The organism is Streptomyces sp. NPDC001941 (genome assembly GCF_040296945.1).
Lineage (GTDB): Bacteria > Actinomycetota > Actinomycetes > Streptomycetales > Streptomycetaceae > Streptomyces.
In genome coordinates, this window is sequence record NZ_JBEOYE010000065.1 from 1 (window position 1) to 54,282 (window position 54,282).

The 54,282-nt window shown below is 69.5% G+C and carries 41 protein-coding genes and 1 pseudogene; 23 read left to right on the plus strand and 19 right to left on the minus strand.

Going from position 1 to position 54,282, the window contains the following annotated elements:
* Nucleotides 1–36: 36 nt before the first annotated feature.
* Both ABT160_RS32855 and ABT160_RS32860 read right to left on the minus strand, forming a co-directional pair.
* Complete coding sequence (locus ABT160_RS32855) at nucleotides 37–477, minus strand: hypothetical protein (protein ID WP_351651592.1); 441 nt, start codon at nucleotides 475–477, stop codon at nucleotides 37–39.
* Complete coding sequence (locus ABT160_RS32860; RefSeq protein ID WP_351651593.1) at nucleotides 465–6,770, minus strand: RHS repeat domain-containing protein; 6,306 nt, start codon at nucleotides 6,768–6,770, stop codon at nucleotides 465–467. The genes ABT160_RS32855 and ABT160_RS32860 overlap by 13 nt, the downstream gene beginning before the upstream one ends.
* 546 nt (nucleotides 6,771–7,316) lie before the next feature.
* On the opposite strand from ABT160_RS32860, the gene ABT160_RS32865 reads away from it, so the two are divergent.
* Complete coding sequence (locus ABT160_RS32865) at nucleotides 7,317–10,919, plus strand: ricin-type beta-trefoil lectin domain protein (protein ID WP_351651594.1); 3,603 nt, start codon at nucleotides 7,317–7,319, stop codon at nucleotides 10,917–10,919.
* Between the two features lie 611 nt (nucleotides 10,920–11,530).
* Here the strand turns inward: ABT160_RS32865 and ABT160_RS32870 are convergent.
* From ABT160_RS32870 to ABT160_RS32915, 10 genes are all read right to left on the minus strand, one after another.
* Nucleotides 11,531–12,589, minus strand: a complete 1,059-nt coding sequence (locus ABT160_RS32870) for a polyprenyl synthetase family protein (protein WP_351651595.1) — start codon at nucleotides 12,587–12,589, stop codon at nucleotides 11,531–11,533.
* A 76-nt stretch (nucleotides 12,590–12,665) separates the two neighbouring features.
* Nucleotides 12,666–13,856, minus strand: a complete 1,191-nt coding sequence (locus ABT160_RS32875) for a hydroxymethylglutaryl-CoA synthase (protein ID WP_351651596.1) — start codon at nucleotides 13,854–13,856, stop codon at nucleotides 12,666–12,668.
* Nucleotides 13,846–14,919 carry a hydroxymethylglutaryl-coenzyme A reductase family protein gene (locus ABT160_RS32880; RefSeq protein WP_351651628.1) on the minus strand — a complete coding sequence of 358 codons (1,074 nt, stop codon included), beginning with the start codon at nucleotides 14,917–14,919 and terminating at the stop codon, nucleotides 13,846–13,848. Before ABT160_RS32880 ends, ABT160_RS32875 begins: the two co-directional genes overlap by 11 nt.
* 29 nt (nucleotides 14,920–14,948) lie before the next feature.
* The gene (gene fni / locus ABT160_RS32885; RefSeq protein ID WP_351651597.1) at nucleotides 14,949–16,025 is read right to left on the minus strand and encodes a type 2 isopentenyl-diphosphate Delta-isomerase; all 1,077 of its coding nucleotides are present in this window, start codon (nucleotides 16,023–16,025) and stop codon (nucleotides 14,949–14,951) included.
* Nucleotides 16,022–17,209, minus strand: coding sequence for a phosphomevalonate kinase (locus tag ABT160_RS32890; RefSeq protein WP_351651598.1), 1,188 nt, complete (start codon nucleotides 17,207–17,209; stop codon nucleotides 16,022–16,024). The genes fni and ABT160_RS32890 overlap by 4 nt, the downstream gene beginning before the upstream one ends.
* Entirely contained in the window at nucleotides 17,206–18,204 is a 999-nt protein-coding gene (gene mvaD, locus ABT160_RS32895; RefSeq protein WP_351651599.1) for a diphosphomevalonate decarboxylase, read from the minus strand. Before mvaD ends, ABT160_RS32890 begins: the two co-directional genes overlap by 4 nt.
* Entirely contained in the window at nucleotides 18,201–19,376 is a 1,176-nt protein-coding gene (gene mvk, locus ABT160_RS32900; RefSeq protein WP_351651600.1) for a mevalonate kinase, read from the minus strand. Before mvk ends, mvaD begins: the two co-directional genes overlap by 4 nt.
* 167 nt (nucleotides 19,377–19,543) lie before the next feature.
* Nucleotides 19,544–19,789: an acyl carrier protein gene (locus ABT160_RS32905; protein ID WP_351651601.1), complete on the minus strand. Its 246-nt coding sequence runs from the start codon at nucleotides 19,787–19,789 to the stop codon at nucleotides 19,544–19,546.
* 57 nt (nucleotides 19,790–19,846) lie between these two features.
* Entirely contained in the window at nucleotides 19,847–20,824 is a 978-nt protein-coding gene (locus ABT160_RS32910) for a beta-ketoacyl-ACP synthase 3 (RefSeq protein WP_351651602.1), read from the minus strand.
* A gap of 533 nt (nucleotides 20,825–21,357) precedes the next feature.
* Complete coding sequence (locus ABT160_RS32915) at nucleotides 21,358–22,863, minus strand: NsdA family TPR-like regulatory protein (protein WP_502984344.1); 1,506 nt, start codon at nucleotides 22,861–22,863, stop codon at nucleotides 21,358–21,360.
* Between the two features lie 1,123 nt (nucleotides 22,864–23,986).
* On the opposite strand from ABT160_RS32915, the gene ABT160_RS32920 reads away from it, so the two are divergent.
* The 9 genes from ABT160_RS32920 to ABT160_RS32960 all read left to right on the plus strand — a co-directional run bounded on the left by ABT160_RS32920 (nucleotide 23,987) and on the right by ABT160_RS32960 (nucleotide 34,075).
* Nucleotides 23,987–25,684, plus strand: a complete 1,698-nt coding sequence (locus ABT160_RS32920) for a hypothetical protein (protein ID WP_351651604.1) — start codon at nucleotides 23,987–23,989, stop codon at nucleotides 25,682–25,684.
* 335 nt (nucleotides 25,685–26,019) lie between these two features.
* Nucleotides 26,020–27,432: a cytochrome P450 gene (locus ABT160_RS32925; RefSeq protein WP_351651605.1), complete on the plus strand. Its 1,413-nt coding sequence runs from the start codon at nucleotides 26,020–26,022 to the stop codon at nucleotides 27,430–27,432.
* Nucleotides 27,429–27,725 (plus strand): hypothetical protein, encoded by a 297-nt coding sequence (locus tag ABT160_RS32930; RefSeq protein WP_351651632.1) that lies wholly within the window; start codon nucleotides 27,429–27,431, stop codon nucleotides 27,723–27,725. Before ABT160_RS32925 ends, ABT160_RS32930 begins: the two co-directional genes overlap by 4 nt.
* Nucleotides 27,722–28,102 carry a terpene synthase family protein gene (locus tag ABT160_RS32935; protein WP_351651629.1) on the plus strand — a complete coding sequence of 127 codons (381 nt, stop codon included), beginning with the start codon at nucleotides 27,722–27,724 and terminating at the stop codon, nucleotides 28,100–28,102. The genes ABT160_RS32930 and ABT160_RS32935 overlap by 4 nt, the downstream gene beginning before the upstream one ends.
* The gene (locus tag ABT160_RS32940) at nucleotides 28,071–29,630 is read left to right on the plus strand and encodes a hypothetical protein (RefSeq protein ID WP_351651606.1); all 1,560 of its coding nucleotides are present in this window, start codon (nucleotides 28,071–28,073) and stop codon (nucleotides 29,628–29,630) included. The genes ABT160_RS32935 and ABT160_RS32940 overlap by 32 nt, the downstream gene beginning before the upstream one ends.
* A gap of 115 nt (nucleotides 29,631–29,745) precedes the next feature.
* On the plus strand, nucleotides 29,746–31,149 hold the full coding sequence (locus ABT160_RS32945; protein WP_351651607.1) for a cytochrome P450: 1,404 nt from the start codon (nucleotides 29,746–29,748) through the stop codon (nucleotides 31,147–31,149).
* Nucleotides 31,146–32,096 carry a terpene synthase family protein gene (locus tag ABT160_RS32950; protein WP_351651608.1) on the plus strand — a complete coding sequence of 317 codons (951 nt, stop codon included), beginning with the start codon at nucleotides 31,146–31,148 and terminating at the stop codon, nucleotides 32,094–32,096. The genes ABT160_RS32945 and ABT160_RS32950 overlap by 4 nt, the downstream gene beginning before the upstream one ends.
* The gene (locus ABT160_RS32955; RefSeq protein WP_351651609.1) at nucleotides 32,093–33,481 is read left to right on the plus strand and encodes an FAD-dependent oxidoreductase; all 1,389 of its coding nucleotides are present in this window, start codon (nucleotides 32,093–32,095) and stop codon (nucleotides 33,479–33,481) included. The genes ABT160_RS32950 and ABT160_RS32955 overlap by 4 nt, the downstream gene beginning before the upstream one ends.
* 201 nt (nucleotides 33,482–33,682) lie before the next feature.
* On the plus strand, nucleotides 33,683–34,075 hold the full coding sequence (locus ABT160_RS32960; protein WP_351651610.1) for a ParB N-terminal domain-containing protein: 393 nt from the start codon (nucleotides 33,683–33,685) through the stop codon (nucleotides 34,073–34,075).
* Between the two features lie 147 nt (nucleotides 34,076–34,222).
* Here ABT160_RS32960 and ABT160_RS32965 read toward each other — a convergent pair whose 3' ends face one another.
* The 5 genes from ABT160_RS32965 to ABT160_RS32985 all read right to left on the minus strand — a co-directional run bounded on the left by ABT160_RS32965 (nucleotide 34,223) and on the right by ABT160_RS32985 (nucleotide 37,047).
* Entirely contained in the window at nucleotides 34,223–34,960 is a 738-nt protein-coding gene (locus tag ABT160_RS32965; protein ID WP_351651611.1) for a Scr1 family TA system antitoxin-like transcriptional regulator, read from the minus strand.
* Complete coding sequence (locus ABT160_RS32970) at nucleotides 34,957–35,187, minus strand: hypothetical protein (RefSeq protein WP_351651612.1); 231 nt, start codon at nucleotides 35,185–35,187, stop codon at nucleotides 34,957–34,959. The genes ABT160_RS32965 and ABT160_RS32970 overlap by 4 nt, the downstream gene beginning before the upstream one ends.
* A gap of 319 nt (nucleotides 35,188–35,506) precedes the next feature.
* On the minus strand, nucleotides 35,507–35,644 hold the full coding sequence (locus tag ABT160_RS32975; RefSeq protein WP_351651613.1) for a hypothetical protein: 138 nt from the start codon (nucleotides 35,642–35,644) through the stop codon (nucleotides 35,507–35,509).
* A complete protein-coding gene (locus ABT160_RS32980) occupies nucleotides 35,641–36,021 on the minus strand; it encodes a hypothetical protein (protein ID WP_351651614.1) in 381 nt (126 codons plus the stop codon). The genes ABT160_RS32975 and ABT160_RS32980 overlap by 4 nt, the downstream gene beginning before the upstream one ends.
* Before the next feature lie 180 nt (nucleotides 36,022–36,201).
* On the minus strand, nucleotides 36,202–37,047 hold the full coding sequence (locus ABT160_RS32985; protein WP_351651615.1) for a recombinase family protein: 846 nt from the start codon (nucleotides 37,045–37,047) through the stop codon (nucleotides 36,202–36,204).
* Between the two features lie 300 nt (nucleotides 37,048–37,347).
* Between ABT160_RS32985 and ABT160_RS32990 the strand changes: the two genes are divergently transcribed.
* From ABT160_RS32990 to ABT160_RS33025, 8 genes are all read left to right on the plus strand, one after another.
* Complete coding sequence (locus ABT160_RS32990; protein ID WP_351651616.1) at nucleotides 37,348–38,229, plus strand: helix-turn-helix domain-containing protein; 882 nt, start codon at nucleotides 37,348–37,350, stop codon at nucleotides 38,227–38,229.
* A gap of 11 nt (nucleotides 38,230–38,240) precedes the next feature.
* Nucleotides 38,241–38,429: a DUF397 domain-containing protein gene (locus tag ABT160_RS32995; protein ID WP_351651630.1), complete on the plus strand. Its 189-nt coding sequence runs from the start codon at nucleotides 38,241–38,243 to the stop codon at nucleotides 38,427–38,429.
* A gap of 1,092 nt (nucleotides 38,430–39,521) precedes the next feature.
* Nucleotides 39,522–41,186 (plus strand): FtsK/SpoIIIE domain-containing protein, encoded by a 1,665-nt coding sequence (locus tag ABT160_RS33000; RefSeq protein ID WP_351651617.1) that lies wholly within the window; start codon nucleotides 39,522–39,524, stop codon nucleotides 41,184–41,186.
* 164 nt (nucleotides 41,187–41,350) lie between these two features.
* Nucleotides 41,351–42,331 (plus strand): bifunctional lytic transglycosylase/C40 family peptidase, encoded by a 981-nt coding sequence (locus ABT160_RS33005; RefSeq protein ID WP_351651618.1) that lies wholly within the window; start codon nucleotides 41,351–41,353, stop codon nucleotides 42,329–42,331.
* Nucleotides 42,332–42,333: 2 nt separating this feature from the next.
* The gene (locus ABT160_RS33010) at nucleotides 42,334–42,609 is read left to right on the plus strand and encodes a hypothetical protein (RefSeq protein WP_351651619.1); all 276 of its coding nucleotides are present in this window, start codon (nucleotides 42,334–42,336) and stop codon (nucleotides 42,607–42,609) included.
* 6 nt (nucleotides 42,610–42,615) lie between these two features.
* Entirely contained in the window at nucleotides 42,616–43,995 is a 1,380-nt protein-coding gene (locus tag ABT160_RS33015) for a hypothetical protein (RefSeq protein ID WP_351651620.1), read from the plus strand.
* A 21-nt stretch (nucleotides 43,996–44,016) separates the two neighbouring features.
* Entirely contained in the window at nucleotides 44,017–45,108 is a 1,092-nt protein-coding gene (locus tag ABT160_RS33020; protein ID WP_351651621.1) for a hypothetical protein, read from the plus strand.
* Nucleotides 45,105–47,285 carry a putative type IV secretion/conjugal transfer ATPase gene (locus ABT160_RS33025; RefSeq protein ID WP_351651622.1) on the plus strand — a complete coding sequence of 727 codons (2,181 nt, stop codon included), beginning with the start codon at nucleotides 45,105–45,107 and terminating at the stop codon, nucleotides 47,283–47,285. The genes ABT160_RS33020 and ABT160_RS33025 overlap by 4 nt, the downstream gene beginning before the upstream one ends.
* A gap of 285 nt (nucleotides 47,286–47,570) precedes the next feature.
* On the opposite strand, the gene ABT160_RS33030 is transcribed toward ABT160_RS33025, so the two are convergent.
* Nucleotides 47,571–48,569, minus strand: a complete 999-nt coding sequence (locus tag ABT160_RS33030) for an ArsR/SmtB family transcription factor (protein WP_351651623.1) — start codon at nucleotides 48,567–48,569, stop codon at nucleotides 47,571–47,573.
* A 66-nt stretch (nucleotides 48,570–48,635) separates the two neighbouring features.
* Here ABT160_RS33030 and ABT160_RS33035 point away from each other — a divergent pair, with 66 nt between their 5' ends.
* A complete protein-coding gene (locus tag ABT160_RS33035; protein ID WP_351651624.1) occupies nucleotides 48,636–49,544 on the plus strand; it encodes an aldo/keto reductase in 909 nt (302 codons plus the stop codon).
* Between the two features lie 87 nt (nucleotides 49,545–49,631).
* Entirely contained in the window at nucleotides 49,632–50,432 is an 801-nt protein-coding gene (locus ABT160_RS33040; protein ID WP_351651625.1) for a maleylpyruvate isomerase family mycothiol-dependent enzyme, read from the plus strand.
* A 48-nt stretch (nucleotides 50,433–50,480) separates the two neighbouring features.
* On the opposite strand, the gene ABT160_RS33045 is transcribed toward ABT160_RS33040, so the two are convergent.
* Nucleotides 50,481–51,221: a GNAT family N-acetyltransferase gene (locus tag ABT160_RS33045; protein WP_351651626.1), complete on the minus strand. Its 741-nt coding sequence runs from the start codon at nucleotides 51,219–51,221 to the stop codon at nucleotides 50,481–50,483.
* A gap of 537 nt (nucleotides 51,222–51,758) precedes the next feature.
* Between ABT160_RS33045 and ABT160_RS33050 the strand changes: the two genes are divergently transcribed.
* From ABT160_RS33050 to ABT160_RS33060, 3 genes and pseudogenes are all read left to right on the plus strand, one after another.
* Complete coding sequence (locus ABT160_RS33050) at nucleotides 51,759–52,271, plus strand: DinB family protein (RefSeq protein WP_351651631.1); 513 nt, start codon at nucleotides 51,759–51,761, stop codon at nucleotides 52,269–52,271.
* Nucleotides 52,272–52,339: 68 nt separating this feature from the next.
* Nucleotides 52,340–53,599 (plus strand): hypothetical protein, encoded by a 1,260-nt coding sequence (locus ABT160_RS33055; protein WP_351651627.1) that lies wholly within the window; start codon nucleotides 52,340–52,342, stop codon nucleotides 53,597–53,599.
* A gap of 465 nt (nucleotides 53,600–54,064) precedes the next feature.
* A pseudogene (locus tag ABT160_RS33060) lies at nucleotides 54,065–54,282 on the plus strand (hypothetical protein); the annotation flags it as partial.

Genomic DNA, 54,282 nt, shown 5'->3' on the forward strand with positions numbered 1-54,282 from the left:
GCCGTGCCGACCGGCACGGCAGCCCCGGGCGAGATCTCAGCCTTCGCGCTTCAGGTCGAATCTCTGTGAGAGATCGTCGGGATTCCAGGACACGTACAGCCCGTCCTTACCTCCCTCTCCGGCCGCCATCAGTTGCGAGGTCATCGCGAGGGACGGCTTGTCGAAGTAGAGGTCGACCGACTGGTCAGCGCCGTTTCCCGCTGGGGGCAGTTCCCAGGTTCCGCAGGTGGTGACGCGGTCCTTGAGGTCCTGTTGGACCGGGAACTTCTCGGCGCAGAACTTGCCGTCCGCGGTGAAGTCCAGGGAGGCGCCTCCGGCGCCGACCCACTTGCCCTGCAGCTGGGCCGGCGTGATGGTTCCCGAGGACAGGACACCGCTGCCGATGACCCACCACGTTCCGACCGTCACCGCACACACCAGCGCGGCGCCGATGATGAGCAGTCGCGGGCGTCGTTTCGTCGCCGTCACTTGTTCCACTTCTCCGTCCAGCTGATCGTCTGGCTCTGGATCCGGCCCGGTTTGAAGAGCGACGGCTGGTTGTCGGCGAGCCAGTTCAGGGCCGGGCCGACGCTGGAGTCCCAGATCTTTCGCGCGGCGGCGAACGGCGGGTGGATCGCGGAGTTGACGGTGGTGTCGTTCTTCAGGGTGAACTGCACGGACACCTCACCGGTCTTCTTGTCCCGGCCCGTCACCTTCCACTCGTAGGAATACGAGCCCAGGAAGGCCGCCGCCTCGCTGCCGAACTGACCGTTGGAGCCTGATTCGATGATACTGCGGCCGCTCAGGAAATCGGGCAGCAGCACGTTCATCAGGTCGTCGGGCAGTCGCCAGATGCCGTCCTTGGCGAGTTCGTTGAACGTACCGGAACCCTTGGTCTTGCCCTGGCCGATGGCCTTCTTCACCTCTGCGCGGACGACGTCCATGGAGTGGTCCTTGCGGATCTCCTCCGTCATCTTGTCGCCGGGCCCGAACTTGTAGTTGCCAGGTCCGACGCCGGCGAGCCACTTCACGAAGAGGCCGAAGCCGCTGGTGTCGTCCTTCTTGGACGCCTGCTGCTGCTCCTTGACCAGCTTCGTCCACATGGCCTGCAGCACCGCCGCGGTCTGCGGACGCTTCTGCATCTGCTTGTACCAGGTGTTCAGCTTCGGAACGATGTACCGCTGGAAGTAGGCCGGGGTCCACTTCCAGGTGAGCTTGCCATCGGGGTCGCTGAAGGTGGTCGGGTTGTTGTTGCCGTAGCTGTACGGGTTTATCTGCTGCGGGTCGGTCAGGTCCATCACCGGGTCGACCGAGATGAACTTGCCGTTCTCGGAATCGTACTCGCGCGCCCCGATGTGGACGAATCCCGTGGAACCGTCGTTGGTTCCGCCGACGAATCCCTTCTCGCCGGGCCAGGCGCCGTCCTGCGGCTGTTCGCCGCGGGGCGTACCGAAGGCGGTCTGGCCACGGCGGGTGTACTCCAGCGAGTACGCGTCGACCGCGACCTCGTCCGTCCCGTGGTGGTCGGAGAGCAGGTACGAGAGGCCGCCCTCGGAGGTGGCGACGATCGTTGCCTTCTGCGACTTGTAGTAGCGCACTCCGCTGACCTTGGAGTCCGCGGTGGTGAGTGTCAGCTCCTGGCTGTCCATGTAGAGGGTGGTCTTGCCCGGCTCCTTGCGGAGCAGCCGTACGCCCTCTGCGTCGTAGACGAAGGAGGAGGTCTTTCCGTCGATCGTCGAGGTCTCCAGGTGGCCCTCGGCGTCCCAGGTCAGCTTCTGGTCTCCGCGGGCGGTCACCCGGCGGGTGGTGTTGCCGGTCTCGTCGTAGGCGAAGGAGTCGTCCCGAGCGCCCGGTCCGGTGGCGGTCACCTTGTCCATGGCGTGCGGGCGGGCGGCTCCGGAGTCGGGGTAGGTGTAGCGGCGCTCGATGTCCTTGGCCTTTTCACCCGCCGGATCGTGCTGCTTCTCCGAGGTGCGGTTGCCGACGGCGTCATAGGTGTAGGAGTGCCAGTACGCGTCCACACCGCCGACCTTCGGCGTGACGTTGCCGGACGGCTGGGCGGTGCAACCGTCCTTGGCGGTCCAGGCATCGGTGAGGCGCCGCGCGTAGTCGTACGCGTAGCACTGGGTGTCCTCGGTGGCCCGGTCGTCGCGGTGGTTGCTGATCCGCGTGACGTTGCCCGCGGGGTCGTAGGTGTACGTCTTGTCGTCGATGGTCTGCGGGCCGTCTGCCTCCCGGTCGTTGATCACGCCGGCCAGTCGGCGTGTGTGCTCCTCGTAGGAAAAGGTCTGGACGCTGCGTCCGCCGACGTCGCCGAGGATCGTCTGGAGCACCTCGCCGTGCGGCGAGTACTCGGTGCCGAGGGAGTAGACGTCGCTCCCGTTGGACAGTGCGGTGGGCAGTCCGTTCTCGGTGTACTCCTGCTGGACGGTCTCGGCGGGGAGGCCGCCGGCTTCCGGATAGCTGGTCGTGTCCACCAGTCCGGTGTTGGGCGTGTAGGTCGACTCGAAGGTGTAGGTGCCCGCGAGCTTGCCCTCGGTGTCGGGGAGAGTGAATCCGGCGCCGGTGGCCCGGCCGGCCTCGTCGTAGCCGGTGACCGACCGCGTGTAGGCGCTTCCGTTGTCGTAGCGGGTGGACGAGGTCAGCTTGCCCTTGCCGTGGGGCAGGGTGTCGTACGCCCACGAGGCGAGCAGTGTTCCGTCCGCCGCGTCCTCGCGGATGCCGGTCGGACGGCCGAGTGCGTCGTAGGAACGGAAGAGGACCTGCCCGCGGGCGTCTTCGGTGCGCTCCAGATGGCCGTCCGGCGTGTAGCTGGAGACGACGGTGCCCTTGTCGGGGTCGGTGGTGCGCACGGCTCGACCACGCAGGTCGTACTCGGTCTTCCAGGTGTTGCCGTCGGCGTCCTGCAGCTGGGTGAGGCGGTCGGCGACGTCGTAGGTGTACGTGAGGGCGTCGTAGGTGGTGGCGGGAGCGTCGATGTCCGGCGTGGAGTTCTTGTACTCCCTCAGTTCGACGGGCTTGCCGTGCGCGTTGTTGATCGCCAGTGTCGCGGTGCCGCCCTGGGGCGGCACGTTCGCGGTCCAGCCGCCTCCGTAGGTGGTGGTGGCCCGCCACTTCTCGGTGTTCTTGGACTTGGTGATCGAGGCGGTAGGACGGCCCTGGCCGTCGTACTCCGTGACCGTCTGGGACGGCACCTGGTTGTCGGCGACGACGAGGACCACCGGTTCGCTGCGGGATGCGTCGTTGAAGTAGTCGGTGTTGACCTTGTAGGGGCGGCCCTGGCTGTCGTGGATCGTGTCCTTGACGATGCGGCCCTTGTCGCCGAACGCGTCGGTCTGTGTCTGACGGTGGCGCAGCAGACCGTCGTAGAGGTCGACGGAGGTGCGGTACCCGCCGTTCTCCCGGAGCACGCCGGTCGTTACGGCGGTCGGGGCGTCACGCCGGACCTGGTAGGCGAAGGTCAGGTCGGCGGGGCCTGAGGTGCTCTTGCCGGGCTTCCAGACCGCGGTCATCCGGCCGAGGGCGTCGTACTGCTGGGTCGTGGAGTGCCCGTTGGCGTCGACCGTCTTGACCGGCAGGCCGCGCAGACCGTCCATGTGGACCAGCGACTTCTCGCCCTTCTGGTCGGTGGTGGTCAGCAGGGTCGGCTGGACCGTGCCGGCCGGGGTGTACGCGGTGGACTTGGTGTGGCCGGTGGCGTCCGTGGTCTGCAGGACTCGGCCCACTGCGTCGAAGGTGTTCTTGGCCGTCGTGGTGTAGACGGCCTTGCCGCCGTCGAAGCGTTCGAGTTCGGCGAGTTCGGTGGCGTTGGCCTTGCCGAAGTCGGGTGCGGCTCCGTGGGCCTTCGCGTCGTAGGAGGTCCGCACCTCGCTGAGGGTGTTCTTGGGGCTCGCCGACGTGGCGCAGGTCGCGCTCGTCTTCGTCACGGTCGCCGGGTAGGAGAGCATCCAGTGGGTGGTGTCGGGCGTCGTGTAGGTGGTCCGGGTGCAGAGCTCGTCCCCGGTCACCGCGGTGTCGCCCTCGTCGGAGACCGTGGTGGGCTGGCCGTAGTCGTTGTAGTCGTGGGTCGAGCGGGTGGTGCGCCAGGTGCCGCCGTCGAGTGCGGTGTGCGTCTCGTCGGTGCCCGGAGCCGTCTGGTAGGCCTTCTCCGCGGTCGTACCGGGGCGGGTCTGGCTGGCGGTCTGGCGCGACCACGGCTTGTGGAAGGCGGTCTCTGTGACCCGGCCGCCGTCCTTGTCGTACTTGGCCTGTTCGAGTTCGAGCCCGGCGTACTGCTGGGCGTCGGTGGCGGTGTCGCCGCGCGATCCGGTCACGGTGGTGCCGTCGAGCCCTCGCAGGAACGTCGACTCCGTGAGGGTCTTGTCCTTCGCTCCGGTGCGGGTGCGGACCTTGCCGTAGCCGCGGAAGTCGCTGTACGTACGGTGCTTGTCGAGCGTGAACTCGCTGGTGTTCTTGGCCCAGGCGATGCCGCCCAGGTATTCGTACTCGGTGATGACCTGCTCGGAACCCGCGACCTTGTCGTCCTCGGTGATCTTGGTGGCGAGGTACTTGTGGAACCAGTCGCTGACGGGGTCCGGGGCTCCGTTGGGCGTCCACCAGACCGGGTAGCAGCGGCGGGTGTTCGTCGCGTCCGGGGCGGGCGTCGCGCCGGCCTTGCACTCGGGCTGCGAGTAGTCGACCAGGGTGTCGGCGCCGGAGTCGTTCGAGATGCGGGTGATCCGGTACTTGTTGAGCGGAGGCCTGCCCTCGTCGGTGTCGACGCGGTTGGGCATGAGAGTGCCGCCGAAGTCGACCTTGGGGAGGGCCACCGGTGTCTTTCCGGTCTTGCCGGTGTGCGTGATCGAGGAGAGGAAGAGGCCGTTGCCGCCCGCGTCACCGGTGCCGGGGAATTCGTGGGTGAAGGACCAGACGTCCACGTCCTGGTAGGCGTCGTCCTTGCGGACCTGTGTGGTGAGCGAACTGACGCGCTTCTTGGACCAGAACGTCGGAGAGCTGTTCAGGCACTCCTTGTTGATCTCGCACTGCTGGTCCACCGGGGTGTCCGGCCAGTTGTCGGCGTGGTCCTTGTCGAACTTGCAGCCGTCGCCGGTGGACGTGCAGCGGTCGGCGACGGCGAAGTTCACCCGGGCCGCCGCGTCGGCGGAGTACACCTGTCCGGCCCGGTGGCCGTACTCGATGCGGTTGAGGTGGCCTCCGCGTACGTAGGTGGCGTTGGCCTTGGGCTTCTCCGTGGAGTTGGCCGAGTTCTTCGCGTAGGCGTTCTTCTCCTGGTCGTAGAAGAGGGCCATCGCGTTGCCGTGCGGGTCGACCACGTAGTCGAGGTTCCAGCGCCAGGCCTGGGTGGTGACCGATCCGGCGAAGGAGTCGCCGTGTCCCGGCTCGCCCGCGTGGTTGCCGTAGACCGGGACGGTGAAGGCGGATCCGGTCTCGGGCTTGCCGGAGCTCCAGCCCGGCAGGCGGTTCTTGCCGAACCAGTACTGGCTGCCGTCCGCCTTGGTGATCTTCCAGTACTCGTTGTCGTCGTCGCCGTTGGCGGTGTCCGACGCAGAGCCCTTGAGGTGCTCGATTCGCGTGCCGTCGTCCCTGGCGGGCTTCCAGGCGCCGGTGCTGTCGTCCTTGACCAGGGCCGTGTGCTGGCCGTCGAGGGACATCACCGCGTTGTCCGAACGCCAGCAGAGGTCACCGGTCTTCTTGGGCGCGTTGGAGCCCGAGCCGTTGTCGTCCTTGCAGGACATGTACTGGCGCTCGATGAAGCCCATGTCCAGGGACCAGCCTTCGCCGATCCAGGACGGCTGGTTGTTGGACGCCGCGCTGCGGCCGTCGATGGACGAGGAGGAGTATCCGAGGCCGAGCTGCGGAGCCAGCTTGCCCGCGACCGGTGGCATGGCCAGGTCGTAGGACCAGTTGAAGCCGCCCTCGTTGCCGCCGGCCTTCCAGTGGCCGGACGGCGACAGCTTGGTCGCCTTGTAGTCGCCGTTCGCGCCCTCCGGCGCGGCCGTCGCCGCCAGGACGGTGGCCTCACGCGGGGCCTTCGCGCCCTTGTCCGCAGCCACGTCGACCTGGGCGGTGAGAAGGCCGTCCTTGGTATTGTTGTGGGTCGGCAGCGGCGTGATCGTCTTGCACGCGGGTTTGTTCGGCGTGGTCAGCGCGCAGGCCGGGAGTTGTACGAGCTGCAGGCGGGATGCCCAGTCCGCGCCGTACGCGTGACGAAAGCCCGTGTAGTCCAGCTGGACCGATGCGCGGCCCGGCTTGTTCTGGCCGTCGCTGCGGCTGACGCCGACCAGTGGTCCGTCGATGCCGAGCTTCGCGGCGTGCTTGCGGCTGGTGACCTTGACGTGCAGCCTCTGCGGCGCACCGCCTGCGACGTCACGCGTCTCCGGTATCCCGGAGGAGTCGGCCGGCTTGGGGGAGTCGGACGGAGCGGCGGTCGGATCCGGGGTCCGGGACGGCGTTTCGCTGGAGGAGTCCGAGGACGTCCCGGTCGGCTCCGGCGTGTCCGTGTCCTTCGTCTTGGACTCCGGCTGTTCCGATGGCGTCGGCGACGGGGAAGGCGTCTGCGGCGAAGGCGTCTTCTGCTGCGCCGATTCCTGCTCTGTCCCGGACGGCTTCGACTCCTTCCCGGACGGCTCCGGCTCGGCTCCGCGGGGCATCCCTGCCAGCGGTGCCACCTTCACCGGCAGCCCGTCGATCTTCGTGTGCGGCAACCGGTGGCTGCGCGGATCGGCGCCGCGCGGCTCGGGCGCAGGCGCCGCCAGATCCGCCTCGCCCTCGCCCGCCGACGGCCACGTCACCTTCGGCTTCTGCCACGGTTTCTCGTCGGACTCGCTCGGCGGGGCCGGCGGTCGCGGCTTAAGCGGCTTGCCTGAGACAGGGTCGGTCACCTGGACCGGACGGGGCTTGAAACCGCTTTTGCCGGTGGCTCGCGGATCGACCTCTTCAGGGACGCAGGACACGAGCATGGCGCCTGCCAGCATCGTGCTCAGCAGGACCCCACCCCGCTTCCACCGTGCGGTCGGCCGGGCTCTACGTCCCGCAGTGGCTCTCACGCCGAACTCTCCATGTGTAGACGGAAATTACCTCGGAATCTGAGGCAGCGTCGGCGAAGCTAACATTAAAGAAAGCTAAATAATCGGTAAATTGACGCCCGGCCGAAAATGCAGGTCTTTAGTCCCGTTCAGTTGCCGACGAAGGTCCGGGCGAGCGGAGAAGCAGGTCCTCTGATCTGAGATTTTTATTCGCTACTGACGATGGAGTCCCGATCGACGTGGTTATCTTTCGAGTCGTCTCCCGCATTCAGTTAGCGGTCTGGCTTGGTAAAGCACACGAAAAGCAGTGGCATGAACGGAGTGGATCTGGTGAAGGAACCTCGATCGGACCGGCGGCGGTGCACACGTCGCCTGCCGGCAGTCGTGGTGGCGGCGGCCCTCGGCGTCGGCGCCCTGGCGGCCGGACAGCCCGCCTTCGCCGTCACCCAAGCGTCAACGGACGCCAGGGACGCCGCCGAGACCGACACCAAGTCCGATGCCGGGAACCCCGACAGCGCGAAGGCGAAGACCTCCTCCAAAACCCCCACGCCGGCCGAGTCCAAGGCCTCCCGCGAAGCCGCGAAGACCGGCAAGCAGGTCGAGGTCACGGAGCAGCGCGACGAGCACACCCAGGTCCTCGCCAATCCGGACGGCACCTTCGCCTTCAAGCAGTACGTACGCCCGGAGTTCGCCCGCACCGACGCCGCCTCCGGCAAGGGCGGCTGGCAGAAGGCGGACGCCACCCTCCGGTACCAGGACGGCCGCATCACCCCCAAGGCCCCCGTCTTCGGCCTCTCCTTCTCCGCTGGTGGTGACGCCCCCCTCGCCACCATGACCAAGGCCGGCAAGGAGCTCTCGCTGAGCTGGCCCAAGCCGCTCCCCAAGCCCACACTCGAAGGCTCCGACGCCACCTACGCCGAGGTCCTCCCGGGCGTGGACCTCAAGATCCTCGCCGAGACCGACGGCTTCGCACAGCACCTCGTCGTCAAGACCCGCGAGGCCGCACAGAACCCCGAACTCGCCGAACTCAACCTGAAGATCACGGAGAAGGGCCTCGACGTCCAGGCCGACGCCGCCGGCAACCTCTCCGCGAAGGACACGTCCGGCGAGAGCCTCTTCACCGCGCCGACGCCGGCCATGTGGGACTCCTCGCACCTGACGCAGGCGGAACGGGCCAAGGCGCTCCGCGGCCAGACGCCGAAGGAGGAGGCCCCGCCCGCCAAACTCACCGACATGGCGACCGAAGTCGACGGCGATACGCTCCGCATCACGCCCGACGCGGTCACCCTCCGGGCCCAGGACACCGTCTACCCGGTCACCATCGACCCGATCTTCTCCGGCGGCGGCCGCATCAACTGGGCGTTGGCGTACAAGCAGAGCGGCAACTCCTCGCTCGCCGGCACGCCGTACTGGAACGGCGGCAGCTTCAAGGACAAGCTGGCCCGCGTCGGCCACGAGACCGACACCGGCGGCACCTCACGCGCCTACTTCCAGCTCGACATCAAGGGCCTCAAGGGCGCCGACATCACCTCCGCCACCTTCAACGCCTTCAACTCCTACGCCTGGTCCTGCACCAAGACGCCCGTGGAGCTGGGCTGGACAGGCGCCATCAACTCCTCGACCACGTGGAACAAGCAGCCGGCATGGAACCGCACGCTCCAGGAGAAGACGTTCGCGCACGGCTGGTCGAGCACCTCGTGCCCGTCGGCCGGTGAGGACTTCAAGTCCGAGGAACTGCGCAAGCTCGTCCACGACGTCGCCCAGTCGGGTTCCGGTGACCTCACGCTCGGCCTGCGCTCCCGCAGCGACTACGAGACCAAGAACACGTCGTGGAAGAAGTTCCACAACAACCCGCACCTGGAAGTCATCTACAACCACCCGCCGAAGGTCGACAACCACGTCTTCTACCAGGGTGCCTACGTTCCGGGCGGCAGCGGCAACCAGCAGCTCCAGTGCAGCGCCGACCCGGCGACCTGGCCGACCGTCGGCAAGAACGACCTCACGCTGACCGCGAAGGTCTCCGACCCGGACGGCGGCAACATCTGGGCACGCTTCCAGGTCTGGGAGTACGCCGGACCGAGCCACTCCGAGTCGCGTCCCCAGGTCGCCGCCGGCAACACCGCGCAGATGTCCGTGAAGATCCAGGACCTGGTGGACGGCAAGCGCTACAAGTGGCACGTCCGCGCCGAGGACGGCGTGGCCAACTCGGCGTACAGCGCGCAGTGCGGCTTCAACGTCGCCAAGTCCACGCCGGAGAAGCCGGTCGTGACCTCTGCCGACGAGCACCCGCTGGACGTCGCCTCGGTGCCGGCCCGCCACGACCGCAAGGTCACCTTCACCTCGAAGTCGGCAAGCGGCCTCGACGGCTTCTGCTACACGCTCAACAAGCCGCTCTCGGTCTCCAACGCCAAGTGCGCCAACGGCACGTTCGTCGCCGCCGGCAAGGACGGCAAGGCGACCGTGACGATCAAGCCGAGCCTCTGGCCGCAGAACAAACTGCACGTGCAGGCGTACGACAAGGCGGGCAACACCTCCGGCTACGACGGCCACGGTGAGGCCACCGACGTCACGCACATCGCGACGAAGCGTCCGGACTACGTGCACGACGAGCACGGCCGCGTCCACGGCGACCTGCCGGGCGACCTCGACGGCGACGGCTACGTGGACATGCTTGCTGTCGACAACGACGGCCACCTGCGCCACTACAAGGGCACCGGCGACGGCATGCTGACCGGCGACGCGCAGAGCATCGTGGACCGCAACGGCGGCTGGAAGGGCGCAGAGATCACGCACCGCGGCGACTTCACCGGCCCGACCGGGGCCAAGGACGGCTACGAGGACTACTTCGTCAAGCTCGGCAACAAGCTCTACCTGTATCCGGGCGACGGCAACGGAATGCCGCTGGAGGAGTACCGCCAGGAGCTGTTCCACCCCACCGGCAAGAACTCCGGCCGGCTGAAGCTCACCACCGGCGGCAAGTGCGTCGTGACGCAGAGCACGAACGGCTCACCGCTCGTCGTCGGCGACTGCAAGGACGGCGACGACCAGCGGTTCGAGCTGACCGAAGGCGAGCTGAAGGTCCTCGGCAAGTGCGTGGCGACCACGTCCAACGGCGACATGCGCGCACCGCTGGAGCTGCGTGACTGCAACGGCACCTCGGCCCAGCAGTGGCAGGACCGCGGCGACAGGTCGCTGGTGAACCCGGCGTCCGGCCGATGCGTCGACCAGCCGGCCGCCGGCCAGACCAACGGCACCAAGCTCCAGACGTACGACTGCAACCGCACCAGCGCGCAGACCTGGGACGTCCCGGGCTCCTGGTCCGACGCGGGCCAGATCCTGGCCCCGGGCAACGCGGACGGCAAGACCGGCAACGACCTCATCGTCCGCGAGGGCAAGGACCTGGTCCTCTACTCCGGCACCACCACCGGCCCGCTGGCCATGGAGCCCGGCACGCACAAGCTCAAGCCCGGGCACCGCGTCGGCGGCGGCGTCGACTGGTCGCAGTACGACGTGACCGCACCGGGCGACATCGACGGCGACGGCGTGCCGGACCTCCTCGCGCGCCACATCACCAGCGACAGCCAGCACGCCGACTACGGCAAGCTGTACCTGTTCAAGGGCAAGCACGCGAACGGCAGTTACGAGCTGGGCGAGCGCTCCGTCTACGGCAGCAGCGCCTGGCAGCGCGGCAACATCCGCCTGCTGACCAGCGCGGGAAACGCGCAGGGCGAGGTCGTGGACATGGGCTCGTACAAGAAGTTCGTGCCGACCGAGGGCCAGGAGACGCCGGACTACTGGGCGGTCACCACGGCAGGCGATGGCGGCGACCTGCGCTTCTACGCCGGCCGCAAGGAGGACCACGCACCGGCGGTGAGGATCGGCGGTGGCTGGAACTCCATCGCCAGCATCCACTGATCCCACCTGCTCGCTCGTGGAGGGCGTCCCACACCCGGGCGCCCTCCACGGCTGTGCGTAGTCCTCGGCCCCGGGGTGTGAACTGCCGGACCCGCTGCGCGACCTGGTCCCGCGCGGTCCCGTCCGCCCGGCGATCGAAGCGCCGGTGCGGGGAGCAGCCGGCCTTGGGGCGGCCCGAATCCGTTCAAGTGCTCCTGGCGGCCCCGGCCGGAGCCGCCAGGAGCGGCGATCACGGGGAGGTCTGCCGACCGGGGACGTGAGGGGTGGTGGTCGGTCGCATGGAGGTAGGCGGTGGTTGCGCGGTGCCGGACTGAGTGGTGGCTGAAGTGATGGGTGAGGGTGCCGCCGGTCCCTCGGCGTCTTGTGTTCCTTCGGCGACGGGCTGGTGGCCGGAGGAGGGTAAGGGGCGGGTGGAGGCCGCCAGTTCCGGTGCGTTGGTCAGGGACGTGGGGTACGCGTAGGCGTACACGAAGGGGTCGTTCACGCAAGGATGTATGTGCTCGGGAGCGGCGTGACCGATGGCCGCGGGGACATCTTCACCCGGGTAATCGTTTCTTTCCTACTCCAAGTGCCGTGTTGCCGATTGGCCTGCTCAAAAGGCCGGTTCGGCGTCACAGTGTCCTGCGGGTGGTCTGCTCGATGAGCTGCCGCAGCTGGGTCGTTGCCGGTTCGTGCAGGTCGTGGTCCTCGGCCAGGGCGTCGAGCGCGCGCTCGCGGCGTACGTCGATCATCTCCTCGACCGCGTGCCGCGCCCCGCAGAGGGTGAGGATGTCGCGGACCTCTTCCGCCTCGTCCTCGGTGATGTCCGGGTTGCCCAGCAGGGCGCGGAGCCGGGCGCGCTGCGGGGGCTGGGCGTCGCGCATGGCCAGGGCGATCAGCGGGGTGCGCTTGCCCTCGCGGAGGTCGTCCAGGCGGGACTTGCCGGTGACCGCCGGGGTGCCGAAGACTCCCAGGAGGTCGTCGCGCAGCTGGAAGGCTTCGCCCAGCGGCAGGCCGAAGGCCGACAGCGTGTGCGTCTGCCGCGCGGTCGCTCCGGCGAGCGCGGCGCCGAGCAGCAGGGGCTGTTCGACGGTGTACTTGGCGGTCTTGTACTGGATGACGAGCATGGCCGCTTCGAGGTCGCTGTCCAGGCGTCCGGTGGCGTCGACGTCCAGGTACTGTCCCGCGATCACCTCGGAGCGCAGGGCGTCCCAGAGGGGCTGGGCGGCCGCGCGCTGTGCGTCGTCGATGCCGCTGTGGTGGTACAGCTCGTCCGCCCAGACGAGGGCGAAGTCGCCGGCCAGGATGGCCTTGCTCAGGCCGTCGTGCGCGTCGGTGCCGCTGATGTCGTGGCGGGTGGCCAGGACGTGGTGGAGCGTGGGCCGGCCGCGGCGGCTGTCGGAGCTGTCCATGATGTCGTCGTGGATGAGGGCGAAGGCGTGGAAGAGCTCGATGGCGGCGGCGCACCGCTGGACGGCCGGGGTGGGCTCCTCGCCGGTGGCCGCGCTGTAGCCCAGGCAGCACAGGCGGGGGCGGATGCGCTTGCCGCCGTTGAGGACGAACGCGCCGATGCTCTGGACGGCGTGGCGCAGGGTGGGGGAGGCGTACTCCTTGGTGGCGAGGTACTGGCGCAGGTGGTCGTCGAACTGGGACGGAGCATCGGGCGTCTGGGGTGTCGCGGTGCTGGTCATGGTTCTCCTGGGATCGGTGACGGCGGGACGGCGCGGGAACGCGCGGGCGGTCTGCCGGTGATGCGGAGGCGGCCGCTCACTGCTGGGTGCGGGCGGCGTGGGCGTAGATGCGCTGGTGTTCCTGGATCCCGGTGAGGCGGTAGGGGCCGGGGGAGGTGTGGGGTGCTTCCCAGGTCGCGCCGTCGGTGGGCGTGGTGCGGGCGTGCAGCTGCCGGTACTCGTCGTAGCCGATCTCGCGGCGCTGGGCGATGGCCTGTTCGTGTTCCGCGGTGCGCAGGTGGGCGTGGTAGCCGGGGGTGATGCGGGCGGTGAGGAACTCCGCCACGCTGCCCGACCCGTAGCTGAACAGGCCCACGGAGTGGCCGTCGAGGCCGGGGGTGCTGTCGAGCAGGGAGGCCAGCGCGAGGTACACCGACGCGGTGTAGCTGTTGCCGATCACCTCGTTGTACGCCGTGGTCGGTGCCAGATCCGCGTCGATGCGTCCGGTGTCGGTGGGGAGTCCGGTGGCGCGCAGCAGCCGGTGGTGGGCCTTGTGGGCCATGCGGGTGAACGGCTGGTGGTAGCAGACGGTGTGCAGGTCCGACAGGTGGGTGCCGCCGCGCTTTTCGTAGTCGTGGTAGGCGGCTTCGAGTGCGTCGAGGTAGGCGGCGAGGGACTTCTTGCCGTCGACGAGCGCGGTGGTGCGGTAGTTGGGCCGCCAGAAGTCCATCACGTCGTGGGTGTGCAGCCCGCTGGGCCGGTCGATGGCGGCCAGGGCGGGCTCGGCGCTGACGAGCATGGCGGCCGCGGCCGCCCCTTGGGTGGCTTCGCCGGGGCTGTCGAGGTCGTAGCGGGCGACGTCGCTGGCGATGACCAGGACCTGCTCCTCGGGGTCCTGCCGTACGAGCGCGTTGGCGAACTGCAGCGCGGCGGTGGCTCCGTAGCAGGCCTGCTTGAGCTCCACCACGCGGACGTCGCAGGGCAGGTCGAGCAGGGAGTGGACGTACACGCCCGCGGCCTTGGACTGGTCGATGCCGGACTCGGTGGCGAACAGCAGGGTGCGAAGGCGCGTGGTGCCGTGGCGGTCGAGGACGGCGGCGCCGGCGTCGGCGGCCAGGGTGACGACGTCCTCGTCGGCGGCGGGGATGCTCATGGCCCGCTGGCCGATGCCCTGGTGGTACTTGGCCAGGTTGGCGCCGGTGTGGGCGGCGAGTTCGCTGTGGGTGAGGGCCAGGCTGGTGGTGCGGAAGGCGAGGTCGTGGATTCCGACGGGGAGTTCAGCGGTCATGGCGGGCTCCCTGGGCGCGCTCGATGCTGGTGTGGGCCTTCATCAGCTCACCGGGGTTGGTCTGCGCGGCCAGCAGGGACAGCTCCCCGCACAGGACCGTGGCGGCGGCCAGGGCCGCCAGGCGGCGGGCGTTGTCGCCGGTGGGGCGGTCCTCACGGCACCCCAGGCGCTGCAGGGCGTCGTCCACGCCGGGCAGGTCCTTGCCGTTGCCGGTGGTGCCGACGATGAGGTTGGGCAGGGTGCAGGAGAAGTACAGGTCGCCGTCGCGGTCGGCGGCGTAGGTGACGCCCTGGGAGCCTTCGACGATGTTGGCGGCGTCCTGGCCGGTGGCCAGGTAGAACGCGAGCAGCATGTTCGCGTAGTGCGCGTTGGCCGAGCGGATGCCGCCGGCCAGGAGCGTGCCGAGCAGGTTCTTGTGGGTGTTGAGGTGGGCGACCTGGGCCGCGGTGGTGCGCAGCTGGCGGCTGACGACGGCGCGGGGGACGAGGATCTCGGCGGTGACGTTCTTGCCGCGGCCGAGGATGCCGTTGACGGCGGTGGCCTTCTTGTCGGTGCAGTAGTTCGCGGAGATCGAGCCGTAGCGGATGCCGGGCACGGTGGCGAGCAGGTGGCCCAGGAGGGTGTCGGCGGCCAGGGTGGCCATGTTGTGGCCCGAGGCGTCACCGGTGGCGAACTCGAAGCGCAGGAACAGCAGAGGCCCGCAGATCTCGTGCCGTACGGCGAGGAGTTCGGCGTACCGGCTGGTCGTACGGGTCAGCGCGCGCAGCTCCTCGATCTTGGCGTCGATGGTGCGGACCGCGTCCAGGCACTGGGCCGCGCCCTCGCTCTCCACCAGGACGGACCGGGTCATGCGCTCGTCGACGAGCGTGGCGGTGATGCCGTCGGGCACCGCGCGCGAGACGCGGGCGCCGCGCCCTACCGAGGGCCACAGGGGTGTCTCGTACGTCGCCAGCGGGACTTCGACCTCGCCGGTGGCGGCGTTCCCGCTGACGCGGACGGGCCCGACCCAGCGCAAGGGGATCGGTGTCGCGGAAGGTGCGGGGGGAGACGGCTGCGTGGTCAGGGTGGATCGGGTCGCGGAAGAGGGGGGCATCACGAGTCCTTGGTCGTGCCGCTCGCTGAGGGGCGGCGTTGGAGCGCGAAGTCGCGCAGCTCGCCGGTCAGTACGACGTCGCAGGTGGCGACTTCGGCCGGGGTGTGCGCGCCGAGCAGGGTCATGAGTGCGGCGATCTGTTCCAGCCACTGGCGGATCTGGCTGATCAGGGCCTTCAGCCCGTCGCGTTGCAGGGTGGTGAGGAACAGGCCGGAGACGCCGGCCGCGTGCGCGCCCAGGGCGAGGCCGCGGATCACGTCCAGGGGGTGGCGTACGCCTCCGGAGGCCAGCAGCGGCAGGCCCCGGTCGCGGGCGTCCAGCAGCGCGGCGGGCGTGCTCAGGCCCCAGGAGGCGAGGAAGGCGTAGTCGGCGTGTGCGCGGCGGCCGTTCTCGATGGTGGCGAAGTTGGTGCCGCCGCTGCCGGCCACGTCCGCGACCGCCACACCCAGGTCGGCCAGGCGCGCGACCGTGCGGCCGCTGAGGCCGAAGCCGACCTCCTTGACGATCACCGGGACCGGGACGGCGGCGGTGATCGCCTCGATCGCGGCGGGCCAGCAGCCGAAGGAGCGGTCGCCTTCGGGCATGACGGTCTCCTGCACGGTGTTGAGGTGGATCTGCAGGGCGTCGGCTTCGAGCAGCCCCACGGCGCGGCGGGCTTGTTCGGGGGTGGCCAGGGCGTTGACGTTGGCCATGACGAACCCGTCCGGGTGGTGGCGGCGTACGACGGCGAAGGTGTCGGCTGTGCCGGGGTCCTTGAGGTAGGGGCTCATGGATCCGGTGGCGATCGGCAGGCCCGTCTCGCGCGCGGCGATGGCCAGGTCGCCGTTGATGGCCCCGGTCATGGGGCTGCCACCGGTCATGGCGTTGATGTAGAGCGGCACCGGCCAGGTCATGCCTGCGAAGGCGGTGGTGAGTTCGACCTTCTCGCGGTCCGTGCCCGCCAGGGCGTGATGGACCAGGTGTACGTCGTCGAACTGGCTCGGGCGGGGTGCTGCCGGACCGGAGGAGGGGGCGGGGCCCTGCTCGTGCTGGGCGAGGGCGAGGCGGACGTGGTCGTCCTTGCGGGAGGCGGTCACAGCAGCGTCCTCACGATCGGGGCGCCCAGGACCCGGCTCAGCGGTCCCCGCAGGCGCGGGCCGGCGTCGACGGGTACCTGTCCGTCGGGCACCGTCGCGGTGGTGAGCGACAGGGGGGTGATGCCCACCTGTGTCCAGTGCCGGTGCAGTTCCTTCACGCTGGACGTGGACGGTACGAAGGCGATGCCGCAGTCCCCGCCGCCGGCCCCGGACGGCTTGGCCACGCCCCCCGCGTCGTAGGCGGTACGGCACAGCGTGGCCAGCTCCGGGGTGAAGACGCCCAGGCCGGTCTCCTCGTCGAGGCGGGCGATCAAGGCGTGCGCACGGGTGACGGCACCCAGGAGCAGGGCGGGTTCGTCCTTCTCCAGCGCGCGGCCGATGTCGGCCACCACGCGCGCGCTGCGGTGCCGGAAGGCGTAGTGGCCGGTGGAGGCCCACCACGGGTGGGCGCGCAGCAGCCCGACTTTGTCGGAGGTCGAGGCCGGCCTGCTGGTCCAGCCCGCTTGCAGGGTGAGGGACACGGGCGGTGGCAGGGCCCGTATCGACAGGCCGGACCAGGGGGCGTGCAGGGTGTCGAGGATGCCGTGATGGCTCAGGTGGCCGAGCAGGGCGGCGCGGTCGGGCGGACTGTAGGTGATCCAGCCCTGCCAGATGCTGGCCGCCACGTCGGCCCCGGACGGTGCGGGGTCGAGCGTGATGCCGGCGAGCAGCGCCAGGCGGAAGCGGGTCTCGGCGGTGAGGGGGAGGCCGGCGTAGTCGGTCAGCGCTTGTACGGCGGCGGCGGTGACCGCGCCGCTCGATCCCAGGCCGATCTTGACGCCGTGCTCGTGCAGTGCGCTGCGTATCTCCAGCCGTGCCCGCACCGGCGGCCTGCCCAGTTCCGCGAGCAGGTCGTCGACGGTGCGTACCACGGTGAGCAGCAGCTCCAGGGGTCCTTTGAGATGGGCGTTGTCGCCCTCGTCGACGGCGTGCAGCCCGGTGGTGTCGCGCAGCAGTGCCACGGGCTGGGGGAGGAGGTCGGAGACGAGCTCGACGTCGTGGGCGGCGCCGACGCAGTGGGTGGCGGTGACGCTGATGTAGCGGTCGACGGCGGCGACGACGGCCGGCTGCCCGGGGGTGAGGACCGCGTACTCCCCGGCGATCATCAGCTTGCCCGGCGCGCGTACGGTGACTGGACGCTTCACTTCTCCGCCTCCCCGGTGCGCAGGCTGACGCCGGGGCCGGTGCGTGCGACGAGGGTGGGGCAGCCGGTCGCGTCGCGCAACAGCCCGGCGATGCGGGTGGCGTCGGGCGCGGGGCAGATCACCTTGACGTTCGGGCCGGCGTCCATCGTGGCCCACACCGGCTCGCCGCTCCCGCGCAGCGTACGTACCTCCTCAAGTACCCGATGGGAGGAGGCAGTTCTGTACACCACGGGCGGGGACGCGGTCTCCATCGTGTGGTGCATCCCCATCGCATTGGCCTCCGCGACACGTCCCACGGTCTCCAGGTCCCCGTCGACCAGGGCGCGCCGCAGTACGCCGATGTGGCTGCGCGTGGTGGCCAGCCAGTGCGGATAGGCGGGCGAGGTGGCCTGGGTGCGGCGCATGGCCTCGCGGCTGGAGACGGCCTTGGGCCCGCCGTCGACCAGCACCACGACGAGCGCCATGGCCACCCGCACGCTGTCAACCGGCTCGGCGTAGGAGGCCGCGTCCTGGTCCACGGCGTCCGGCGCGCCCGCGTACCAGTGGACGAAACCGCCGTGGACCGAGCGGGCGGCGGAGCCCGACCCGCGCCGTGCGAGGCGCGTGAGCCCCCGCTCGTCCAGGCCGAGCCGGAAGACCGAGGCGGCGGCGCAGGCGAGGGCGGCGAACCCGGCGGCCGAGGAAGCCAGGCCCGCGCCGAGCGGCACCGTGTTCCGCGTCGTCACCGACACGGCGACCGGACGCGGGGCGTGCTTGCGTACGAGGTCGAGGAAGCCGGTGACGCGGTGGCGCTGTTCCCCCCGGGCCGGGTTCCCGTCGATCAGCACGTCGTCCTCGACCGCGTCGGGCAGCAGCCGGACCGTCGTGGTGGTGGGGTACACGTCCAGCGTCATCGACAGGCTGTCCGCGCAGGGCAGGACCAGGTCCTCGTCCCGCTTGCCCCAGTACTTCACCAGGGCGATGTTGGGGTGGGCGACGGCCGTGGCGGTACTCATCGGGGGCTGCCTTCCTCAAGGAGGGGGGCGATCCAGGTCCGGGTGGCGCCGTGCCCTTCCAGGCGCGTGGCGAGCCGCTCGGCCTGTGCGGGGGACCCGGCCAGGGCGAGGGCGCAGCCGCCCAGGCCGCCGCCGGTCATCTTCGCGCCCAGCGCCCCGGCCGCCAGGGCCGCGTCGACCAGCATGTGCACGGGACCGGTGACCAGGCCCAGTTCCATCAGCAGGGTGTGGGTCTCGGTCAGGCGCCGGCCCAGCCGCTTGAGCTGGCCGGTGGCCAGGGCGTCGAGCCCGTCGGAGGTCAGGGAGGTGGAGCGGGTGAGGAAGTCGCGACGGCGGGCGGGGTTGAGGAGGAACGCCGTGCGCAACATTTCCACCGCCTGGCGGGTGCTGCTGGAGGTGCCGCTGTCGGCGACGACCACCCACCCCTGGCGGCCCACCGGCGGGGCGTGGGTGCGGCCTTCGTGCAGCACGGTCAGTCCCGGGTTTCCGGTGGCGTGCGCGTCGATCCCGCTGGCCCGGCCGTGCGAGACGTTCTCGGCCCGCTGCACCAGCTCGAACACCTCCGCAGCCGCCAGGCGCAGGTCCAGCAGCTGATCGAGGGCGCCGGTCACGGCCCGGGCGCACGCGGCGCTGGACCCCAGCCCACGACCGGGCGGAATGCCGCTGTCCACCAGCAGCTCCACGCCCCGTACCTGCCCGGCGCCGGCACGCTCCAAGGCGGCTTCCACCAGGGTGTGCAAGGCCTCGGGAGCCTCGATCTCGGTGGGGGATCCCGGCCTGTCGGCCGTGTGCAGGTGGAAGGAGACCAGGCCGTGGCCGGACTGCCTGCCGGGTCGTGCCGCGGCCCGGCAGGTGGCGCTCGGCAGGGCGAGGGCGACGGCGGGGGCGCCGTAGACCACGGCGTGCTCGCCCAGGAGGATCACCTTGCCGTGCGCACGGCCGCTGAAAGCAGTCCCCTCGGAGGGGAAGGCCGGTGCGGGGGCCGGCTGGAACGGGTGCGGGCGCGAGGCGTCGAGGGCGTCGGAAGCCGACGCGGGGCGCCCCCGCTCGGCCAGGTGCCGGGGCACGGGAGCGCGGCCGGAGTCCGTCCGCGCGCCGCGCAGCGGCTGGAACGCGGCCGCGGGACGAACCTCTTGGTAGATGTCACGGGTGAGCTCGGAACTGGTGTGCATGCTGCCCACACCAAGGGCACCGGCGGGCGTGTCCACGAGCCGCGCTCCCTTCTGTCAGAGCATGTCGGGCGGAGAGTCGGAAAGGCCGAGAGGCTGTTGGTACGGGCGCGTGGCCGCGTACGACGCTGGGTGGCGAGTGCCGGACGCGGCTTGCCCCCTGTGCGGCGTCAGCTGGCCGCGTCGGTGACGTCCACGCACAGGGCGACGGTGGCGCCCTCGGCGGCGAGCAGGTCCTCGTCGATGCTCTTGCCGGTCTCGGTCTCGATCTTCTGGGCGAGTTCGGTGATCTGCAGCGAGTCCATCTGCAGGTCCTCGTACAGCCGCTGGCCGGGCAGGATCTCCTCGGCGGGCCGTTCGGTGATGAGCGAGATGAGGTGCTGGACCAGGGCGAGCGTCTGGGTCTGGGTGCTCATGGGGTTCCTCACGGTGGCGTGTCGGGCGGTATGGAGATCAGAGGGGCGGCACGGGGATCAAGGGCTGAGCACCACCTGGGCGGCGTAGGTCAGGCCGGCGCCGAAGCCGAAGAGCAGCACCGGGTCGCCCGTGGTGATCGCGTCGCGCTGGCGCAGTTCGTGCAGCGCGAGGGGGACGGAGGCGGCGCAGGTGTTCCCGGAGTGGACGACGTCCTCGGCGACGGTGAGGTCGTCGGCTTCGATGCCGCGGGCGAGGAAGTCGATGATGCGCAGGTTGGCCTGGTGCGGCACGAACGCCTTCAACTGCGCGGGGTCGAGGCCCGCCTGGTCGCAGGCGCTCTGGATGACGGGTCCCAGGGCACTGGTGGTCCAGCGGAACACCTTGCGGCCCGCCATCTCCATCTGCCGTGTCCCCGGGTCGATCGCGATCAGGTCCGCCTGGGCGCCGTCGCTGCCCCAGGCCACCGGGAAGATCTGCGGCAGGGGGCAGGGGCGTACGAGCGCGGCGGCGGCGCCGTCGGCGAAGATCGGGCCGGTGTTGCGGTCCTCGGGCGCGACCCAGTCGCTCATGCGCTCGGAGGCGACGACCAGGACCTGCCGGGCGGTGCCCGCGCGGACGAGCGCGTCGGCGACCGCGAGGGCGTGACTGAAGCCGGAGCAGGCCGCGTTGACGTCGAAACCGGCCGTGGCGTGGCAGCCCAGGGCGGCGGCGACCTGGGCGGCGCCGTTGGGCATCGGCGAGGGCATGGAGCAGGTCGCCAGCACCACGACGTCGACGTCGTCGGGGTCGCACCCGGCGTCGGCGAGGGCTTCCTTGCCTGCCGCGGTGGCCATGGAGACCACCGTCTCGCTGCCGGTGGCGTGCCGGCGTTCCTGTACGCCGACGCGCTGGGCGATCCAGTCGGGGCTCACGCCCGCCTGTGCCGCGGCGTCCTCGTTGGAGATCACGGCCTGGGGCCGGTACGCGCCCAACCCCGCGATCCGCGTGCCCGGCTGGGGCACGCCGGGCATCGCTGCTTGTGCGGTGGTGTGCATATGACCCTCCCAAGGTCCAGGGGGTGGTCGGCCTGCTGTCGCCAGTAGGCAGCGCTGCCTGTGCGATGCGGCCGCCGGATGCTGCGTCACACGACGCGTTCAGATAGGGGGATCGATGCCGATCCGGTGTTCTCGCCCGTCCGCGAAGACACTGCACGCGCAGGCACTGCAGGGGTGTTCACGCGGTGCCCGGGGCGAAGAACTCAAGGGTGCGGTTGTCGTCCGGCGCCGCGATGGCGCTTCGCGCAGTGCTGGAACGTATGTTCATGAAACGCGCCGACGGCAGGGCGGCGCCAGCCGTCCCGACCACCGGGGAGGGCAAGCGGTTGAAATCTTGTGCGCTTGTGAAACGACAAGCGTTGCGCGCCACCCCATGAGCCGTGCTGCGGGATGGGGGCATACCGGGGCACGCGGAGGACAGAGCAACTGGCCCGTTCAGAAGCACGTTTCGTCGCCTCAAGCCCTGAGGGGGGCGAGGCGTTCGGTGGCCGACCTCGACCGGGAAACGGAACCGTGCTTCGTGCGTGGGTGCGTCAGACGGGAGCGGGCACGCGGTGTGCGGGGTGCCGGGTGTGGCTGATGGCGCGGAGGCGCTTGCTGAGGGTGGTGGCCTGGGGCTGGCGGGGGTAGCGGGCCAGATGCTGGGCGAGTGTGTCCAGGGCCGTGTCGGCGTGGGTGGAGTGCAGGTGAGGGTAGTGCTCCAGGAAGCGCTGGCCGTGCAGGGCCGCGGCCTCGACGTGACCGACCTGGAGGCGGAGTTCGGCCAGCCGGGCCTCGGTGAGGGCAGTGGACTTGCGCTGCTCGGGCACGCGGCGGTCGGCGGAGGACTGCAGCGCGACCAGCGCCTGTTGGGTGTCGCCGAGGGCGTGCAGGGTCTGCGAGCGCTGGTAGTCCAGGGCGGCCCGGGGGTAGTAGCCGAACGGGTCGTCGCTGCTGTCGGCCCGGGCGTGGTGGTCTTCGGCCCGGGCCAGGTCGGCGGCGGCGTGGCGGTGGTCGCCGTTGACGGCGTGGGTGTGGGCGCGCTGGATGAGCAGGAACGACGCGGTGGCCGGGCCGCCGTGCGAGGTCAGCGTGTCGACGGCGGCTTCGGCGAGGTGATGGGCGTGCAGCGGATGGCCGAGCCTGAGGGCCTGGACGCTCATGGCGCGCAGGGTGATCGCGTACAGGTGGGGGGCCTGAGCCTGCTCGGAGAGGTCCAGGGCGGTGCGGAAGTAGCGCTGGGCCAGGCCGGGGTGGCCGGAGTCGTCGTTCATCGTGGCGAGCAGGTGGGTGAGCTGGGCCGCGCCGGCCAGCAGGTCGGCGTGCAGCGGGCCGGTGGCCGGGGCGTGCAGCAGGTGGCTGACCTGGTCGCTGAGATAGGTGGCGAGCATCGCGCGGATGTGGGCGCCGCCGTGGCGTTCGGCGAGGGTGGCGAACGTCTGGGTCATCTGCCGCAGGACCAGGGCGTCGCACTGCGCCACGCGGGCCGCGGCCGTCATCGGCGCCTGGCGGGCGGCGGTGGGCGCGGCTGCGCGCACCGGGTCGGCGAATGCGCTCGCGAAGGACCCGGTCAGGGCCAGGGAGCCGACGGTGTACGCGGTCTTGGCCAGGAAGGCCCGGCGCTCGGGGTCGGTTTCGGTGGTACACAGGTTCAGCAGACGGCGCACAGGATCGGCCTCCACAGACTGCGTGTCGCACGGCGGCAGCGGTGTCTGCGGTGACCGGGTCAGGCCCGCGTCCTGCGCGGTGACCAGGCGGCCCAGGCGCTGGCTGAGTGCGGCTGCGACCAGCTGGGGGACCGGGTGGCGAGGAAGGGTGCCGGCGAGCCAGTGGGCCACCGCAGTTCGCTCGTACCGTAGCGCCAGCCCTTGGGCCGCGCCTAGGGTTCGCACCGCGCGGGCCAGTGCGTCTCCTGTCCATTCTGCTTCGGTCAGCAATGCCGCCAGACGCCGGTTCGGCGCGGAAGCGGGCATGGTCGTCTCCTTCGTGGACACTTCCCTGTTGTCGTCACGAGGACACAGCTTGCTTGCAGCCGCCACATCCCAAGTGCTGGGCAGCATCCGTCCCGATGCCCCGCCGGGCACGAACCGGGCTGCTCATTTCCCTTGGATGCGCCGACTTTTCAAGCGTCGGCGAAACTGGACTCGCATGTGTGCTCCCTTAGCGTGCCCGCGATCGGCACATGCATTCCGCACGTTCCCGCCGCGCGGCGTCGCCGTGGCCGACGACGCGCGTACCGGGTTTCGGAGAGGTTTCACGGCTCCTGGCGAACTGGGCTTTGGCCTTGCCCGGCCACGCTTCATCAGGTCAGAAACGGCCGGATCTGGTCCGTGCCGACCGGCCGCGCGGTAGATCGATTCACAAGCGCGCAAACTTTTACCATGTTCACGTACCTGGCGGCCACGCCCCTTCCCTGCCGGCACGACCATGTCCTTGAATCAGACTGATACGTCGTTCATTCGAACAAGACGGATGGCCCGACGCATCGGACCACAGTGCTCCACACCCGTACCATCCTCGCCGCCGATACCGGCAGCGCCTTCACCCCCACCGAGGGACACCCCCCTCTCAAGGAGGATGGCGAACCGGGGCGTGATCCCTTCCCGCCGCGCTTGATCCGGCCCTCGGCCTGGGACACCCCCGCGACACTCCCCAGGACGAGGAGGGGTCTTCTCCCTCTGCCCCAGAACCGCGGCACCCCTCGCCACGACCACACGTGAGGCCCCGACACTCACTTGGAGCCGGTCATGGACCAATTCCACTTCCCCAGACAGACCTTGAGGTAGCTCGCTGCCTTCCCCGGCTCGACCGACAACGCGATGTCCAGCCGGCGGCCCGTCACAGGCCCGAACACACCCGGCCCGACCCAACGCACACTCCACGCGGTCCACATCGACATGCCGGGATCCGGAGCAGTGCCATCAAGGCTGACGCGAGGGTGACGGGCTGCGCTGCCCGCCCTCGCCGGATGGGTCAGGAGCCACCGCTCCGGACCCCCTGAACCCGGTGACTCAAGGCCACGGCCAGACCGCGTACGCGCAACTCCCTAGCCCTGCCCCACATTCACAAACGCGCAAGTTTTCGACGCGTGTCCGTATTGCTCGCCGAGCGGACATTGTCTTCGCGACAGGTGCGCGGAGACGCTTCGCTGGGCCCCTCCTCTCATGACAGGTGGTGAACCTCGTGGACCAGATCCAATGCACCGCACCGATCTGCCCTGACACGTTGTACTTCCGCGGCTCGGGGACTGAGGCCTTCGACGAACTCGCCCGAGCCCGCACGGGCTGGGACCTGCTGTGTGCCGCACACACCATGTGGTGCGGGCCCGGCTGCGAGATGACCCTCGAGTGCAGGTTCCTGCACTACCACGACCGGGACCTCACTTCCCGCCCGCACCGTACGGTGCGCTCGCGCTACTCCAAGGACACCGCGCACCTCTTCGGCCTCATGGGCGGAAGCGGCTACCAGGGCGGCACGTCACAGTCCCACGAAGTCAACCTGTGGCCGCTGCTCGAAGACGTACTGGCCAAGTCCGACCCGGTCCGCAGTGCCGAGGGGCTGGTGCACTGCGACTACTCGGACTGGACGAAGAAGCAGGGCGCCAGCGCGAACGACACCATCGCCTTCGCCTGCCGCGACTCCATCCAGTGGATGGCCAACTGGTGCGGAGACCGCTACGGCCACGACCCCTCCGGCGTGCGCTACGTGGCGTTCTCCACCATCTGCGACGACATCTGCATCCCCGCCCTCGACCTCGTCAACGAGCGCTTTCGCATGTACGGGCGTTCCGTGCGCGACCTCATGGCCGACATGGACCGCAGCGGATGGGGTTCCGACGCACCCAACATCCTGCTGGCCCTGATCCGCCAGTACACCCTGCAGTACGCCGAGAAGGCCGCCTTCGGCCACGGCCACGGCCACCGCAGCGTCCACGACCAGCTCAACGAGGCGAGCGGCGTATGGGACAGCGTCGTCTACCGCACCCACACCGCGAACACCTACGGCGCCTCCGTCGTCGTGGGCCGCACCATGGACTCAGGCCCCGTCACGGAGACCTGGCTCATGGACAGCAGCATCTGCGACGCGATCTCCATGGACCTGTGCAAATCGGCCCTGCGGGTCTACGCACACGACGACCACATGCCCACCGCGAACGCCCAGACCGAGAGGGAACGCGAGGGGGGCTACCACTCCGTGTACCTCGACCTCATCGATGACCTCGTCGCCACCGGCGCCCCCGACGCCACCGTCCACTTCGGCCGATCCGGATTCCTCTTCGTCCAGGTCCAGGACCGGTACCAAGAACGCCGTGCTGGACGACGCTTCGCCATCACTCCGACCATGAACCGCACACTCGGCGACCTGTTCGGCACCAGCCCGGCCGACCCGCTCATCGACGGCCTGTTCCGCCTGCAACACCTCGCCCGGCAGGACCGGCAGGAACACACGGGCCCCGTCACCACTCCCGAGTCGCTCTCCGCCCGGCTGGCCGAGCAGGCCGCCGAGAGGATGAACCGGCGGGCCCAGTCCTACGTGCACCACGACGTCCAGCCCCCGCACCGCGACCTGCCGGCCCCAGACGGTGAAGGACGTTGCGCCTGCGCCCGCAGCTGGATTCACGCGGTCCACGCCCTGGCGGCGAAAGCCGACAGTCCGCAACGGCTGCACGACCTCCTCACCGGGCAGCTGCTCCCCGGAACACCGCACCTCACGCCCCAGCAGTATCAGAGCCTGTGCCCGAGCGAGGACGCCTGGGCGGCCGCCAGCAGCTGCCAGATCGCGTGCGGCGCAGAAGCCTGTGAATGGGCCGTCTACGCCGACCACGCGTGGAACACCACCCAAGCGACCGGGCACACCTGCACCGACTCGCGAACCGCCTGAGCCGTGCACGTCGGCCCCCACGGAGGCACATGTGCACCCGGACGGGAAACGACCCGACCGCCACCACGGGGGCGGCTGCGCCAACCTGAAGGTGTACGGCGTCAGGGCCTGGATATCAGCAGCCGACGTCAGCATCTCGTACGGAGGCCCGGAAACGCTGACGTGCTGGGGCCTCACCAACGCCGCCCACGTCATCCGCACTCCCTGAGCCAAGTTCTCCAGACCGCTCGGGACCACCGCCGTCACGCCCGTGGGGCCCACCCCTCCTCGGCGTTTCCGGTGAGCCAAGATTCCGTGTCTCAGCCGGCAGCGCCTCACGATCGCGGAGAAGAAAGATGACTGACATCACGCAGGCCCCGAGCGCCCTGCCTCTACTCGGGCACGCCCTACCTCTGCTTCTGGATAGGTCCCGTTTCCTCAGCTCTCTGCCGCAGCACGGAGACCTGGTGTGGATCCGGATCGGCCCGCAGAAGGCGCTCGTCGTCACGACCGCCGAACTCAGCACCCGCATGTTGCGAGACGACCGCACCTTCGACAAAGGCGGCGTCATGTACGACCGGATCAGGGAGATCACGGGCAACGGGGTCTCCGCCTGCCCCCACGCCGACCACCGACGGCAACGACGTTTGATCCAACCGTCTTTCCAGCGCGACCGCATCCCCACCTACATGCCGACCATGTACCAGCAGGCGACACGCTTGACGGATACCTGGCATGAAGACGTTCCGGTACGCATCTTCACCGAGATGAAGAAGACGACCGCCCGAACGACACTCTCCGCCCTCTTCTCGTCCACGCTGCCGGACGACGGCATCGACAGCCTGGTAGACGACCTCGACACGGTCGTGTCCGGGATGGTGAAACGGTCCATCATGCCTGGCCTCGTCAACGATCTGCCGACTCCGGGCAACCGCAAGTACCAGCGAGCACGGGAACGCGTACACGAAGTGGTCATCGGCCTCATCGCCCAATACCGGCACCAGACTGCCGACAACGAAGACTTGATGTCCGTCTTGGTCGCCACCCGCGACACTGAAGGTGACAATCAGTCCCTGAGTGACATCGAGCTCAAGGATCAGGTCGTCACCTTCCTGATGGCCGGGACCGAAACGACGGCCGGCACCCTTAGCTGGGCCCTGCACCTTCTCACCCGGCACTCGGACATCGACGCCCGGCTGTACGCCGAGGCGATCGAGGAAGAGGCACGGCTCCAGGCCGGGGGGAAGCACGACCCGGCCCGCTTGCCGATGGCCCGCAAGGTCATCCTCGAAACGCTGCGGTTGTATCCGCCGGCGCCGATGATCACTCGGCTCGCCACCCAGGACACTGAACTCGGCGGGCATCGCGTTCCTCGGGGTACCACCGTGATCTTCGCCCCCTTCACCATTCAACACCGGCCGGACCTCTACCCTGACCCGGACGCCTTCCGCCCCGACCGCTGGCCCGAGCACGGCTCCACGCTCCAACTGCCGCGCAGTCCGTTCAGCGCGTTCGGTGGAGGGGCCCGCCAGTGCATCGGGGACACCTTCGGCCTCACCCACGCCACCGTCGCCCTCTCCACAATCGCTGCCCGCTGGCGACTGCACCGCACCACAAGGCGCGAGCCCCGACCGGGGATCAGCCTCACCCTTGTCCCGCCCCGACTGACCCTCACCCCCCACCGCCGCCCCACCGACACGAACAAGAGCACCCCCCAAACCACTCACGGTTCACTCCGCGGGGTCCCTTCAGCAGAAGACTCCCGATGAGCACCGAGACCATCACCCTGGCCTCAATCCGCACCGTGATTGCCGAACTGCCCGCCGCGTTCATCTCCCGCTGCGAACTGCCCGGTTTCTTCTGTCCGATCGAGCCCGTCCGGTACCCGCTCGCGGTGAAGACCGAGGCGGCCTGTATCGAGTGGATCGACGAAGCCGGCATCGCCCCGGTTCCGCGTGTCCGCCAGGTCTTGATCGACACCAACTGCGCTGGCCGTTCGGTGCCATCCAGCAGATCTCCGACACGGAGAAGTCGCACGTCCCCATCGTCGAGCAGTACCTGACCCACCGGCTCAACTCCTCCGCTGCACTGACACTCATCATGGCGATCGAGTCGATGTATGACGACGAGATCCCCGGGGACTTCCTCGACGGCCCCGCGATGCGAGCGCTGGGCGAGATGGCGGCACTGATTGTCTGCGTCGACAACGACGTCATCTCCTGCCCGCTGGAGAACCAGGCGATGAAGTCCCGGCAGAGCTTGATCAACAGCATCGCCCACCACGAGGCGATCCCCCTCGACGAGGCGCTGGGCCGGACGATCGACATCCGGGAGAGGCGCCAGCCGCTGTCCCACCCGATCCAGCGCCGGCCGCACACGGTTGCAGGAGTGCTCGAAGGGATGAATCATGCCGATCTCCTGGATCACAGGGCACGGTGATCGCGTCGAGGGGGAGCTGAACCCCCGTGGCTGGGGCCTGCTCGACTTCCGGCCCCCCGCACAGACGGCCCTCTGCGAGGGTCTCGAGACGGGGTGCGCCTGCGAGCGGTGCCGGACCGCCTTCGAGCACGACCCGCGGCCGTTCGCGGCCAAGATGCGTGAGCACCACGAGGCGAAGGTCTCCAGGCGCACGTTGAGCGAGCCCTCGGGGACACCCGAGACCCCGGTGTGCCGCTCCCTTCTCGTGGAAGGGCTGCCCGCACGGATCACCGTGCGCAACGGCGTCTTCGACGCCGTGACACACGACCTGTCCGGTCTGCGGGACGAGGCGTGGTTCCGGTCCTTCACCGAGCGGCTCGGACTGCCGGAGACGGCGGTCGTCGAGGAGTGGGAGGGCCGGCTGCTGTGGAGTGCGGTGCAACGCGAGGACTTCACGACCTACCACGGGCAGTGGCAGAAGATCAGCGCGGAACTCGCGGACCACATACCTGATTCCCACTACCCCTCCGGCGGGCGGGCGGGGCATCGCGCCCCGTTCGTCGACGTCGGCCTGGGCTCGAGTCTGGGGTTCTTCTGGGCGCTGAACACCGACTGGGACGTGCAGTTCTCGGCGGCGGTGGCGACCTCGATCGCGTACTGGGCCGACATGGCCAGCGGCGTGGACGCGCCCACCGGGAACCTGGCGGAGATCTTCGACGTGCTGCCTTCGCTGGCCTCAGCCTGTTCCACCGGTCGGACCGACAACCTCTCTGCCATGAAGGTCCTCGCCATGGAGTACTTGGGTGCCGCCCGGGCGACCCCTCTTTCGGGCCCGCTGCCGGCCTTGGAGGACGTGTGGCTCAGTCGCCTCGCCGACGTCGGCGCCCGGGAGTCGTGCGTACTGATGACCGGATGCGGTGCGGCGTTCAGCGACCGCCGCAGCGACGAGGACACACGCTGCCTGGTGGCCTGGGGAGTGATCCATGACCTCTACGACCTCCCCCGCGACGTCGCCACCAGGAACACGGTCAACAGCGTTCTGTGGGCCCTGTTCGCCGGGTACACCGGGCACCAGATCGCAGACTGGCTCCGCGACACCGTCGCCCTCGCCGCCCGAAGCGGATCCTGCGCCGCAAAACTGCTGCTCTGCACCGCATTCGTACACGTCGCCAACCCCCGCTGGGCTGTCAGCGGGGTCGCCCTCGCCGACAGGCTCCGCTGGCCCTCCGCGCCGCCTCTCCACCCTGCCGCCGACAAGCCCCTGCCCGCTTACATCCGCCACCCGCAATCCCTCAATGACCTGGGGGAACCCGCCTGCATCTGCGTGGAAACCGAGGTCTCACGCGCCCTGGGAACCGCCGCCCTCACGGCCCTCGACGGCACGGTGCCCCGATTCACCGGAAGTGCCGCGCGCCTGGAGGCCCACGACACCGGCATGTCGGCGCTCATCACTCAGGACTGGGACACACTCGTCGACCTCTCCCGCACGGCCTGGAGCACCTTCCTGCACGACCTGGACAGGATCGCCGACTGGACCGACAACAGCTGAGCGCAGTCCCGACCAGCAGCGACAGATGGCACAGCGCCCGTCAACGCCGCACCGGCCCGGCGAACTCCCCTCCCTCGCTCTGACACCTGCAGCCTTCTGCGACCAAGGAGCCGTCGTGAACAGCTCTGTCCCAGGCGCCGCCAAGACCTCGACGTCGAATTCGGGTGAAAGCGCGCCCTTCACCTCCGGAACAGCACCCGGAGGCCGACCGGTCATCGGGCACGTCCTGCCGTTGATGCGCGACCCCGCCGCCTTCCTGGCGTCGCTGCCCGCCTTCGGGGATCTGGTCGAGATCCGCCTCGGCACGACCCGCGCCCATGTGCCGTGCCATCCGGAGCTGCTGTGGCAGGTGATGGTCGACGACCGGCTCTTCGACAAGGGCGGGAAGTACTACGACCGGGTACGGGAGATGGCCGGAAACGGGGTGGCCACGTGCATGCACGATGACCACCGGCGCCAGCGCCGCCTCCTCCAGCCCGCCTTCCACGCCTCTCGGCTGATCCGTTACGCGCAGATTATGGAGCAGGAGATCGCCGGCCTCACCGGGGCCTGGAGCCGAGCCCAGAGCATCGACGCGTACCCCGTCCTGTACGGGATGGCGCTGCGTACGCTGACCCGGACGCTGTTCTCCTCACAGGTCGACGCCGACACCGTCGAGGGCATCAGGCGCTCCTTCGACACCGTCTTCGGCGGCTTCTTCCAGCAGATGTTCCTGCCGCGCTTCACACGGCGCCTGCCCCTGCCGGGCAACCTGCGCCATCAGCGGGCACTGCGGCACCTGCGGGCGGCGGTGCCGCAGGTCATCGCCGACTCGCGCGAGGCCGACGACGACGGGAACCTGCTGGCGGCCCTGCTGGCCGCCCATGCCGACCAGGACGTGCCGGTCGACGACGCACAGCTCCACGACCACGTCGTGACCGTCCTGGCGGCGGGAAGCGAAACCGTCGCCGCCACGCTCACCTGGTCGTTGTACCTGCTGGCCAGTGACCCGCAGGCGCAGGAACGGCTGCAGGCCGAAGCCGACGCGGCTCTGGCGGGCCCGGTGGCGACGTGGGACAACCTCCCCGACCTGCCCTTCACACGGCGTGTCCTGACCGAGACCATCCGCCTGTATCCACCGGGGTGGATGTTCTCCCGCGTCACCACCAGCGACACCGAGCTCGCCGGCAAGCGCCTGCCCGCAGGCACCACCATCGTCATCACACCCTTCCCGGTCCACCGCAACCCGGAGATCTTCCGTGACGCCGGCTCCTTCGACCCGGACCGATGGCTGCCCGAACGAGCCGCGCCCCTGCCCCGCGGAGCCTTCTCGGGCTTCGGGGCAGGCGCGCGCAAGTGCATCGGAGACGACTTCGGCATGGGGGAGTGCGCCATGGCCCTGGCCACGATCGCCCGGCGATGGGACGTCCGCGCACAACCGGGTGCCGACACCCGGCCGGTTCCCCTCGCGGGCTTCTACCGTCCGCGCCGGCTCTCCCTCCAGCTGACCCGCCGAGGGCCGGCGGAGGGCCTCGCGTGAGCGGAACCGAAGCGGTCGCCATCGTGCCCCCGCTCCCGGCCGCCGTCCGCGCCCGCGACCAGGCCATGCAAGAGCACCTGGCGTGGATGCAGGGCCACGGCCTCCTCCGCGCCAGCGCCGATCTGGCGCGCCACCGCAGGCACCGCCTGGCCGAACTGGCCTGGCACACCTACCCCGAGGCGACCGGAGAGGACCTCCGGCTGGGCTACGACGTGATCGGCTGGCTCTACGCCTTCGACGACCTCGTGGACGACCCCGCCACCGAAACCAAAGACGTCATCGACCACACCCGGCGGCTCTGCCACGTCCTGTTCGCCGCCGAAGCCCCCTCCACCGTCGACCACTGCGCCTACACCCGCTCCTTCCACGACCTCTGGTCGCGGTCGCAGGAGCCGATGCCCCGGACATGGCGCGCCAGGGCCGCCTTCCACTGGGAGCGCTACTTCTCCAGCCAGCCCTACGCCATGCCCCACGGATCACAAGGCCTCGCCACCGATCCCGACGAGTACCTGGAGCTCCGAAGGGGCTCCTCAGGTTCGGAGGTCGTCCTGGACCTGGCCGAGCGACTCCAGCACTTCTGCATCCCTCCTCCGGAGTACCACAGCACGGCCCTGCGCCGACTGCGCCGCATCACCGTGGACCTGCTCAACCTGACCAACGACCTGCACTCGGCCGCGCAGGAAGCCGCAGCCGGAGGGCGACAGAACATGGTCCTGCTCACCCAGGCCGTCGAGGGCGTCGACCGGACAGCGGCACGGGCCCATGTGGGGCGCATGGTCGACACCCTCCTGGCGGAGTTCGCCGCGGTGCGCCCCCAAGCCGACCGGCTCGCCGGCAGGCCCGGCTCTGCCGCGCGGGCGTCGGTCGAGGCCATGTGGAACTGGATCCACAGCTACGACGCCTGGGGACGGCAATCGGACCGCTATCGCAACCAGAGGCAGCAATGAGCGACAACGACCGCGGCCGGAACGAAGCCGTGATCATCGGTGCCGGATACGCCGGGCTGCTCGCCGCCCGCGTCCTGGCCGACCACTTCAACCGAGTCACGCTGATCGAACGCGACGAGATCACCGAAGAGACGACCTACCGGTCCGGCATCCCCCAGGCCCGCCACCCCCACGTGATGCTCGCCAAGGGCTCACAGATCCTCGAGGACCTCTTCCCCGGCCTCACGGCCGAGCTGCACGCCCGGGGTGCACCCGTCTTCGACTTCGGCAGCGGTTTCCGGATGCTCCTGCCCAGTGGATGGGCGCCGCGCACCGAACTCGGCATCCAGGTGCAGTCCTTCACCCGGGTCCTCCTGGAACGCACGATCCGCAGCCGGGTCATGGCGATCCCCAACGTCCGGCTTCTGGACCGCCGTCACGTGACCGGACTCACCGGCGGGCGGCAGATCACCGGCGTCCTGACACAGATCCGGAACGGCCAGACCGCGAGCGACAGCCTGGAACGACTCCGGGCCGACCTCGTCATCGACGCCAGCGGCCGCTCCACCCGGCTGCCCCAGTGGCTGACCGAACTCGGATACCCCCTTCCCAAGACCCGTACCGTCGACGGAAACCTCACCTATGCCTCGCGGCTCTACCGGATACCGCCGGGCAGCACCGCGGACTGGAGAGTCTCCGCCCAGACGACCTTCGCCCCCACCATCAGGTCCGGAGCCACCGTCGTCGCGGTCGAGGACCGGCAATGGCTCACCACGCTCCTGGGAGCAGCGGGACGACGCCCGCCGACCGAGGACGCCGAGATCACCACGTACGCCGCCATGCTGGCCAACCCCGACCTGAGCAAGATCCTCACCGAGGCCGACCCCGCATCGGCCACCTACCGGTACACCAAGCTGGGCAACCGATGGCACCGCTACGGACGCAGAGGCCACTGGCCCGAACGGCTGCTGGCCGTAGGAGACTCCACCTGCACCTTCAACCCCATGTACGGCCAAGGCATGACCATCGCGGCGTTGGAAGCCGTCCTGCTCCGCGACCTCCTGCGCACACGCTGCGACCTCAATGGCCTCGGGCGACGCTTCCACCGCCGCGTCAACAAAATGCTCCTCATCCCCTGGGCGAGCGTCACCAGCAACGACCTCGGCTGGCAACCCGGCCGACCACCACCCCTGGCCCGGATCATCCGCTGGTACTTCAGCACCCTCCTGGCCTGCCTCCCCGCCGATCCTGCCCTCTACCGGCGCTTCGCCCGCGTCCAGCACATGCTCGACCACCCCCGCCGCCTGGTAGCCCCGGCGGTCCTGCTCCACGTCCTCGTCCAGGCCATCCGGCAGGCTCGCACGACACCAACCGCCCTCACTCACGACACCAGCGAAGAGACCTGACATGGAGGCCACCTCGCCGGTGGCAGCACTCCCGGCCTCCACGACCGTCACGACAGCGGCCACCAGCACGCTCTCCGGCTTCCCGGGGCAAGGCCCCTTGACGCGGAGTTCCGGTTCCCGGACGGAGAGCTGCCCCGGATCGCGGCCGGCAGACAGCGGTACGCCAGAACATACGGAGATTCACTCCCGCGCCCTGAGGAGGTGGGGATCATCACCATCGAGAACCGCATGTCCACGAACGGCGACCCCAGAGGATCCCGGCCGCAGTCCAGCAGCATCGGGGAATCAGTCCGCTACGGCAGCTTCGCGCTGCAGCCCCCGCAGATCCGTGCTGCGGTCGTCTCGCTGATAGCCGGCTACCGCCGGCTCGAAGCGGCCGGGGCGCGGGGGCGACAGCGGTGCGAGGGCCCCTTGTTCGTCCACCAGGACGGCACCTTCGAATGCCACGGCGGCTGCCCGAACCCGACCGGCACCTGGCACACCCCCGCGGCACTGCAGTACTGCACCCACGCCCGCACCCCGCACCGCAGGTCCCCGCTGCGCAAGCACTGCCCGGCCTGCACCCCCGCCACGCTCCGCAGACGACGCCGCTGACACCCTGCGGGTGCCGCCCGCGAGATCACCGAGCACACCGCAACCCGCGGGCCGGCCACCGAGCCGCTCGGCTCGGTGACCGCTTGCCGCGGCCGTCGGCGTACGCGTCCTCGCCGCCGACCGGGCTGCCCGATCCGGCAACCGGGGTCAGGGACGCGGGCACTCGTCCGCGAGCTTCTTCAGCCGGCGCAGGCTCTCCTCCTCGGGCAGGGCAGCGCCCAGTGCCCGTTGCATCAGATGCCGGGCGAATCCGGCGTCCTGACCGGCGGTGTACATCACGTGGACGTCCTTGTAGTCGAAGAACAGGCGGGACTGTCCCAGGACCAGCTCGGTGAGGTGGGTCGTGGGCACGTGCCCCTCAGGTCCGGGCGGAATCAAGTGCAGTGACACGTTGGGGTGTTCGGCCAGGGCGCACAGGTGCGTGATCTGCTCGTACGCGAGCAACCAGTGGGGACCGATGTCGACGACGTCGTACCCGAGCACCACCCGAATCGGCTGGGACGGGTCCAGACCAACGCGCCGCGCCATCTCCGCCGCCTGCTCTTCGGCGGGCAGACCGCTGACGCCCACGGGGAGTCCCGGCGGGAGAAGCGGCGCCGGCAGACGCGTCGCGGCGTAGATCGTGCGGCGCTCGGCAGCCTTCTCGCACGCGGCGAGCCGCGCCAAGCGGCCAGGCGAAAGGTCCCAGAGCCGCCGCTCTTCGAGCAGGCGCAGAAGCTGGGTTCGACTGCGTACGCCGGGTGGCAGGGGACCGCACGACGCGTAAATGCCTCCGTGTTCCAGGACTTGCCTGCTGGCCGCCCACACCGCGAGGGCCTGCGGGGTGAACAGCGCCGACAGAGAAGCACCGAGCGACTGGGTGAGGCCGGACTCGTGAGGGTTCACCCGGTCGCCTCCTGGTCCGCCAGCCCGCTGTCGGTCCGCGGCTCGGACTGGGACAGCGCGGTCCAGGCAGGTCTGGACGGCAGGAGCCCAGCGGCCTGGGAGGCGTTGATCGTCGCCGCGAGCGGGGCGACCCCGCAGGTTAAGGCAAAGATCGCGAGGATCCTGCGGAGACGTCGGGAGTCAGCTTCGTCGCTCTCACGGGCATGACGGGCGTAGCTCTTCACCATGGGTCCTTCTGGGGTTTGGGGAGGGGCGCCCACCCCGGGCAGCGGGAGTGCCGGGAGTGCCGGGAGTGCCGGGAGTGCCGGGTGGACCGGGTGGACCGGGTGGGGAAGCTCTGTCGCAATACGGCCGCGGCGCTGCGGGTGTGGACGGCTTCAGGTGGGTGGTGCGTCGGCAGGGTCCGGGCCGGCGCACCACCCGGCGGCCGGGGCCTCGAGGTCGAATTCGGGGCCGTACCGCCGACCCCCGTGGACGCGATGCCAACGGGAGTCCTTCCTCCCTCGCGTGCGCAGAGCGCGCAGGGGAGGGGGCAGAGGGGAGAACTCAGCGTGCGACGGCGGGCAGCGGGCGCTTCGGGGGATGCCACGGTGTCTGGCCGGTGACGATCCCGTAGACGAGCAGCAGGATCACGATGGCGAGGACGAGCAGGTAGATCGCGCCCGCGCGACGGCGGGCGTTCACTGCGGGCTTCGGCCGATCACAGCGGCCACTGCCCAGGGGTTGGCGTCGTTGATCTGGTCGAGGTACTGCACGGCGATCGGCCGCAGAACTCGTGCCCAGCCCATCGCCCGGAAGTGCCACGCTTCGCGTGAGCGGGGCACGAGGTAGGAGATCTCGATCTGGCCCTTGCCCTCGGCGATGGCGTTCGCGGTCTCCGGGAACAGGCGACGGCCCTCCGTCAGCTCGCGGACCATCAGCTCGTAGGCGCAGTGCAGGTCCTTGATGGTCTGCTCGGACTCCTGCTGCGGGGGCGCCTGCTGACCGACGCGTAAGAGCGCCGCGCAGGTCCTCAGCACCTGCTGGACATCGGCGGCGGACGTGGTGGACGCGGTGACCATGGAGCTCTCCTCAAGATGGATTCGGGGCGTACCCGGGGTATGGCGGAAGGGCTGGTGCACCGCGCCGTCGCGCACTCGGGGGCACGCGACTGCGCGGTGAACTCTCCCGCTCAGCGAAGTGCGCCTGTGAGACCCGTCCGCCTGCACCGAGCAGGTGGGAGTGCCAGGCGGCAGGGAAGTTCAGGGCCGGGCGTGCTCGCTGAGCACGTCGAGGTGATCGAGCAGCACCACGCAGTGCGGTGCCAACCGGTACAGCCGCGCCATGTACGAGGCCGCGTTCGCGGGCACCGGGGGAGGCGCGTACAGCTGCCTGCGAGCCTCAGCCACCGCGGTCAGGCCGTCGCCTCGAAGTGGGGCCGCCGCGTGGAGCTCCAGGGCCTTCTTCTGTACGTCCAGAACGAGCGTGGCCAAGGAGTCCTCGACATAGCGCAGACTCTTGCGGACCGCGTCGAACTCAAGGAACGCCTCGGGCGGATCACCGCTCAGGATGCTCGCGCAGGCGTCGCGGATTCGGCCGCGGCCCGCCGGGGTCAGGGTTCTTGCCGGGGGGACGTACGGGGGGCCACTGGCCCGCTCGTACGACTGCACCACCGCTTCGGAATCGACCGCCACTGGACCGTGGCCCCCACACTCCGACGGCAATCCCGTCTCGCGGAGGAACGCACCGCGATCACGGAGTATGGCGCGCAGGTGACCAAGCTCGCTCCGGCCGGCGACAAGGTGGTTGAACTCCGGTACGAGGACGCCGCGGACCGTGCGCGTGGTGATCGCCGCGACGACCTCCGCCCACCCCGGTCGCCGGTCCAGGACGTGCAAGCGGTCCTGGTCCTCGACCACACGGCACGGGTTCCACTCGTGGGCGTGGGCGTACCGCTCCATGAAGTCGATCATCTCGTCAGAGGACAGCGCGGTGCCCGCGACCAGGTAGAGCAGAACGTCAGTCCTGGCGTCACCATCGGTCGTCTGGTGCAGGGGAGAAATCGCTGACATGACGACCCTTCGCAGATCAGAGGCATGATGCGGCATGAGGGACGACGGTTCGAGCGATCCAGCCTCACCGTCACCCGCACTTGCTCTGGCTCAACTAGCCTGATGCACACGCAAGTTCAGCTGCAACAAGTACGCGAGTTGCACGGAAAGTGGCATAGTCTGTTGCGGTAACAAGGGGGTTCGCTGCGCGCACAGAGGCTGCCAGAATCGGAACAGGCGCAACGGTGCCGAGCACAACAATGGTGAAACCTGGAACAGCGGCCCTCGTAGTCAGGTCAGGTCTGTCCACGATGCTCATAGCCGTGGGCGGAGAGTTGAGCTCGAGGAGGCAAGGAAGTGCCAGCGAAAGTCGGAACGACCATCCGGCGAATCCAGCTGGGCCAGGAGCTCTTGCGCTTGAGAGAGCGGGCGGGCCTCACGTTGGACCAAGCCGCCGAGGGCCTGCCCTTCCACCACACCCGGATCTCCAAGTTGGAGAACGGCACGACCAAGCTGAAGACCGGCGCCCAGCTCCGCCAGCTCCTGGAGCGCTACGGCGTCACCGACGACAAGGACGTCGCCTTCCTCGTCGACCTGCACGCCAACTCCTTCAGCCGCGAGTGGTGGCACCCCTACCGCAGCGTCATGCCCTCGGGCATGTCCTTCTACGTCGGTCTGGAACAGGACGCCACCCGGATGAGCGTCTGGCAGCCCAACGTGGTCTTCGGACTGCTCCAGACCGAGGCGTACGCACGCTCCCTGTTCGAGGCAGCGAAGCCCATCGATGAGCGGACCACGGAGTTCGTCGAACGCAACACCCAGGTGCGCATGGAACGGCAGAACGTCCTGCACCGCTCCGAGCATCCGATGGAGCTATACCTGGTGCTTGACGAAGCGGTCCTTCGCCGTGTGGTCGGGAACATGCAGATCATGCGGGAGCAGTACCTGCGCATCATCGAGCTGTCCGAACTCGATCACGTGACGGTGCAAATTCTTCCCTTGTCCCACGCTACCTACCGCACCGATAGCAACTTCGCGGTGGTCAAGTTCGAGGCCCCGGACATGACGATCGTGCAGGTGGACGTGCCGGCCGGAGTCAGCGTCGCGGACAGGGACACAGAGGTCTGGAAGCACACCCGCAGGTTCGATGCACTCCAGCGGGGCGCTCTCGGGCCCGGCGACACGCCGCGGTTCCTGCACCAACTAGTGAAAGAAGTCGAATCATCAACACGCACCTGACGGCGCTCGAGATTGCGCCCAAGCAGTCGTGGTTCAAGTCGACCTACAGCAGCGACCAGGGCGGCTCGTGTATCGGCGTGGCCGACCTGGGCACGCAGGTCGGAGTCCGTGACACCAAGGACGACTTCGAGACAGGAGTGGCCTTCCTCGTCGCTGTCGGCTCGTGGAAGGCGTTCATCGAGTTCGTCACCGAGGTCTGATCCAGGCGCCTCTGAATGGCAAGTTCGCCCCCTCAAGCTCCATGGAGGGGGCGAACTCATAGGCGTGACACGGCGAGCCTGTAAGCGGTCGCGCCGCCCGGCCGTGGGCCAAGGGCGCAGCCGGTGGGCGATGTTGTAAGCGGTCACCCGGAGGAGGCGGATCTCGCTGAAGAGGTCCCGCCATGCCTCGTACGGGGACGTGCCGGAAGGGGTGAGGCGGCGTCCACCACCCGTGCGTGGCATGCTTGGACTCGTGCAGGCGTTCGTAGGGTGTTACCCCCTTGAGGACTGCAGCCTGCTGTTCCAGTAGCCAGCGGATGTGGCGACGGAGCTCTGCCCGTCGGGCCGCTCGGGTGCCGTGCACGGTGGGCCTGAAGGGAGCGAACGCCCTGCGGAAGCCCGTGCGCTTCGCTGTCTGTCCGGAGCCCAGGTGCAGGTAGGCGTCGGTGCGGGCGCATATCGGCATGGCAGTGCCGTTGACGGAGGCAGGATCTCGCTCTCGCATCTCTCGGTGCTCGACAGTCAGGGCCGGGCGCCGGTCGGCAGCCCCCGTACTCGCCGTGCCCCACAGTTGAGCCGCAGGTCCACGCGGCGGTCGTGACTGACGTCTGCGGGGTGAACTGCAGGCCATAGTCGGGGTGGTGGCTGCGGGGGTCGGGTAGCCCAGTTGGTCACGGAACCCGTCACTGCATCCGTATCACAGCAGCTGGCCCTCGCGTCTCGACGGCGCGGGCTCCCCGTGTGGGCTGGGTGCACAGACGGTCCCGGCAGTCGCGTTCCTTGGGTACCTCTGCGCGGGGTGTCCGAACTGATGGCTTGATCCTGCCGCGTCGACCGTGCTCGTACAGGCAGTCTCGCCAACTTCCTGAATCTGCCCCCCAACTGAGTGCAACCGTTTGCTAATCTCAAGTGTCCTTACCCGTATGCAAACCTCTCATGGTGCAGCAGAGGGCCGGGGCTGAGGCCTGCCCGGGGGCACTCTTCCGCCCGGAGGGATGCCCGGGCTGCCGTCTGCTTAGCCGTGCGGGACGGAAATGCCCAGGCCAAGCGGGCGAGTTGAAGCTATGATCACCGGTTCCTGTAGGGGGGACAGTGAGTAGACGACGACGCAATGACGACCGGTACGGCGAGCGCGACCGGCGCGGTGACCACGATGAAGACCTGTACGCACACGTCGCAGGTGCAATCGGTGTGCTGGTCGTCGTGACCGCCGCGCTCGCGTCCTTCCAGCAGTGGACCGGTCTGCCGTGGCCGGCTGCGGTCGCCCTGGCCGTCGGGATCCTCCTCTTGCTGGGGTGGGCGGCCTGGCGTATCCGTACGGCGGTGCTGCGCTGGTGGCGGCGCCCGGACGCTGTCACCGCCACGACGGCCGCTGGTACGGCCGTCGGCGGCGATTCGGGTGAGGCGGAGATCCCTCGGCACCCGGAGCTGACGGCCGCACTCGTCCGCTCCGGCGCCATCGGCCGGGACGAGTTCGTCCGGCTGTCCGACGTCCAGGTGGAATCCCTCGGGGTCGGCACCCGGTACAGCTTCCTGCTTCCCGAGGGCCACGCGTTCGCCGAGGTGCAGAAAAGCGTGGTGGCCATCGCGTCGATGTTCGGTGTGACGCAGATGCACATCAAGCTGGAATCGAGTCGCCGCAGTGAGCGGGAAGTGCGAATGCTGGTGCTGTCCGACCCGCCGTTCAGTCAGGAGTTCCCGGCGCCGACCCGTCAACAGGTCCGTGCGTACGAGGGAGTTCCGCTGGGGCACCAGGTCACCGGCGTCCTGGGCGGCGTGGCCGGTTTCGAAAAAGCCTCGATGATGATCGCAGGGATGACGCAGACTGGGAAAACCACGCTGGTGAACGGTCTGATCACGTGCTTGTTGATCGCGTACGGCGATGATATCGACCTGTACCTACTGGACGGAAAATTCAGCGGGTTGACCCGTTTCGAACCGGTCGCGGTGCGCTATGAAGCATCCGACAAGGCATCGGTTTTCGAGTCCATGATTGACGATCTCATCGCCATTTCGGATCGCCGGTACGAGGAGCAACAGAATGCGATTCGCAACCGGCGACCGGTCTCACGTCACCGGCAGATCTTTTTCATCATTGATGAAGCAGCAGACTTCTACGCCGAGACCGGTGAAAAGGGGTCTAAAGAGATCGTCGGCCGGGTAGTGGAAAAGTCGCGGTCGCTGGTGGCGAAGTCTCTTGAGTCCCAGATTTCCACCATCATGCTGACTCAGCGGCCTTCCCGTGAAGCCATTCCGGTCGTGGTGCGTGAGCAGTTCCAGTACCGCGTCAGCCTCTACATGCCATCCGAGGGTGGTGCGAAGGTGGCGCTTGGTGACTCGTATTTCAAGACCGTCGCGCCGATCCACCCTGCGCTGCTAGACCCCGATATCAAGGGCCAAGCAGTGCTGTTCGCGCGCGGTACGTCCACGCTGCTGCGCGGATTCAATTTTCCGGACGACTTCGTGTGGGAGGTGACGGACGACATTCTGTCGCGCCGGGAAAAGAAGATCGAGCAGGCGCCGCCCGTTGCACCGCTGGTGGTGGCAGTCACGCATATGCGGCAGACCGGGGTGGATTTCATGACGACACCCGACCTGGCCGCACTGCTGGGCATCACGACCAACGACGCGACCGACCGCGGAAAGGCCCTGAAATCGCTTCTGGGCGGGGCTCCGGCGGGGCGAGGGCCAGGCGGGCGTGGCTACCACCTGGCCGACATCGAGGCCGCAGCGCGGCGTGCGGGAGGCGCGACATGACCGGCGCGAGCACCGACACAGGTACCGACATGGGCACCGACCGGGGACCGACATGCACCGACGGCGCGGCCCCGTCGACGTCGGTCCCCGTCGGTGGCCATGTCGGTCTGGATGTCGGTCCTGAACAGCGCAGATACCTGAATCGACGATAGGGGAGGGAAATCGTGAAAACAGGCACTGTGGGGGTGCTGGGCGTGGGGGCGACCGTCCTGGTCATCGCGGCGGCGCTCGTCCAGTCGGCCGGCAGCAACCCGATCGTCGGCAAGGTGCTCGGCGTGGACGTTCCCGCCGAGTACCGAGCTCTGATCGAGGATGCCGGTACCGCGTGCCCGGAGATCAGCCCGAATCTTCTGGCCGCCCTGATCAAACAGGAATCCCAATTCAACCCGAGGGCAGATTCCGGACCAGCCAAGGGCATCGCACAGTTCCGTCCGTCCACGTGGGTCACGCACGGCGTGGATGGGAACGGCGACGGCAAGAAGGACATGTGGGACCCCGAGGACGCTATCCCGGCGGCCGCCCAGTACCTGTGCGACGTCGCGAAGGAAGTAAAGAACGTTCCCGGCGACAAACAGGCCAACATGCTGGCGGCCTACAATGCCGGGCCAGGAGCGGTGATAGAGCATCATGGCGTACCGCCCTATGGAGAGACGCGAAACTACGTAAAGATCATCCAGGCGAGTGCGCAGACCCCGTCGGAAGGCTCCAGTGGCTCCGCTGGCGTCACCGCTATCCGTGCCGCCATGGGAATGATCGGAAAGCCATACTCGTGGGGCGGCGGTACGTCCGTGGGCCCGTCCACGGGCATCTGCTGCTCGCCCAACGGAAGCTCCGGGACGAATATCAAAGGTTTTGACTGCTCGGGCCTGGTGCTCTACGCCTACGCCCGCGCTGGAATCAGCCTGCCCCGAACCGCTGCCCAGCAATACGCCGCGACCGAACCGGTCCGGCCGCAGGATTTCCGAGCCGGGGACCTCGTGTTCTTCGGCAGCAGCCCCGCCGGTATCCACCACGTCGGTATCTACGTCGGCGGCGGGCGCATGGTGAACGCGCCGCGCCCCGGCGAAGAAGTCCGGGTGGACGACCTGAAATCCATGTCCGACCTGTACGCGATCGGACGCCCCACACCGAAGAAGGAGATCTAGAAATGGCCCGACACACCACCACGGCTGCCGGTCAGGACCTCTCCAAGGGGTTCACCGACTTCTTCGACACCATCGGAATGACTGGCGGCGGCCTCGTAACCAAGGGGATCGCGGCGGTCATCGCCGTTATCGCGCTGGGGATGCTGTTCAAGGCCTCCACGAACCCCAAGGAAGCCCTGCGCAAGGGGCTCATGGGTGTGGGGACGTTGTTCATCGCAGTGGTACTCGCACTGTACGGCGACACGCTCTTTTCGACCGTCACTAACGCCAAGGGGTGAGCGTAGATGCCCGATGAAGACCCGTGCCGGTATCTGAAAGGCTCACACGCCTACGACTACTGCAAGAACCCGCCGAACAAGACACCGAACGAGGGCATCTGCGACCGGATGGGCCCGGCGGGCGACTACTGCGTCGGCCCGGACGGACAGCCTCGCGGCATGACGAGAGGCGCTCGCGGTCAGGTGGAGCAGCTGGCCACAGACCTCACGAACCAGCTGCGTAAGCTCCTGGGTCCGGGAGAGACGTGGGCGCCCAAGCGGCCGACGGACGCGGTGTACGCCCCGTTTCTGTGGCTTGGACAGCATCTTGCGGTGTCGGTGTTCTTCTGTGTAGTGGTGGTGTGCGGCCTGACGGCCTGGCAGGGAGCCCCACGCCTCCGGCAGATGGGGCAGTCCACCGGGTGGACGCTGGCCGCTGTGGTTGCCATGGTGTCCATTCCTGGCGCGGTGGCACTGCTCAACTCGGCCATCGCCAAGGCCTTCTCGATGGCGTTCGCGTCCGATGACATGACGCTCCTCGGCGCGATCACCGCCGACATGAAGGCCGCAGGCGCGGAGACGAACCCGCTCGGCCAGCTGGTGCTGCTGGCCGCGTTGGTCGTCGCCCTGGCCCTGGCGCTGCTCGTGTTCCTGTGCCGCAACATCGGCATCCTGGCGTTTGTGTGCCTCGCACCGCTGGTGCTCGCGTCCCTGGCACGCGGGGGTGACGTCACTGCTCTGAAGACATGGTTCAACCGCTTGCTGGGGCTGATGTTCGCGCCCATGGCGTTGCTGCTGATTGCGCCCTTCGTCGCCTTGGCCAAGGGGTCACTCATCCTGGACGCGGTGCTGCTGGTGGCTGCTGACCTGGTCATGATGCGGATGATCGTCCACGGGGTGCCGTACGTCGGTCCGCGGCTGGCCGGCGCCGTCCGCGCCCTGGCCGAGCGGCACACTGACAACCGTGCCGCGCTCGCGCTGGTCCGGGTCGGGGTGCCGCGCATGTACGAGCAGGAGACCGCCCGTACGCCGCGCACGGTGCCCACCCCCGGCCGCGCCGTCGGCCAGGACGCGGGCGCTCTGTTCGCCGCGTTCGGCGGCACACCGCGCCAGCAGGGGGTGCGCCTGACGACTGCCTCGGCGATCCAGCAGGCCAAGGACAACGCCGAGCGGCGGGCGAAGGTGCTGGACGCGCGTCGCCAGGCACACGCCCGCCACACCCCGCCCAGGCCTCCCGCAGCCAGGACCACCCCGCCCCACACCCCAGGCACCGCCGCCGGGCCGACGGCTCCTGGCCCCCGCCCGGGTACACCACCGACACCGACACCGACGGGGCCGCCGACGCCGCCGGGGGCGGGTCCGCGCCCCGCGCCGGGCACACCACCGTCCGGTCCGACCACGCCCTGATCTGTTCCGAGAGGAGTCACCGTGTATACGCTGTCCCCCGGCTACCGCGTGCCCGCGCTGCAACGCGGCCTGTCCCCGGCCGAAGTCCTGGTCACCAAGGCGAACGCGCTGGCCGCAGGCGCCGTGCTTGCCTCGGCGGTCATCACCCCGCCGCCCCCGCTCGCATTCGCTGTGGTGGCGGCCGTCGCCGCCTTGATCAACATCGTGGTCGGGCGCCGGTCTGTGGCCCGGTGGGCAGCGGTGGGCGTACGTCACCTGACCGAGCGGCGCACGACTCGCTTGCCCGTCACCCGGGTAGCCACCCGTACGTGGACTCTCTACCCCCATCACGGGGCGATGCAGGACCCTGTGTCCCGCGAGGTACTGCACGCCGCCCTCGCACGGGCGCTCACCTTCGCGGGCGGGCAGGCGCGCGGCGCCGGTATCCAGATCCACATCACCCACCACGCGACCATCGGCGCCTACACCGATCACACGCAGACGGTGTCGGTCCACATCCCGCGCGGCCTTGTCGGCCACCCCGAGCGGGTCATCGACACCATCGCCGCCGAACTGGGCAGCCTCGGTTCCCTGGAGGAAGTCACCCCCGGTCCGGCTGAGACGGTGAAGGGCCGCACCGGCGGGTGGGTGGCTCTGGCCGATGGCCGCTACGTCGCAACAGCCCGCATCACAGCGTGGCCGGACGAAACGGACGGCGACATGATGCCGCGTCTACTGCTGGGTGCCGGAACCGATCCCGCGCTCGCTGGTACGGGCCGCGCCCTGGGTGTCCTCTACCGGCCGCTGCCCGCCACACAGTCGCGCCGCTCGGCGATGTGGGCCCGCGCGGCCTCCGGCGCGTTCGTCACCGATTCCGTCAAGGCCGACCAGCAGTCGACGGTCGGTGCGACCACTCACGACGCCCTCGTACAAGGCGCCTGTCTGGTGGACGTCGACGCGTACCTGACCGTATGGGCAGACACCCCCGAGGCAGTCATACAGGCGTGTTGGGATGCGACGCTGACCGCCGACCGGCACCGCATGGGACTGGACTGGTTGACCGGCCAGCAGACTCGCGCGCACGTGATGACCACCCCGTACGGCGCGCGCGCCCGGAAGGGAGCCGTACTGTGATCCGTCTCCCGGCCACCGCTGCCGCGGTCACGGCCCCGCTGGTCGCCTCCGACACCGCGTTCCCCGGGATCCCGATCGGCCGGTCCCTCACCGACGGACGGCAGTTCCGGCTTTCCCCGGTGCTGGTGGACGGCCGACTGCTGCCCGCTACGAACTCGCTCGCGCTCGGCGGCCTCGGGTCGGGCAAGTCCACCACCTCCAAGGTACGGCTGCTGCGGGAGATCTCCGAGCACGGCCACCAAGGCGTGGTGGTCGACAGCTACGGTGAGGACGGCACCTCGGGGGAGTGGGCAGCCTTGACCCGCGCGGTCGGCGGCCTGGTCGTCGAAGCGGGCACCTTCACCCTCAACCCCTGCTCGCCCATACTGCCCCGTGAGGTCCGCGAGCAGCTCGTGCGCTCGCTCATCGCGGCGGTGGAGCCCGATGCCCTCTCCCACCACGCCACCCACGCCGTCCAGCACGTCATGAACGACCGCCGCGCGACCGACCTGCACGGAGTGGTCGACGCCCTCGTGGATCCCCGGGCGGGCCGCTGGCCGGCGTCGCGGCTGTCCGAGTGGGGCGAGGGCGCCGCGATCGCTCTCTCGCGCTACACCGAAGGGTCGCTCACCGGCCTCTTCGACAGCGCCGACACACGGTTACCGCCCACGGACCGGCCCCTGATCTCGTTCGACTTCTCCCGCCTCGACCGCAACAGTCCGGCCATTCCCGCACTCATGGCCGCCATCGCGTGCTGGGTGGAACACGTGTGGCTGCGCCAGTCGACCGCCCCGCATCGGCACTTGGTCCTGGAGGAGGCCTGGCAGGTGCTCCTCTCACCTGCCACGGCGGAGCTGATCCAGCGACTGCTGAAGAACTCCCGCAAAGCGGCGCTCAGCCTGGACTGCGTCATGCACACCCTCTCCGACCTCGGCGACGGCCGAGCCCAAGACCTGGCGAAGCTGTGCGAAATCGTGCACGTCGGGCGTCTCGGGCCGGAGGAGGCCGCAGTCGTTGGCGCGCTCCTCGGACTGCCCGCGTGGGCCGTCGACCGCATCCCGATGCTTGGTCCGGGCGAGGCGGTGTGGAAGGTCGGCCCGCACTACGTGGACGTCGTCGCCACCACGCTCTCCGAGGAGGAGGCCGAGCTGACCGACACGTCGCGTCGCCGTCGTGCAGCGCAGGAGGCGCAGGCGGCTACTGAGCAGATCACAGTGGAACCCGCCTCGGCGGCGGGCCCGGAAGCCGTTACCAGTTTGTCCGAGGCTGTCCCCGAGGCACGCACTGCTCACACTCCGGCCGCGGCCGCGCCTGTCCCCGTTCTCGCGTCCGTCGCGGGTGGCGCCGATGCGCCACGCTCTGCTGCGGCGTACGCCCTGAGCGCACGGCACCAGGTCGCTCTCCAGGCAGCCCGCGAGGGCCGGTTCAGCGAGGCGGCGGATGTCGCCGTCCTCGGCGAGCGCGAGGACATCCGGGCCCACGGCATCGATTCCCCTCAGGCCCTTGCGTGGACAGTGGTGCGCGCGCACGTCGCTGAACTGGCTGGAAACGAGGCCCACTCCGCCCGCCTGCGCGCTACCGTCGCCCGCATGGCCAACGGCAAAGGCAACGAGTGGTTCGAGCAGCCCACCGGCGAACAGGCACAGTGGTACAGCGTCGACCCGTCCCCCGAGCCGGCCACCGGAGCACCACCCGCGCCGCTCACCCCGCCGCGCAGACGTCGGCGACTGTGGCCCTACGTGGCCAGCGCCATTGTCCTGGCCCTGACCACCGCTGCCGTCTGGCAGAGCGGCGACCAGGACCGCCAGCAGAAGCGTGAGACGGAGCGGGCCGCCGCCTACCAGGGTCGTGCCATGGCCACGCTGAAGATGGCCGGCATCCTCACCGACCTGAACGCCCAGTGGAGCCGGGAGACCAACACTGTGGACGTGGAACTGCGCATGTACTTCGAGACAGGCGCGAAGTACCTGCGTATCGAGTCAGGTGGCAAGTCCGACACCAGCGTCAAGGACGATGGGTATACCGAGGATCCTCAACTCAGCTTGCCCGTCAGCGACATCAATGCGGACGTCTCTGTGCGTGTTCTGATCGGCGGACCGACCTGGAAACGGGGTGCGCCCTTGGAGACGCGTACCGTGCGCCTGTCTCCGACAGGCATGGCGTACGACGCCGACACTGGCAAGGTGCTGTCCCGGTAATCCGAACCGCCCGCCGTTCCCAGACCTTGATGCCTTCCAAGGAAAGGAGAGTCTGCAGCAGGTTCACGTACTCTTCGGCGTCGGCCAACCAGGTGGCTTCGGACGGGCAGGACGGGGTTGACCGAGTCCAAGATCCTTCACGGACGCGCGGTCAGAACCCCATTCGCTGAGCGCGGCGCCCCGGTCCTCGTACGGTACCGCGCAGCCGTACGACCGAGACGTCGGCGTGTGCGGGCCGTGCAGTGGGGTGGTCGGCGCCGGAAGTCCCTCGGGGTTGACGTGAGGTCAGGCGGATGCGGCTTGGAGGAGGGTTTCGGCTGCGGTGGTGCGGGCGTAGAGGACGGAGCGGCCGGCGCGGTGGGCGCTGACCAGGCCCGCGCTGCGCAGCGCGGTGAGGTATTGGGATACCCCGGCGGGGGAGAGTCCGGTGCGGTGGGCCAGCTGTGTGGTGGAAGCCGGGATCTCCAACTCCGTCAGCAGCAGAGTCCGTGAGCGGCCCAGTACGGCGGACAGGGCGTCGGCTCGCTTGACGGGCCGCGCCTGCCAGAGCGCGCCGACACCGCGTGCCGGATAGGCGAGTTGGGGCGGGTCCGGCGGCGTTGTTCGGGTGCGCAGCCCCGGTCCGGTGAAGGCCGAGGGGATCAGCAGCAGTCCCGTACCTGCCGTCGCGCGGGTCAGTGGCTGCTTCCGGCCGGATATCCGCAGCGCATTGTCGTCCCAGCTCAGCGACGTGTGCAGGTCGTTGAGGAGATGTCCCGCGCCGTGCTCGGCGGCCAAGCGGGCCCGGTGGAGGACATCGGCGTTCAGGATGGTCTGGACGCGTGCCCAGTACGGGGCGAGCGCCAGTTCCCAGTACGTTGCGAGTTCATCTGTGACCTTGGCGAGGCAGGTCTGCGGATCGGCATGCAGGGAGCGCAGCCGGGGGCCGAGGCCGTTCTGATGGCGGGCCAGGTGGTCGAGGTCCCGACGTACCCGGTCTGCGGGCGAGGCCCGGATCGTGTCCCACTCCGCCGCCGCGGTGGGGGCCGGTCCGGCGGGCGCCGGGTTGAGGAAGTCGGGTATGTAGCCGCCGGTGGGCGGGATCAGCTCGCGTAGCCAGCCCCGGTCCAGTCCGGCGGCCACCATACGCGGGCGTACCTGGTCGGCCCAAGGCCGGTGGACCGGATGCGTAGTGCCGGATGTCAGCAGCCGGAAGCTGGGCGCGACCTCCCACATCGGTGAGACGGCGAACCGCACCTGCGCCAGATCGCTCGCCGAGAACGCCAGCTCTGCCAGAACAGCCACCCCCCAACGGATTCAGGCATGTGTGAATCAATGGCGGTCAGGCTACCGTGCGCAGATCATCACGCCATGACTTCACAGACGATCAACGCGGCGGCATCGGGCACCTGGCAGCTCGGCGACCTGACAGTCAACCGGATCGGTTTCGGCGCGATGCGCCTGCCGCAACACGGCGAGGCGTTCGCGACCGATGCCGTCCCCCGCGACCGCGACCAGGCGATCAGAGTGCTGCGCCGCGCGATCGAGCTCGGTGTGAACCACATCGACACTGCAGCGTTCTACTTCTCCCCGCTGCGCTCCGCCAACGAACTGATCAACCAGGCACTGGTCCCCTACCCAGATGACCTCGTCATCACCACCAAGGTCGGACCAGGCCGCGACCCCGCGGGACAGTGGCTGCCGCACGCCACCCCCGAGCAACTGCGCGGCCAGGTCGAGGAGAACCTGCGCCAGCTCGGCCGCGACCACCTCGACGTGGTCAACCTGCGCATCGTCGGCACCGATTCCATCGCCGAACGCTTCGGCGCACTCGCCGACCTGCGCGAGGCAGGGCTCATCCGCCATCTGGGCCTGTCCAACGTCCGCGCACACCACCTCACCGAGGCCCAGGCCATCGCCCCCGTGGTGTGCGTCCAGAACATGTACGGCATCGGCGCATCACCCGAGCAGAAGGAGCTCCTGGACATGTGCGGCGAACAACGCATCGCGTTCGTGCCGTTCTACTCGATCGCCGGCACCGGACGCACCGCCGGCGCGACCACCGACGACAGCCCGGAGGTGCACGCCATCGCCCGCGCCCACGGGGTGAGCACAGCCCAGATCCGGCTCGCGTGGACCCTGCACCAGGGCCCCCATGTCCTGGCCATCCCCGGCACCGGCGACCTCGACCACCTCGTCCAGAACGTCGCCACCGGCTCCCTGCGCCTGTCCGAGGACGAACTCACCGCCCTGGACCCCCTCCACCATGAGCCGGCATGAGCAAGTGGCTCTTGCTGTAACGAACTTGAGGGCGGGGGCTGTGAAAATCGCTGTCCGATCACCGGTGCACGGTGATAGACACCCGACGTGGAAAAGAATCTCGAGTTCCCTGACCTGTTGCGACTGATCGACGAACGGTCGACCGCCTTCCGCGCTGTGGTCGCCGCCGTGCCCGGTCTCGACGCGCAGGTGACGAGCTGCCCCGGGTGGACGCTGTTCGATCTGGTGAAGCACCTGGGCGGGGGAGACCGTTTCTGGGCCGCCATCGTCGCTGCGGGGCCTGCCGACGCTCCCCCGGCCGAGGCCGTCGCCGCGCGCGCCGCGCTGGAACTGCCGCAGGAGCGTGAGGAACTGCTGGCCTGGCTGGACGCGTCGACGCAGCTCCTGCTGGGCGCGCTGCGCGCGGCGGGACCGGAGAGCGGTTGCTGGACGTGGTGGCCCGCGTCGCAGTCACCGCGGACCGTCGGCGGTACCGCCCGGCACCGGGTCCAGGAGAGCGCGGTGCACACCTACGACGCCCAGCTCGCCGGGGGCTCTCCGCAGCCGCTGCCGGTCGAGCTGGCACTCGACGGTGTGGAGGAGTTCCTGTTCACCGTCTGTGCGACGCCGAGTGCCTGGCCGCACCAGCCGACGGCCTTCGACTTCCACGCCGCCGAGGGCCGCTCATGGCGCCTCACCGTCGACGGCGACGGCGCACGCATCACCCGCGTCCCCGCGCCCACCGCCGCGACCGGCGAAGACTCGGACGCAGCCGGCGCCTCCGTCCACGGCACGGCCAGTGAACTGGTCCTCTACCTGTACGACCGGATCAAGGCCGACTCCTTGCGCGTTGACGGAGACTCAGGGCTGCTCGACCTGCTCCGCGCCTGGGAGCCGGAGGAGAAGTAGGAGGTAGCGGCGGGGGCGGTTGGCCGCAGTGGGGGAACAGGGCCCCGATCAGGTAAGGCTCCGGCCGTCAGCGCGATCGTCCTGGCTCTCGCGCAGGTCGGCCAGCGCATGCCTCTGGCGCCCCTCCGCGTCGAAGTTCTCGGGTGCGAGCCAGTCGCGGAAGGCCTCGCGGATCGCGGGCCATTCGCTGTCGACGATGGAGTACCAGGCGGTGTCGCGGTTGCGCCCCCGGTACACCACGGCCTGGCGGAAGATGCCCTCGAAGGTGAAACCGAGGCGGTCGGCGGCCTTGCGCGAGGGGGCGTTGAGGGCGTCGCACTTCCATTCGTAGCGACGGTAGCCGAGGGCGTCGAACGCGTAGGCCATCAGCAGGTACTGCGCCTCGGTGGATACCGGGGTGCGCTGGAGCAGCGGCGAGAAGACCACGTACCCGACCTCGATGACACCGTCCGCCGGGTCGTGCCGCATGAGGGAGAGGGTGCCGGCCGCCTTGCCCGTGGCGTTGTCGATGACCGTGTAGTGCAGGGGGTCGCTGCTGCGGGCGGCGTCCTCGGCCCAGGCGCGGTAGTGGTCGGCGTCCTTGAACGGTCCGACGGGCAGGTAGGTCCAGTTCCGTCCGTCGGGGGCGCTCGCGTAGGCCGCGTACAGGTCGTCCGCGTGACGGGCGGGGTCGAGCGGCTCGAGTCGGCAGTAGGTGCCCTTGAGCGTGGTGCGCGCGGGGGCGGGGCGGGGCGTCCACTGGGGGAGCGGCTCCCCGACGGGCTGGCCGTAGGCGTTCTGCTGTGTCACTTGATCTCCGGGTCGCTCGTTCTTCCCGGTCAGAGTACGTCCACGGTGCCGGTCGCGGCCGTGCCGGTGGGCCGGCTGAGAACAGGGGGCGGGAAGGTCATCCGTTTCCTGGACTGCTCGGCGAAGGCCGCCGTCGAGGTCGTGCGCACCGCCTGCACAGACGTACGCGAAGAAGCCGCGGCGCTCACCGTGCCCACGCTGATCGAGCACGGCGACGCGGCCGCCTCGGCGCCGGTGGACCCGTGCGGACGGCGCCTGGCCCGCATCATCCCGGGCAGCACCTACAAGGAGAACCCGGCGGCGAGGCACGTCCTGTTCCCCACCTACGCCGCGCGGTTCATCCCAGGCGTGGCGGAGTCCGTGAAGGCCAACTCACCGTATGCGGGAACTGCTTGTTCCCCGCCGCCGGATCGTCCCGGGCGCGCAGCCCACGCGGCCTCCTCGGACGGGCCATCGGGCCGCTGGCCGCCACCACCGGCGCGCGGCCACTGCCAGGGCCCGCGCCGATGCCCGGGGACACCCAGTGATAATCGTCCGATGGCCACGAACGAACGCCCTGTACCGCCCCTGAACGCCGACGAACGCACCACACTGGAAGGCTGGCTCGACTTCCACCGCGCCACCCTCGCCCTGAAGTGCGAGGGCCTGGACGACGAGCAGGCCGCCCTCGCGTCCGTCCCGCCGTCCGCCTTCACCCTCACCGGACTCGTCCAGCACCTGGCCGAGGTGGAGCGCAACTGGTTCCGCCGCGTGTTCGCGGGCGAGCAGGCTCCGCCCATCCACGACCCGCACGCCGACCCCGACGGCCCCGACGGAGGATTCGAACTGGCCGACGGCGCCACCCTCAGCGACGCCCTCGCCACCTGGCAGGCAGAGGTCGTACGGGCCCGCGAGCTCTGCGCCGGCCACGAGCTGACCGACACCGGCCGCTTCATGGGCCAGGACGTCAGCCTGCGCTGGATCTATGTGCACATGATCGAGGAGTACGCGCGCCACAACGGCCACGCCGACCTGCTCCGGGAACGCGTCGACGGCACCACCGGCGTGTAGCGGTCCGACGGCCGCTCGCCAGCGACGGCTTCGCTTGAAGCCGCCCCACCGTGGGAAGGCTCCGCCGCATGCGGGCCTTGAGCGACGTGGAGCTCCTTCGTCAGGAAGCGGCGTGGCTGCGGGACGTCGCCCGGCGGACCCGGGTGTACGCGCGGGCGTTCCCCGACCTCGGTGACGACGAGCGGCGCAGGATCCAGGCGGCCGTGTTCCATGCCTGGATACGCACCCGCTTCCCGCTCAACCTCCAGTTCGTGACCAACTACGCCGCCACGGTCATCACCGCGGTGGGCATGGCTGCCGCGTCCACCGTCGCAGGACTGACGGGCGCGGTGTTCGCCGCCGACTCCAACGGTTCCGCCGGAGCGCCCTGGTGGCTGTTTCCGCTGGCAGTCTGGGCCGCCGTCTGCGTCGGGGCCCTGTACGCGGCCCGCCATGACGTCGAGTTGGTCGTCTCCTTGTTCGACCGGCTCGGCCGGACCGGGACGGCCTGGCGCCTGAGGAATCCGCAGCTCGCCTACTGGTTCGTGCCGGCGACGCTGCTGGCGACCGTCGTGGTCGGCGCGGTGGCCTCCTGGCTGGCCGTGGCGACGGCCTTGACCGTCGGGCCGGGAGGACGGTTGACCGCCGCGGCGGCAGGGCTGTTCGGCCTGCTCCTGGGAGCGCAGGCGAACCAGTGGATCGCATCGGTCGAGCGCGTCCTCAACCGCCGCTACCGGCAGCCGCACCGATCACGCCCCCTCGACTCGCTGCTGGTCGAGCTGATGACGGCCACGTCGGCATGCTTCCACGGCCGCTCCCGCTGGTGGGACCCGCGGCACGTCGCGGTGGTACGGGCCAGGTTGGCCGAGGCTGTCGTGGCCGCCCAGGACCACGGCGACACCCGGCGCCGGACGTCGATCACCGAAGTCGCGTCCCGGCGCCAGGCACGCCAGTTCCACGCCACCCTGGCGGAACTGGTGCGGCGCCACGACCGCGCGATCACGCACGCGCGCACCGCCCGGGAGTACGACACCGTCCTGGCCTCGCTGCGTTCGGGCGTCCTCGCCCTCGTGGACGGGGACCTGGACGCCCTGCTGGAGCACGGTGCGACCGAGCCGCCCGCCTCCAAGGCCGCCCGCCTGCTGCGCCGCACGGCGCCCAGCCTGACGCTGGTCGCATTCGCCGTGGTCATACCCCTGCTCCCGGGCGTGGACGGAGCCACGGGCGGGGGCGTCCGGGTGCTGCTCCTGATGACGGCCGCGCTCGCCCTGACCCCGGCCGGCGACAGTGCCTCCGGCTCCGTGCGCTCCGCACTGGAGCGGTCCCTGTTCCCCAAGGGCGCGTCGTGAGGATCCCGTACGACGAACTGCACACCGCAGCGGTTGCGTTGCCCTGACCGAAGGAAGTCCCGGCCTTGAGAGACCCGGGGCCGGTACGACGTCCACGCCGTCCGCGGCCACGCGGGCGCCCGCTCGCTCCAGGCCGAGACGACCGACGACCGTGAGCTGATTCTCACAGCCGCTCGCGGAACCGGTTGTAGAGAAACCCCCTGCTACACCGGGCATTTGAGCACCAGAGCGGGCATACGGTACGCGTGAAGGTGCGTCACGTCGTGCGTGGCGGTGCCGGCGGCGGAGCCCGACGCCCCCCGCCACGACGCGACGCACGAAGCGCCTCCCTATGATCGTTGGTCTGCATCCGCGCAGATGAGCGAGGTGCGGCCGGTGTCCCGCACGACACCTCCCAGGCCGCCCACGGCTCGCGCCGAGCGCTCAACCGCGTACCCCCACACGCAACAGGAACAGGTACTGACCATGCCTAGCGCCACCACCGCCCTCATCGACCCCCCGCGCACGAACATCGACTCCCCGCGCACGAACGACGCCCTGCTGACTGCCGCCCGGCCGACGGGGATTCACCGCACCGGCACCGCCTCCCCCGTGCAGCGCGTCACGGTGGCGGTGTACGCCCCGGATCCGATCCTGTACGTGGGTGTGGTCCACCAGTTGCGTCAGCGTCCGGAGATCGAGCT

Coding starts and splice junctions, on each gene's coding strand:
- ABT160_RS32910 (WP_351651602.1), bottom strand. CDS start 20,824: ATGCACACCACCGCACAAGCAGCGATGCCCGGCGTGCCCCAGCCGGGC.
- mvaD (WP_351651599.1), bottom strand. CDS start 18,204: ATGAGTACCGCCACGGCCGTCGCCCACCCCAACATCGCCCTGGTGAAG.
- ABT160_RS32985 (WP_351651615.1), bottom strand. CDS start 37,047: ATGCCGCATCATGCCTCTGATCTGCGAAGGGTCGTCATGTCAGCGATT.
- ABT160_RS32980 (WP_351651614.1), bottom strand. CDS start 36,021: ATGGTCACCGCGTCCACCACGTCCGCCGCCGATGTCCAGCAGGTGCTG.
- ABT160_RS32870 (WP_351651595.1), bottom strand. CDS start 12,589: ATGACCAGCACCGCGACACCCCAGACGCCCGATGCTCCGTCCCAGTTC.
- ABT160_RS32915 (WP_502984344.1), bottom strand. CDS start 22,863: ATGCTGCCCAGCACTTGGGATGTGGCGGCTGCAAGCAAGCTGTGTCCT.
- ABT160_RS32875 (WP_351651596.1), bottom strand. CDS start 13,856: ATGACCGCTGAACTCCCCGTCGGAATCCACGACCTCGCCTTCCGCACC.
- ABT160_RS33010 (WP_351651619.1), top strand. CDS start 42,334: ATGGCCCGACACACCACCACGGCTGCCGGTCAGGACCTCTCCAAGGGG.
- ABT160_RS32905 (WP_351651601.1), bottom strand. CDS start 19,789: ATGAGCACCCAGACCCAGACGCTCGCCCTGGTCCAGCACCTCATCTCG.
- ABT160_RS33015 (WP_351651620.1), top strand. CDS start 42,616: ATGCCCGATGAAGACCCGTGCCGGTATCTGAAAGGCTCACACGCCTAC.
- ABT160_RS32925 (WP_351651605.1), top strand. CDS start 26,020: ATGACTGACATCACGCAGGCCCCGAGCGCCCTGCCTCTACTCGGGCAC.
- ABT160_RS32970 (WP_351651612.1), bottom strand. CDS start 35,187: ATGGTGAAGAGCTACGCCCGTCATGCCCGTGAGAGCGACGAAGCTGAC.
- mvk (WP_351651600.1), bottom strand. CDS start 19,376: ATGCACACCAGTTCCGAGCTCACCCGTGACATCTACCAAGAGGTTCGT.
- ABT160_RS33035 (WP_351651624.1), top strand. CDS start 48,636: ATGACTTCACAGACGATCAACGCGGCGGCATCGGGCACCTGGCAGCTC.
- ABT160_RS32865 (WP_351651594.1), top strand. CDS start 7,317: ATGAACGGAGTGGATCTGGTGAAGGAACCTCGATCGGACCGGCGGCGG.
- ABT160_RS32930 (WP_351651632.1), top strand. CDS start 27,429: ATGAGCACCGAGACCATCACCCTGGCCTCAATCCGCACCGTGATTGCC.
- ABT160_RS33055 (WP_351651627.1), top strand. CDS start 52,340: ATGCGGGCCTTGAGCGACGTGGAGCTCCTTCGTCAGGAAGCGGCGTGG.
- ABT160_RS32955 (WP_351651609.1), top strand. CDS start 32,093: ATGAGCGACAACGACCGCGGCCGGAACGAAGCCGTGATCATCGGTGCC.
- ABT160_RS33050 (WP_351651631.1), top strand. CDS start 51,759: ATGGCCACGAACGAACGCCCTGTACCGCCCCTGAACGCCGACGAACGC.
- ABT160_RS32940 (WP_351651606.1), top strand. CDS start 28,071: ATGCCGATCTCCTGGATCACAGGGCACGGTGATCGCGTCGAGGGGGAG.